Source organism: Methylomonas sp. LL1, assembly GCF_015711015.1.
Taxonomy (GTDB): domain Bacteria; phylum Pseudomonadota; class Gammaproteobacteria; order Methylococcales; family Methylomonadaceae; genus Methylomonas.
The window spans coordinates 2,938,203-2,995,873 of sequence record NZ_CP064653.1; the positions used below are offsets into that span (position 1 = coordinate 2,938,203).

General features: G+C 49.5%; 58 protein-coding genes (2 of these 58 cut by a window edge). 20 read left to right on the plus strand and 38 right to left on the minus strand.

What is annotated here, in order from left to right; all coding sequences use genetic code 11:
* Window positions 1-209, minus strand: partial view of an Asp-tRNA(Asn)/Glu-tRNA(Gln) amidotransferase subunit GatA gene (gene gatA, locus IVG45_RS13595; RefSeq protein ID WP_196434347.1) — the 5' end (the start) only. It extends 1,243 nt beyond the left edge of the window; the window shows 209 of its 1,452 coding nt (coding positions 1-209); the start codon lies at window positions 207-209; its stop codon lies beyond the left edge, outside the window.
* 8 nt (window positions 210-217) lie between these two features.
* Window positions 218-505: an Asp-tRNA(Asn)/Glu-tRNA(Gln) amidotransferase subunit GatC gene (gene gatC, locus IVG45_RS13600; RefSeq protein ID WP_196438037.1), complete on the minus strand. Its 288-nt coding sequence runs from the start codon at window positions 503-505 to the stop codon at window positions 218-220.
* 107 nt (window positions 506-612) lie between these two features.
* On the opposite strand from gatC, the gene IVG45_RS13605 reads away from it, so the two are divergent.
* The 6 genes from IVG45_RS13605 (at window position 613) to mltB (ending at window position 7,196) form a co-directional block, all read left to right on the plus strand.
* Complete coding sequence (locus tag IVG45_RS13605) at window positions 613-1,656, plus strand: rod shape-determining protein (RefSeq protein WP_196434348.1); 1,044 nt, start codon at window positions 613-615, stop codon at window positions 1,654-1,656.
* A gap of 233 nt (window positions 1,657-1,889) precedes the next feature.
* Window positions 1,890-2,741, plus strand: a complete 852-nt coding sequence (mreC, locus tag IVG45_RS13610; RefSeq protein WP_230874853.1) for a rod shape-determining protein MreC — start codon at window positions 1,890-1,892, stop codon at window positions 2,739-2,741.
* Complete coding sequence (mreD, locus tag IVG45_RS13615; RefSeq protein WP_196434349.1) at window positions 2,728-3,219, plus strand: rod shape-determining protein MreD; 492 nt, start codon at window positions 2,728-2,730, stop codon at window positions 3,217-3,219. The genes mreC and mreD overlap by 14 nt, the downstream gene beginning before the upstream one ends.
* Window positions 3,220-3,221: 2 nt before the next feature.
* On the plus strand, window positions 3,222-5,078 hold the full coding sequence (gene mrdA / locus IVG45_RS13620) for a penicillin-binding protein 2 (RefSeq protein WP_196434350.1): 1,857 nt from the start codon (window positions 3,222-3,224) through the stop codon (window positions 5,076-5,078).
* The gene (rodA, locus tag IVG45_RS13625) at window positions 5,068-6,198 is read left to right on the plus strand and encodes a rod shape-determining protein RodA (protein ID WP_196434351.1); all 1,131 of its coding nucleotides are present in this window, start codon (window positions 5,068-5,070) and stop codon (window positions 6,196-6,198) included. The genes mrdA and rodA overlap by 11 nt, the downstream gene beginning before the upstream one ends.
* A gap of 8 nt (window positions 6,199-6,206) precedes the next feature.
* Window positions 6,207-7,196, plus strand: a complete 990-nt coding sequence (gene mltB, locus IVG45_RS13630) for a lytic murein transglycosylase B (RefSeq protein ID WP_196434352.1) — start codon at window positions 6,207-6,209, stop codon at window positions 7,194-7,196.
* Here the strand turns inward: mltB and thpR are convergent.
* From thpR to IVG45_RS13700, 14 genes are all read right to left on the minus strand, one after another.
* The gene (gene thpR, locus IVG45_RS13635) at window positions 7,193-7,702 is read right to left on the minus strand and encodes an RNA 2',3'-cyclic phosphodiesterase (protein ID WP_196434353.1); all 510 of its coding nucleotides are present in this window, start codon (window positions 7,700-7,702) and stop codon (window positions 7,193-7,195) included. The genes mltB and thpR overlap by 4 nt on opposite strands.
* The gene (locus tag IVG45_RS13640) at window positions 7,699-8,382 is read right to left on the minus strand and encodes a peroxiredoxin family protein (protein WP_196434354.1); all 684 of its coding nucleotides are present in this window, start codon (window positions 8,380-8,382) and stop codon (window positions 7,699-7,701) included. The genes thpR and IVG45_RS13640 overlap by 4 nt, the downstream gene beginning before the upstream one ends.
* Window positions 8,383-8,429: 47 nt before the next feature.
* On the minus strand, window positions 8,430-9,335 hold the full coding sequence (gene flgL, locus IVG45_RS13645; protein WP_196434355.1) for a flagellar hook-associated protein FlgL: 906 nt from the start codon (window positions 9,333-9,335) through the stop codon (window positions 8,430-8,432).
* Between the two features lie 8 nt (window positions 9,336-9,343).
* Entirely contained in the window at window positions 9,344-10,951 is a 1,608-nt protein-coding gene (gene flgK, locus IVG45_RS13650) for a flagellar hook-associated protein FlgK (RefSeq protein ID WP_196434356.1), read from the minus strand.
* A 10-nt stretch (window positions 10,952-10,961) separates the two neighbouring features.
* Window positions 10,962-11,996, minus strand: coding sequence for a flagellar assembly peptidoglycan hydrolase FlgJ (flgJ, locus tag IVG45_RS13655; RefSeq protein WP_196434357.1), 1,035 nt, complete (start codon window positions 11,994-11,996; stop codon window positions 10,962-10,964).
* 45 nt (window positions 11,997-12,041) lie between these two features.
* Entirely contained in the window at window positions 12,042-13,127 is a 1,086-nt protein-coding gene (locus tag IVG45_RS13660; protein ID WP_196434358.1) for a flagellar basal body P-ring protein FlgI, read from the minus strand.
* 33 nt (window positions 13,128-13,160) lie between these two features.
* On the minus strand, window positions 13,161-13,829 hold the full coding sequence (locus IVG45_RS13665) for a flagellar basal body L-ring protein FlgH (protein WP_196434359.1): 669 nt from the start codon (window positions 13,827-13,829) through the stop codon (window positions 13,161-13,163).
* Window positions 13,830-13,838: 9 nt separating this feature from the next.
* Window positions 13,839-14,627, minus strand: a complete 789-nt coding sequence (gene flgG / locus IVG45_RS13670; RefSeq protein ID WP_196434360.1) for a flagellar basal-body rod protein FlgG — start codon at window positions 14,625-14,627, stop codon at window positions 13,839-13,841.
* 50 nt (window positions 14,628-14,677) lie between these two features.
* Window positions 14,678-15,427 (minus strand): flagellar basal-body rod protein FlgF, encoded by a 750-nt coding sequence (gene flgF / locus IVG45_RS13675; RefSeq protein WP_196434361.1) that lies wholly within the window; start codon window positions 15,425-15,427, stop codon window positions 14,678-14,680.
* 16 nt (window positions 15,428-15,443) lie between these two features.
* Complete coding sequence (flgE, locus tag IVG45_RS13680; protein ID WP_196434362.1) at window positions 15,444-16,703, minus strand: flagellar hook protein FlgE; 1,260 nt, start codon at window positions 16,701-16,703, stop codon at window positions 15,444-15,446.
* Window positions 16,704-16,715: 12 nt separating this feature from the next.
* Window positions 16,716-17,399, minus strand: coding sequence for a flagellar hook assembly protein FlgD (locus IVG45_RS13685; RefSeq protein ID WP_196434363.1), 684 nt, complete (start codon window positions 17,397-17,399; stop codon window positions 16,716-16,718).
* 10 nt (window positions 17,400-17,409) lie between these two features.
* Window positions 17,410-17,826: a flagellar basal body rod protein FlgC gene (flgC, locus tag IVG45_RS13690; protein WP_196434364.1), complete on the minus strand. Its 417-nt coding sequence runs from the start codon at window positions 17,824-17,826 to the stop codon at window positions 17,410-17,412.
* 2 nt (window positions 17,827-17,828) lie between these two features.
* Window positions 17,829-18,221 (minus strand): flagellar basal body rod protein FlgB, encoded by a 393-nt coding sequence (flgB, locus tag IVG45_RS13695; RefSeq protein ID WP_196434365.1) that lies wholly within the window; start codon window positions 18,219-18,221, stop codon window positions 17,829-17,831.
* A gap of 303 nt (window positions 18,222-18,524) precedes the next feature.
* Window positions 18,525-19,388 carry a chemotaxis protein CheV gene (locus IVG45_RS13700; protein ID WP_230874589.1) on the minus strand — a complete coding sequence of 288 codons (864 nt, stop codon included), beginning with the start codon at window positions 19,386-19,388 and terminating at the stop codon, window positions 18,525-18,527.
* Between the two features lie 180 nt (window positions 19,389-19,568).
* Between IVG45_RS13700 and flgA the strand changes: the two genes are divergently transcribed.
* The 4 genes from flgA to IVG45_RS13720 all read left to right on the plus strand — a co-directional run bounded on the left by flgA (window position 19,569) and on the right by IVG45_RS13720 (window position 21,953).
* A complete protein-coding gene (flgA, locus tag IVG45_RS13705; protein ID WP_196434367.1) occupies window positions 19,569-20,261 on the plus strand; it encodes a flagellar basal body P-ring formation chaperone FlgA in 693 nt (230 codons plus the stop codon).
* A gap of 68 nt (window positions 20,262-20,329) precedes the next feature.
* The gene (gene flgM, locus IVG45_RS13710; protein WP_196434368.1) at window positions 20,330-20,638 is read left to right on the plus strand and encodes a flagellar biosynthesis anti-sigma factor FlgM; all 309 of its coding nucleotides are present in this window, start codon (window positions 20,330-20,332) and stop codon (window positions 20,636-20,638) included.
* Window positions 20,639-20,642: 4 nt separating this feature from the next.
* Entirely contained in the window at window positions 20,643-21,137 is a 495-nt protein-coding gene (locus IVG45_RS13715) for a flagella synthesis protein FlgN (protein ID WP_196434369.1), read from the plus strand.
* A gap of 36 nt (window positions 21,138-21,173) precedes the next feature.
* Window positions 21,174-21,953, plus strand: a complete 780-nt coding sequence (locus tag IVG45_RS13720; RefSeq protein WP_196434370.1) for a flagellar brake protein — start codon at window positions 21,174-21,176, stop codon at window positions 21,951-21,953.
* Window positions 21,954-22,188: 235 nt separating this feature from the next.
* On the opposite strand, the gene IVG45_RS13725 is transcribed toward IVG45_RS13720, so the two are convergent.
* The 5 genes from IVG45_RS13725 to IVG45_RS13745 form a co-directional block, all read right to left on the minus strand.
* On the minus strand, window positions 22,189-22,941 hold the full coding sequence (locus IVG45_RS13725) for a PEP-CTERM/exosortase system-associated acyltransferase (RefSeq protein ID WP_196434371.1): 753 nt from the start codon (window positions 22,939-22,941) through the stop codon (window positions 22,189-22,191).
* 985 nt (window positions 22,942-23,926) lie between these two features.
* A complete protein-coding gene (locus tag IVG45_RS13730) occupies window positions 23,927-25,459 on the minus strand; it encodes a metallophosphoesterase family protein (RefSeq protein WP_196434372.1) in 1,533 nt (510 codons plus the stop codon).
* Complete coding sequence (locus IVG45_RS13735; protein WP_196434373.1) at window positions 25,459-28,587, minus strand: efflux RND transporter permease subunit; 3,129 nt, start codon at window positions 28,585-28,587, stop codon at window positions 25,459-25,461. The genes IVG45_RS13730 and IVG45_RS13735 overlap by 1 nt, the downstream gene beginning before the upstream one ends.
* 2 nt (window positions 28,588-28,589) lie before the next feature.
* Window positions 28,590-29,582, minus strand: coding sequence for an efflux RND transporter periplasmic adaptor subunit (locus IVG45_RS13740; protein ID WP_196434374.1), 993 nt, complete (start codon window positions 29,580-29,582; stop codon window positions 28,590-28,592).
* A 421-nt stretch (window positions 29,583-30,003) separates the two neighbouring features.
* Window positions 30,004-31,191 (minus strand): glycosyltransferase, encoded by a 1,188-nt coding sequence (locus IVG45_RS13745; protein WP_196434375.1) that lies wholly within the window; start codon window positions 31,189-31,191, stop codon window positions 30,004-30,006.
* Between the two features lie 81 nt (window positions 31,192-31,272).
* Here IVG45_RS13745 and IVG45_RS13750 point away from each other — a divergent pair, with 81 nt between their 5' ends.
* On the plus strand, window positions 31,273-32,295 hold the full coding sequence (locus tag IVG45_RS13750; RefSeq protein ID WP_196434376.1) for a PEP-CTERM sorting domain-containing protein: 1,023 nt from the start codon (window positions 31,273-31,275) through the stop codon (window positions 32,293-32,295).
* A 73-nt stretch (window positions 32,296-32,368) separates the two neighbouring features.
* Entirely contained in the window at window positions 32,369-33,094 is a 726-nt protein-coding gene (locus tag IVG45_RS13755; protein ID WP_196434377.1) for a DapH/DapD/GlmU-related protein, read from the plus strand.
* Between the two features lie 75 nt (window positions 33,095-33,169).
* On the opposite strand, the gene IVG45_RS13760 is transcribed toward IVG45_RS13755, so the two are convergent.
* The 5 genes from IVG45_RS13760 to IVG45_RS13780 form a co-directional block, all read right to left on the minus strand.
* Complete coding sequence (locus IVG45_RS13760; protein WP_196434378.1) at window positions 33,170-34,771, minus strand: FAD-binding oxidoreductase; 1,602 nt, start codon at window positions 34,769-34,771, stop codon at window positions 33,170-33,172.
* Between the two features lie 267 nt (window positions 34,772-35,038).
* Entirely contained in the window at window positions 35,039-36,427 is a 1,389-nt protein-coding gene (locus IVG45_RS13765) for a TIGR03013 family XrtA/PEP-CTERM system glycosyltransferase (protein WP_196434379.1), read from the minus strand.
* Window positions 36,428-36,458: 31 nt separating this feature from the next.
* Window positions 36,459-37,232 (minus strand): S1C family serine protease, encoded by a 774-nt coding sequence (locus IVG45_RS13770; protein WP_196434380.1) that lies wholly within the window; start codon window positions 37,230-37,232, stop codon window positions 36,459-36,461.
* A gap of 119 nt (window positions 37,233-37,351) precedes the next feature.
* Entirely contained in the window at window positions 37,352-38,095 is a 744-nt protein-coding gene (locus tag IVG45_RS13775) for a hypothetical protein (protein WP_196434381.1), read from the minus strand.
* Window positions 38,096-38,277: 182 nt separating this feature from the next.
* Window positions 38,278-39,294 (minus strand): tryptophan--tRNA ligase, encoded by a 1,017-nt coding sequence (locus tag IVG45_RS13780; RefSeq protein ID WP_196434382.1) that lies wholly within the window; start codon window positions 39,292-39,294, stop codon window positions 38,278-38,280.
* Window positions 39,295-39,516: 222 nt separating this feature from the next.
* On the opposite strand from IVG45_RS13780, the gene IVG45_RS13785 reads away from it, so the two are divergent.
* From IVG45_RS13785 to IVG45_RS13795, 3 genes are read left to right on the plus strand one after another with little or no spacing between them, the layout of a single operon-like run.
* Window positions 39,517-39,816 carry a PilZ domain-containing protein gene (locus tag IVG45_RS13785; protein ID WP_196434383.1) on the plus strand — a complete coding sequence of 100 codons (300 nt, stop codon included), beginning with the start codon at window positions 39,517-39,519 and terminating at the stop codon, window positions 39,814-39,816.
* 35 nt (window positions 39,817-39,851) lie between these two features.
* The gene (locus IVG45_RS13790) at window positions 39,852-40,256 is read left to right on the plus strand and encodes a 6-pyruvoyl trahydropterin synthase family protein (protein ID WP_196434384.1); all 405 of its coding nucleotides are present in this window, start codon (window positions 39,852-39,854) and stop codon (window positions 40,254-40,256) included.
* Window position 40,257: 1 nt separating this feature from the next.
* Complete coding sequence (locus IVG45_RS13795; protein ID WP_196434385.1) at window positions 40,258-40,704, plus strand: DUF1249 domain-containing protein; 447 nt, start codon at window positions 40,258-40,260, stop codon at window positions 40,702-40,704.
* On the opposite strand, the gene recQ is transcribed toward IVG45_RS13795, so the two are convergent.
* On the minus strand, window positions 40,697-42,853 hold the full coding sequence (gene recQ, locus IVG45_RS13800) for a DNA helicase RecQ (RefSeq protein ID WP_196434386.1): 2,157 nt from the start codon (window positions 42,851-42,853) through the stop codon (window positions 40,697-40,699). The two genes, IVG45_RS13795 and recQ, sit on opposite strands and share 8 nt — an antisense overlap.
* A gap of 75 nt (window positions 42,854-42,928) precedes the next feature.
* Between recQ and gshA the strand changes: the two genes are divergently transcribed.
* Together gshA and IVG45_RS13810 are read left to right on the plus strand one after the other, a co-directional pair.
* Window positions 42,929-44,515 (plus strand): glutamate--cysteine ligase, encoded by a 1,587-nt coding sequence (gene gshA, locus IVG45_RS13805; protein ID WP_196434387.1) that lies wholly within the window; start codon window positions 42,929-42,931, stop codon window positions 44,513-44,515.
* Window positions 44,512-45,234 (plus strand): phosphoadenylyl-sulfate reductase, encoded by a 723-nt coding sequence (locus IVG45_RS13810; protein WP_196434388.1) that lies wholly within the window; start codon window positions 44,512-44,514, stop codon window positions 45,232-45,234. The genes gshA and IVG45_RS13810 overlap by 4 nt, the downstream gene beginning before the upstream one ends.
* Before the next feature lie 35 nt (window positions 45,235-45,269).
* On the opposite strand, the gene IVG45_RS13815 is transcribed toward IVG45_RS13810, so the two are convergent.
* Together IVG45_RS13815 and IVG45_RS13820 are read right to left on the minus strand one after the other, a co-directional pair.
* Window positions 45,270-46,904: a MinD/ParA family protein gene (locus IVG45_RS13815; RefSeq protein WP_196434389.1), complete on the minus strand. Its 1,635-nt coding sequence runs from the start codon at window positions 46,902-46,904 to the stop codon at window positions 45,270-45,272.
* Between the two features lie 34 nt (window positions 46,905-46,938).
* Complete coding sequence (locus IVG45_RS13820; protein ID WP_196434390.1) at window positions 46,939-47,526, minus strand: Uma2 family endonuclease; 588 nt, start codon at window positions 47,524-47,526, stop codon at window positions 46,939-46,941.
* A 69-nt stretch (window positions 47,527-47,595) separates the two neighbouring features.
* Between IVG45_RS13820 and IVG45_RS13825 the strand changes: the two genes are divergently transcribed.
* The 3 genes from IVG45_RS13825 (at window position 47,596) to IVG45_RS13835 (ending at window position 51,063) form a co-directional block, all read left to right on the plus strand.
* Entirely contained in the window at window positions 47,596-48,135 is a 540-nt protein-coding gene (locus IVG45_RS13825) for a flavoprotein (protein ID WP_196434391.1), read from the plus strand.
* Window positions 48,132-49,544 (plus strand): DUF6513 domain-containing protein, encoded by a 1,413-nt coding sequence (locus IVG45_RS13830; RefSeq protein ID WP_196434392.1) that lies wholly within the window; start codon window positions 48,132-48,134, stop codon window positions 49,542-49,544. The genes IVG45_RS13825 and IVG45_RS13830 overlap by 4 nt, the downstream gene beginning before the upstream one ends.
* A 739-nt stretch (window positions 49,545-50,283) precedes the next feature.
* Window positions 50,284-51,063 carry a hypothetical protein gene (locus IVG45_RS13835; protein ID WP_196434393.1) on the plus strand — a complete coding sequence of 260 codons (780 nt, stop codon included), beginning with the start codon at window positions 50,284-50,286 and terminating at the stop codon, window positions 51,061-51,063.
* Between the two features lie 345 nt (window positions 51,064-51,408).
* Here the strand turns inward: IVG45_RS13835 and IVG45_RS13840 are convergent, their stop codons facing one another.
* The 9 genes from IVG45_RS13840 to IVG45_RS13880 all read right to left on the minus strand — a co-directional run.
* Window positions 51,409-51,945 (minus strand): hypothetical protein, encoded by a 537-nt coding sequence (locus IVG45_RS13840; RefSeq protein ID WP_196434394.1) that lies wholly within the window; start codon window positions 51,943-51,945, stop codon window positions 51,409-51,411.
* Window positions 51,942-52,118: a heavy metal translocating P-type ATPase metal-binding domain-containing protein gene (locus tag IVG45_RS13845; RefSeq protein WP_196434395.1), complete on the minus strand. Its 177-nt coding sequence runs from the start codon at window positions 52,116-52,118 to the stop codon at window positions 51,942-51,944. Before IVG45_RS13845 ends, IVG45_RS13840 begins: the two co-directional genes overlap by 4 nt.
* Before the next feature lie 8 nt (window positions 52,119-52,126).
* Complete coding sequence (locus IVG45_RS13850) at window positions 52,127-53,323, minus strand: class I SAM-dependent rRNA methyltransferase (protein WP_196434396.1); 1,197 nt, start codon at window positions 53,321-53,323, stop codon at window positions 52,127-52,129.
* The gene (locus IVG45_RS13855) at window positions 53,320-53,964 is read right to left on the minus strand and encodes a zinc-ribbon and DUF3426 domain-containing protein (protein ID WP_196438039.1); all 645 of its coding nucleotides are present in this window, start codon (window positions 53,962-53,964) and stop codon (window positions 53,320-53,322) included. Before IVG45_RS13855 ends, IVG45_RS13850 begins: the two co-directional genes overlap by 4 nt.
* 2 nt (window positions 53,965-53,966) lie before the next feature.
* Window positions 53,967-54,851, minus strand: coding sequence for a 50S ribosomal protein L11 methyltransferase (prmA, locus tag IVG45_RS13860; protein WP_196434397.1), 885 nt, complete (start codon window positions 54,849-54,851; stop codon window positions 53,967-53,969).
* 61 nt (window positions 54,852-54,912) lie between these two features.
* Complete coding sequence (accC, locus tag IVG45_RS13865) at window positions 54,913-56,256, minus strand: acetyl-CoA carboxylase biotin carboxylase subunit (RefSeq protein WP_196434398.1); 1,344 nt, start codon at window positions 56,254-56,256, stop codon at window positions 54,913-54,915.
* Between the two features lie 17 nt (window positions 56,257-56,273).
* Window positions 56,274-56,708: an acetyl-CoA carboxylase biotin carboxyl carrier protein gene (gene accB / locus IVG45_RS13870; RefSeq protein ID WP_196434399.1), complete on the minus strand. Its 435-nt coding sequence runs from the start codon at window positions 56,706-56,708 to the stop codon at window positions 56,274-56,276.
* Window positions 56,698-57,159, minus strand: coding sequence for a type II 3-dehydroquinate dehydratase (aroQ, locus tag IVG45_RS13875; protein WP_196434400.1), 462 nt, complete (start codon window positions 57,157-57,159; stop codon window positions 56,698-56,700). Before aroQ ends, accB begins: the two co-directional genes overlap by 11 nt.
* A gap of 99 nt (window positions 57,160-57,258) precedes the next feature.
* Window positions 57,259-57,671 carry the 3' portion of a TlpA family protein disulfide reductase gene (locus IVG45_RS13880; protein ID WP_196434401.1) on the minus strand. 115 nt of this gene lie beyond the right edge of the window, so 413 of the gene's 528 nt are visible here — the last part of the coding sequence; its start codon lies beyond the right edge, outside the window — the gene reads right to left on this strand; the stop codon is at window positions 57,259-57,261.

A 57,671-nucleotide genomic window follows, 5' to 3' on the forward strand; every position in this document is an offset into this window, starting at 1 on the left:
ATTCCGGTTAATGCCGCGCCACTACCGGCGGCCAATAATTGATCGGCCGCCCGCGCCTGTTGCAATGAGCTGTCTTCACAAACCGTGATAAAGGCGTTCAAGGTTTCGTGCTGTTTAATTCGGCTCAAAAAACTTTGCGTCAACTCCACGCTGGAAAATTGTTTGCCGCGCAGTCCGGCGGCCAATTCGGCAAGGGTCTTGTTATACATGGCTGTCCTTATTCAATAACTTTGGGAACCAGATACAGTCCGGCCTCGGTTTGCGGGGCGATTTTTTGAAAGTGTTCCCGTTGATCGGCTTCGGTAACAACATCCTCGCGCAAGCGCTGCATCTGATCCAAGGGATGCGCCATCGGCGACACAGCGTCGGTATTCAATTGCCCCATTTGGGTCATTAAATCCAGAATACTGGATAAGTCCTTGGCATAGCTATCTATCTGGTGTTCTTCAATGCCCAACCTGGCAAGGTGGGCGATTTTTTTCACGTCACTGGCCGTCAACGACATCATCAAAGCTCCATGTTAAGTAATGCAAACTATGATACTTTATATCTTGCCCAACTGCCCGCTTGATTGATAAAGTAGCGGGATTTTCTGTGCGCTCTGGTGTAATCATGTTCAAACGAATTCGCGGCCTTTTTTCTAACGATTTATCCATCGATTTGGGTACGGCAAACACCCTAATATACGTACCAGGCCAAGGAATCGTCCTCAACGAACCATCCGTCGTAGCTATCAAGGAAGACAAGGTGCGCGGCCAAAAAACCATCGCGGCCATCGGCGCCGACGCCAAGAGCATGCTGGGCCGCACCCCCGGCAACATCACCGCGATTCGTCCGTTGAAAGACGGCGTAATTGCCGATTTCGCCGTCACCGAACGCATGCTGCGATTTTTTATCAAAAAAGTGCATGAAAACAAACTGCTGCGCCCCAGCCCTCGCATTCTGATCTGCGTACCTTGCGGGTCTACCCAAGTGGAACGCCGCGCCATTCGTGAGTCCGCAGCCATGGCCGGCGCGCGCGAAGTGTATTTAATCGAAGAACCGATGTCCGCCGCCGTCGGCGCCGGCTTGCCGGTCGATACCGCGCACGGTTCGATGGTGCTGGACATCGGCGGCGGCACCTCGGAAGTGGCGGTAATTTCGTTGAACGGTATCGTCTATTCGGCTTCGGTACGGATCGGCGGCGACCGCTTCGATGACGCCATCATCAGTTATGTGCGCCGCAACTACGGCACGCTGATCGGCGAAGCCACCGCCGAAAAAATCAAACACCAAATCGGCGCCGCCTATCCCGGCAGCGAAGTGCGCGAGATGCAAGTCACCGGCCGTAATCTGGCCGAGGGCGTGCCGCGCAGCTTTTCGCTAAACAGCAACGAAATCCTGGAAGCCTTGCAGGAACCGTTATCAGGCATCGTCAGCGCGGTCAAGGTCGCACTGGAGCAAACCCCGCCGGAACTGGGCGCCGACGTCGCCAGTCGAGGCATCGTCTTGACCGGTGGCGGTGCCTTGCTGAAAGACATCGACCGCCTGATTGCCGAAGAAACCGGGCTGCCGGTTTACATCGCCGATGATCCGTTAACCTGCGTCGCCAGGGGCGGCGGCATGGTACTGGAAATGTTGGATAAAAAAGGCGCATCGGCCTTTTCATTGGAATAGCCCTCCGACTCCAACCCTACTGACGCTTATCAAGAACAGCTCGGTTTCCGGGCTGTTTTTCAATATTTACCACCCCAATCGATTGGCAACAGCATCCACTCAATTTGTTGCTATGGTAGTATTTAGCCCCATTCATAGACACGCACTTTTATAGCCGTGATTGTCATTCCATTGTTCCTAGAGGTCTTGCCATAAAACTCTTATTTGCCCAAGGCCCTTCACTTAATACACGCCTGTTAGTCGCGGTATTGGCCTCGATCGCACTATTGGTGACCGATCATAGGACACAACGCCTTAACCCGCTTCGTTCCGTGCTGTCACTAGCTACCTATCCGTTACAAGTATTGGCCAGCCTGCCGGTCGATAGCCTTAAATCGCTGTCGGACACGGTGATTTCCTATGTTGAACTGCAAAAAGAAAATCAGCGTCTAAAGCAAAACCAACTGATCAACGACGCCAAACTACTGAAACTGGAAACGCTGGAAAAGGAAAATATTCGCCTGCGAGTCTTATTGGAAAACTCCTTCCAACTGGGCGAGCAAGTTTTGATCGCCGAATTGCTCTCGGTAAAATTGGCGCCCTACGAACATACGGTAGTCGTCAACAAAGGCTCGCGCTTTGGCGTCCACCCCGAACAACCGGTACTGGATGCCAACGGCATCGTCGGCCAGGTGATTCGCGCCCTACCTTCCAGCTCGGAAGTCATGCTGATTACCGACCCCGACCACGCCATTCCGGTGGAAGTCAACCGTAACGGCTTGCGAACCATTGCTTTCGGCACCGGCCAACCGAATCGGCTGCATTTGCCGTTTTTAGCCAATAACGCCGACATCGTTCCCGGCGATTTGCTGGTGACGTCCGGTTTGGGCGGCGTATTTCCAGCCGGTTATCCCGTTGCCGTGGTCGACAAATTCGAAACCCGCCCGGATAAATCGTTCGCCAATATTTACGCCACCCCCAAGGCCAGACTGGACACCAGCCGCGAGTTTCTAATCGTCTGGAGTGATTCCACGCCGGTGGTATTGGGCGAACCCAAAACCATTCCCCAGGCAGAACAGCCGGAAGCCGAGCATGCCAGCCCATAACCCTTTCGCCGCCATTTATTTTATTCTGACCTTGGCTGCCGCCATGATGCTAAGGGTCATGTCCCTTTTCCCCGGCATGGATGAATTTAATCCGGACTGGATCGTACTGGTCTTGATTTACTGGTCCATTGCCTTGCCCGAGCGCGTTGGCGTGTTTACCGCATTTTGGGTTGGCTTGCTGACCGATGTGCTGACCGGTCATTTGCTGGGCCAACACGCGTTGATCTACGCCTTGATTAGCTTTTTAAGCATCAAGGAGCATCGGCGATTACGTCAGTTTCCGCTGCCGCAACAATGTCTGTTCGTACTTTTCTGTTTAGTATGCGGACAAAGCTTGATCTTTGGCATGGAAAGCATGCAAGCGCCCAATCGGCTACCGTTATCATTTTGGTACCCAGTCATCACCGGCACCCTGGCATGGCCACTGGTTTTCCTGGTACTACGCGCGGTCAGAGTGCTGGCGCGTATCAGCGGATAACCATGGATAGAAGATTCGCGATTAAAGACACACTGGCGGAAAACCGGGTATTCCTCAGTCGCATAGTGGCGGCTTTCATGCTGATTATCGTCATGATTGCCGGGCTGGTAGCTAGACTGGTGTATTTACAGGTAGTCGGGCATGAGCATTACGCCACGCTGTCCAAGGACAATCGCATCAAGGTTGCGCCATTACCACCGACCCGTGGCGTGATCTATGACCGCCACGGCCGTATGCTGGCGGAAAACGTGCCCACCTACAGCCTGGAACTGATTCCGGAACAGATTAATAATCTCGACGAAACCCTGGCCAAATTACAAAAACTGCTAGCCATCCCCGACGAAAAAATCGAGCAGTTCCAAAAACAAAGAAAACGCAATAAATCCTTTACCAGCACACCGTTATTGCAAAATCTATCGGATGAGGAGGTGGCCAAATTTGCCGTGGTCAGACCTTATTTTCCCGGCGTCGATGTCTACGCCCGCCTGGTTCGGCATTATCCCTACGGTGAACTGGCCGCTCATGTGGTGGGCTACGTCGGCCGCATCAACGAACAGGAGTTAAAAACCCTACCATCCGAGGAATATCGCGGCACCGACATCATCGGTAAAAACGGCATCGAAAAATCCTATGAATCGCATCTGCTCGGCACCGCCGGCTACGAGGAAATCGAAACCAATGCCCAGGCCAGAGCGGTCAATACCGTATCCACGGTAGAACCCATCGCCGGCTCCAATATTTACCTAACCCTGGATATCGATTTGCAGAAAATCGCCTATGATGCCTTGGGTGAATATAATGGCGCCGCCGTGGCAATCGACATTAAAACCGGCGGCGTACTGGTTTTTGCCAGCCGCCCAGGATTTGACCCCAACCCGTTCGTGACCGGCATATCGGGCAAGGAATACAAAACCTTGCAAGACTCGCCGGATCAACCACTTTATAATCGAGCCCTACGCGGCCTATATCCGCCCGGCTCCACCGTCAAACCCTTTTTGGCCTTGGCGGGTTTGGAATACGGCGTCATCGATTTCGGCCACCACCTGTATTGTCCCGGTTACTACCGTCTACCGAACGTCGATCATAAATACCGTGACTGGAAAAAAACCGGGCATGGCATGGTAGACATGAACGATGCCATTACCCAATCCTGCGATGTGTATTTTTATGATCTGGCGCTGACTTTGGGCATCGATAGGTTGTCGGCATTCATGCACAAATTCGGCTTTGGCGAAAAGAGCGGTATCGATTTGGCCGGCGAAGTCAGCGGTTTGATGCCATCCAAGGAATGGAAAAAATCTCATCGAAACAAGGCCTGGTACCCAGGCGAAACACTGATTACCGGTATCGGCCAGGGATATACTCAAGTCACGCCATTACAACTGGCCAGAGCCACCGCGATACTAGCCAACTACGGCAAGGTAGTCACGCCTCATCTGGTGCAGGAAATCATTACCCCGGATTACGCCACCCCACCGGAATTGATACCGGACAGCAAAATTCCACTGAACAAACAACACGTCGATAACATCACGTACGCCATGACCAACGTCGTGCATGGCTCGCGCGGCACCGCCAAGCTGTTGGCCAAGAACATCAACTATCAAATCGCCGGCAAAACCGGCACGGCGCAGGTATTTAGTATCAAACAGGGAGAAAAATACAACGAGGATGCCATTGATTTCAAAATGCGCGATCACGCCCTATTCATCGCTTTCGCGCCGGCGCACGATCCGAAAATCGCCGTGGCAATCGTAGCCGAGCACGGTGGCCATGGCGGCTCGCTGGCGGCGCCCATGGCGGGTGAAATCATCAATGCCTATCTGAATCCAAAAAAGGATACGCCCCATGAAAACTGAAATGCGTATGGAGCAGTTTCAATCGCCGTCACTGCTCGGCAATCTGCTGAGAACGCTGCATATCGATATTCCGCTGTTTCTCGGCCTTTTAATGATTTGCGCCTTAAGTTTCCTGATTCTATACAGCGCCGGCAGCCAGGATGTCGCATTATTGATGCGCCACGCCAGTCGCATGGGCTTGGCGATGCTGTTGATGATCGTGCTGGCACATATCAATCCCCGCCAGTTTCAAAGTTTTTCCGTTGTCCTATTTTCCATCTGCGTCCTGCTGCTACTGGCGGTCGCGGTGATGGGTCAAATCAGCATGGGCGCGCAACGTTGGCTGGATCTGGGATTTTTCCGGTTTCAGCCATCCGAATTTACCAAAATCAGCGCGCCGATGATGGTAGCCTGGTATTTATCCGAGCACTCGTTGCCGCCGAAACCGAAAAATGTCCTGGCTGCCGGCTTATTGCTGGCCGTTCCGGTGCTGCTGATCGCCAAACAACCGGATCTGGGCACCTCGCTACTGGTGGCCAGTTCCGGGGCGGCCGTGCTGTTCTTTGCCGGTTTATCCTGGTGGTTCATGCTCGGCACGACGGTGGTCCTGGCTGCATTGACGCCGGTGTTATGGCATTTTATGCGCGAGTACCAACGTAACCGGGTGCTGACCTTTATTAACCCCGAAGCCGACCCGATGGGCACCGGTTACCATATCATCCAGTCCAAAATTGCCATCGGTTCCGGCGGCATCAACGGGAAGGGCTGGCTCGGCAGCACGCAAGCTAAACTGGATTTCTTGCCGGAGAGCTCCACCGACTTCATCTTTGCGGTGTTCGCGGAAGAGTTCGGCTTGTTCGGCTGCGTCGGCTTGCTGTTGATGTACCTGCTGGTAATCAGCCGCTGTTTTTACATCGCCGTGCAGGCTCAGGATACCTATTCCCGCTTGCTGGCCGGCAGTCTGGCCTTTACCTTTTTCGTTTATGTATTCGTCAACATCGGCATGGTGATTGGCATATTACCGGTGGTTGGGGTACCCTTGCCGCTAGTCAGTTATGGCGGCACCTCAATGGTGACGCTGATGGCTGGTTTCGGTATTCTGATGTCGATACACACGCACCGCAAACTTTTACCCGTTTAGTCAAGCCCATGAAAATCAAAGCCGCTTTAACCATTGCCCTGCTCGGCGCCAGCCTACTTGGCTCAAACCAGGTAATGGCCGAACTAGCCAACACCGACTCGCTGAATCGTTTTATTAGTCAGATGGTCAAACAACACCATTTCAACGAAGCCGAATTGAGGCAATTGTTCCAATCCGTCAACATTCAGCAACCGATTCTGGATGCGATGGCAAAACCGGCGGAAGCCAAACCCTGGTATCAATACCGTGACATATTCATGACCGATGCCCGCATTGATGGCGGCGTGCAATTCTGGCGCGACAACGAATCCGCTTTGAAAGCCGTCGAGTTGCAATACGGAGTGCCGGCCGAGATCATCATCGCCATCATCGGCGTCGAAACCAAATACGGTGCTCACACCGGCAAATACCGGGTCATCGATGCGCTGGCTACACTGGGCTTTGCCTACCCGTCTCGGAGCGAATTTTTCCTGAAGGAACTGGAAAATTTTCTGCTATTGAGCCGCGAGGAACACGTAGACCCCTTACAACCCATGGGCTCTTATGCCGGCGCCATGGGCTTGTCGCAATTCATGCCTAGCAGTTATCGAGCCTATGCCAAGGACTTCGATCAAGACCACAAGCGTGATATTTGGCATAACAGCGGCGATGCTATCGCCAGCGTCGCCAATTATTTTGTCGCCAATCAGTGGCGGCGCGGCGGCCCCATTGCCTTTCAAGTTACCGCCGTCGGCGATGCCTACAAACAAGCGCTGAACAAAGGAGTGAAACCGGATATGCCGGTCGGACAGCTGCGCAAGCTAGGCATCGGCATCCCCGCGCAATTGGCCGATAGCGAGCATGCCAAATTACTGAGCTACCCCATGCTTGACCACGAACAACTGTGGCTAGGCTTGCATAATTTTTACGTGATCACCCGCTACAATCACAGCCCGTTGTATGCCATGGCAGTACATCAATTAAGCCATGCCATTCGCGAGAAAATGCTTCGGAGTTAACCGGCGAGACCCCAGCGTTCTATCACCCGATATTCCACCCCTGCTGGAGTAGAATAGGATTCCACCAGGCAAAAACCATCCGCTTGCCAGTCGATGGGCGTGAATTCGGTCTCCGGTAACGCGCGGGCTTTTCGTAGCAAGGTGACATGGGGAGCATAAGGGCGCGGATCAACCTCGATCCGGTTCCGCACAGCGGCGGCAGTAAGTTGCTCGACCAAGCTCGAGAGTACCGGCTCGAATTGCTCGGCAGTTAAACAGACCACGGCCGGTTTTTTCCAATAGCTCAACCGATTGAAAATCAGATGCATAGGCTGAACAATAATAGCCGATGCAGCTTGTGTGACGGCAATTTGCGTGCTTTCATCCACGCCTCCTAAAAAAACCAGAGTGACATGCAGATTATGCACCGCCACCGGCTTGCCCTGGCTTCGCGTCATCCGAATGATTTTCCCGCATTGTTGCCGGGTATTTTGATCCGGCCACAAGGCAAAAAACAGCCGCTTCACGCCGGTACGGGGTCGGCAATCAACTGCCGAACCAGACTTTCCAGTTCCGGAAAAGCTCCAAACCGGCAGGCAAGTAATATACCCTGTTTATCGACCAGGACATGGGAGGGTGTGCCTTGTAAATCGAAGCGTTCGAATGTTTCGGCGCGGAACTCCAGCGATTGCAAATAGTTCAAGACTCGCCGTCTGATTTGTTGCCGATAATCGGATGAATGGGCGGCAATGTCCGGTAATTTTTGCTGGATAAATTGTTCGACTGCTTGGTCCGTAACAGGCTTTTCCATCTTGACCAACCTATCCATAGCTACCGGGAATGGTAGACGATACCGCCAGCGGCCATTCCGTGTTTGCCCCTGCTCGGTCAGCACGCGTAAAGTCTCGCCAATCAATTGACCGGTTTCGGTCAGACTCACCAAGTTTTGCAGCGTATTTTTATCGAAATCCTCGAATGCGGTGGCTACGGCCAATACCGCCAACCCCTGATCGGCATAGCGTTGATGCAAATCGATTGCTTGCGGCAACGAGTATAAAAAACAACCAGGGCAATTGACCTGAAACATTTCCACCAACACTACCCGGCCAGCCAATTTCTCAAAATTGGTAGCTTCACCTTGCACCCAGCCAGACACCGATAAATCGGGGGGCAAACAACCTATTTTCGCCTTGCTCACAGGATTCATCGAACCAATGCATCTCGGAAGACTAAGCTCCCTAAACCCTTAATGATTTACAAATAATTGAACAACGAAAGATTTTGCACCTTGGTAAACGTTTGTTGCGCGGCTTTCAAGGCTACATCCTGCAGGTTGAAATTACTGATGGCCTCGGCATAATCCAGATCGCCGATTTCGGAAACGATGGCCTTGTGATCGATGATAAAATCCTCGTTCAGGCTTTCCTGCACATCCAGCGTATTCAGTCTAGCTCCAACCGATACCTGAGCATTACTCATCAGATTCAGGGCGTTATCCAAATCGGTCAATGAAGCATTTTGGGGAGCGTTGTTTCTCAAATCGGTGGTTAATTGATCGATGGCCTGAAAAATATTAGAGATATTACCGGCTGCTGGCGAAGACGTATCCACCACGCCAAAAACCGATTCTCCGATATCGCCATCAGTCATGGTTCGCGCCGGACCTATGGCTAGACTGCGCTGCGCGGCACCCGTAGGAGGCGTATAAGTCGGACTAGGGCCGAAAGCCGGCTTGTCGCTAGCATAGCCGGAAAAAATATACTCGCCGTTAGGATTTTGCGTATTGGCGATTGACAGCAATTGATCCTTTAATTGTTCAATCTCACCAGCAATTTGCTCTCTGTTGGTTCCTTGATTGAGGTCATTAAAACTCTGCAGCGCCAAATCCCGAATTTGCATAACAACATCCAGGCCAGCATCGATAGCACTATTTTCTTGTTCCAACCGTTGCCGAACCACACCAATGTTGTCCTGATGTTGCTGATAAACTTTGATCCGTTGATTGAAATCGATCAGACTGGCAGCCGCCTGTGGATTTTCCGACGGCGTCAGATACTTTTTCCCGGTAGCCATTTTCAATTGCGTGTCCGTCAACTTACTTTGCTGATTCTGCATCTGAGTGACGCCCACATGAAATTGCCATGAAGTTGAAATGCGCATAAGTCCTCCTAGCGGACCGCACTAATCAAGGTATCAAACAGTGATCGCGCCACTGAAACAGACTGCGCGGCTGCCTGATACGAGTTTTGAAATTTAATTAAGTTTGCCGCTTCTTCGTCAAGATTGACACCCGATAGGTTTTCCCTGGCAGAGGTTGCTTGTTCCAAAAGCACTTCTTGAGCCGAGCGACTAACTAGCGCGGTATTGGTCATGCCCCCGACCTCGGTAACCAATTGCCCATAGACTTGGGTAAATGTATTTTTACCATTCTGCAACACTGCCTGAGATTCGAGATTTGCCAGTGCCAAGGCGTTGCGATTGTCGCCTGGAATAGCGGCAGGATCCTGGGCCGCAGCAATTTTCCTGGGATCGGTGATTTCGGTTTTAAGACTTTGCGCTGCATAAAAAGCTGGACGGATTAAATATTTTTCGCCGGCGACAGCAGCGCTGGTATCAATATCAAACCCTTCGTCGGCCGCATTCACCGCCGCGTTATCGCTCAACCGAGTCAATATGCCGGTGTCCGCGTCATACGAATAGTCACTGGCTTGCAAACTTTCTCCAGCCGCGGGCGCTCGATAAGTCGCGGTCACAGTACCGCTTGAACCGCCGGAAACCGAAATACTGCTTCCAACATCCAAGTTAAACAATGCTACACCTTGCGTACCGTTTAAATCATATCCTTGTTTATGCAAATCGTTAAACTGTAGCGACAACCCAGCCGCCAATGCGCCCAGTTGCCGCCGAGCCGGATCGAGCACTTCATCACGAAAACGCAAGTTGCCGGAGATTTCGCCACCGGAAAGTCTTGAGGAAATATTCTGCCCGTTAATCATAATTTCCTGACGCAAAGGGTCAGTCGTGGAAGCTTGCGCCACCAATGTCGAGGCATAGTTGCCTTGCACCAAAGGCTGCCCTTGACCGATGAAAACGCTAACCGAACCGTCGGCTTGGCCAACCACCGACACATCAACTTTTTCGGCGATTTTTCTGAGCAATTCATCGCGCTGATCCAGCAACTCGTTCGGCATCTGCTTGCCGCCGGCACGGCCAATGTCATCAACAATTTGCACATTCAGCTTGGCAATGGAGGCTGCATAATTGTTCAAGTCCTTGACGCCCAACTCCAGATTGTTGCTGACCTGCTTTTCAATCTCCTCCAGACGCGCACCCAAGGTATTGAACTGGTTAGCGATCGCATCGGACTCGCTCAACAGAATATTTCTGATTGGAATCGAACTGGGGTCGTTAGCGACATCATTGACGGCGTTGAAAAATGTCTTCATGGAAGATGACAGGCCTGTCGATTCATTGGCAAGCATATTATCGATTTCCGAAGCGAGTGAATGATAGCTATCCACTTCCGAAAATGCCGAGGTGCTGGCACGGACTTGCCCCGTTATGAACTGATCATAGCTGCGGGTAATATTGACCACACTTACGCCGGTGCCCACATAACCGCTACCGGTATATTGTTCCGGACGGGTAGCCAACTCCGCTCTTTGCCGGCTATAACCTTCGGTGTTAACGTTGCTGATGTTATTGCTGGTGGTTTCCAGGGAGCGCTGAAACGCCGCCAGTCCGGATAATGCTGTATTTAATAGACCGATTGACATAATCGTTCTCCTAGCCTACGTTAGCCTGCGCCCGAGCGCCGACCTGACTGCGATAGATGCTCATGACTTTCTCCGCATAGCGCGGGTCGGTGGCATAACCGGCTTGTTGTAATTCGCGCATATAATGGGCGGCGTTGCCGGCTTTTTTCAATGCTTCGCTATAGCGGGGATTGGATTTGATGAAGTTAACATAATCATCGAAGCTGTGCTTATAGGATTCATATGATCTGAACCCGGCCATCTCTTTTTTCGCCACTCCTCCATCATACTCCAGAGTGGACACCCGCGCTTGTTTGCCTTGCCAGCTTTTATCGGCCTTGATGTTGAAAAGATTAAAACTACTTTCGCCTTGACCGTTTTTGATCACCGCTTGCCCCCAACCGGTTTCCAAGGCGGCTTGCGCCAACAACACGTTGGCATCGACGCCCAATTCATTGGCCGCCTGCCGGGCATGCGGCATCAATTGATTCATAAACACCTGTTTGGATTGGCTTATCTCGCAAGTTTCCATAGTCGACCGCCAATCGGCATCGGCGGCTTGTAAAGACTGTTCTGTTGCCTGCTGACTTTTTTCCAACCGTTCCAGGCTTTCCTGCAAACGATTCAAACCCGAGTCATCCAGAGGTTGTAGGCTTGCCGAAGCGTTTGCTGGAATTTGCACCGGCCGTGCGATTTGTTGACCCTCGGCGCCTAACGCACGATTCAAATAATCGCCGACTTGCATCTTGTCCGCATCTTCGGTCTTTTGTTTCGGACCAAGCTGTTTGGCAATAAGTTCAGCCAAACCGGTTCCAGGCTTTCCCGCCAGTTGAACCGACATTTGCTGGTCATACATGTCCTGATAAAACTCGCTTTGTTTGTTATCCAGAACGCCATCGCCCAACTTAGCCTGGCGCATGCTTTTCATCACCATGTTCAGAAACAGCGACTCAAACTGCTTGGCGACCTCCTTAATCGCTTCGGGAGTTTGCTCGCGCGCACCTTCCTTCAACTTGGACAAACCGTTAAAGTCGGTATAAATTCTGGCATTTTCAACGTTCAACATGGAAATCTCCTAAGCGGGTTACAACATTCGGCATCCGTTGCCTACCTAAATCACCATCAGTTCCGCGCGCAATGCCCCAGCCGATTTTAACGCTTCCAGAATTGCCACTAGGTCACTCGGCGCGGCGCCGACGTTATTAACGGCCTGGACAATTTCATCCAGCGATACACCTGGGTTGAACACGAACATGTGATTCTTTTCTTCCTTCACCTCAACATTGGATTGTGGTGTCACTACTGTTTCACCAGCAGAAAGTGGGCCAGGTTGGCTGACCTGTGGATTTTCACTAATCGTCACCGTCAAACTACCGTGAGATACTGCCGCCGGCTGAACCTTAACCTTGCTGTTGATGATCACCGTACCGGTGCGTGAATTGATAATAACCTTGGCCGGAGCATCATCGGGTATTACCTCGAGATTTTCCAGCACCGACGCGAAATTGACTTTCTGATTCAGGTCGGCCGGCGCCCTGACACTGACCGAAGTCGCATCCCTTGCCATTGCGGTACCGGCTCCCAGAGTCTTATTAATCGACTCCACCATCCGATTAGCCGTGGTGAAATCGGCGGTATTCAAGTTGAACACCAACTCATTACCTTGCTCGAACGGTGTCGGCACGCTCTGCTCGACAGTCGCACCATTGGGGATCCTGCCCACCAACGGATTATTGACGGTGATTTTCGAACCATCCTGACCGCCGGCACTCAAGCCATTTACCACCAAATTGCCTTGCGCAACTGCATAAACCTTGCCGTCGGCACCGCGCAGAGGGCTCATCAGCAGCGAGCCACCGCGCAGACTCTTGGCGTCACCGATCGATGACACGGTAACGTCAATTTTTTGACCCGGCTTGGCAAAGGCCGGCAAATCGGCATGCACGCTAACCGCCGCTATATTTTTAGCTTTGGGATCTTCTCCCGGCGGCAAGGTCAGGCCGTACTTACCCATCAAATTTCGCAAGGTTTGTCCGGTAAATTCAGTTTTATCGCCTGACTTGTCCAACCCCACCACCAGACCGTAACCAACCAATTGGTTAGTACGCACACCGTTGATCGAGGCAATATCCTTGATACGCTCGGCTTGCGCCGGCCAACTGATCAACAGCAGTAATCCTATAAGTAACTTGTTCATGATGCCTTCCTCAATCGATAAAACCGCTCAAAATCAAAACGGAAACCACGGACTCAATAAAATACGCCCTATCCAGCCCACCTTGTTGGTGTCGGCTATTCCTCCTTCACCGGTATACATGATGGTGGCATCAGCCAACTTCGCTGACGACAGGCTATTGTTGGCGTCGATATCTATCGGGCGGACAATACCGGAAACCCGAATAAATTCGTCGCCATCGGTCAAGGTCACCCGTTTTTCGCCCCGCACCTTCAAGTTATTGTTCGGCAAGACCTCCACCACGGTCACGCTGATGTCGCCGACCAAACTATTGCTTTGTTGCGCATCACCCTGTCCTTGAAAGGTTCGGTTAGCATTGATTTCGGTCTCCGGACTGTGCCCGAAAATCGTTGATGCGGCCACGCCGAACAGAGTCGGCGCGGTGATTGAAACATCGGCTTCCTTGGTCTCGCTGCTATCGGCTTTTTTGCGGGCGGTGGTAATTTCTTTCAGTTTGATGGTCAGAATATCACCGACCCTGCGGGCGGCATGATCCTCAAATAGGCGCATGTCATAACCCGCCTGATAGATAGCGCCATTACTCTGTGGCGGCGGCCGTAAATCGGCGGGCTGCACCGGCGCAAAATCCGGATCGCGTTTGGGTAAGGTTTCGCAGCCCAATAACGAGCCCGCCAACACCCCTATCAAGATAATTTTATTCATGATCGACTCCTACAGCTGCTGGGTGACAAACGACAGCATTTCGTCGGTGGTGGAAATCGCCTTGGAATTCATCTCATAAGCGCGCTGGGTTTCTATCATATTGACCAGCTCTTCGACCACGTTGACATTCGAGGTTTCCAGCGAACCTTGAAAGGTTGAACCCAGTTCATTGTCGCCGGGATTGCCGATCACCGGCTCGCCACTGGCAACTGTTTGCCGGAACAAATTTTCGCCGATCGGTTCCAGACCGGCGGGATTGATAAAATCGGCCAACTGAATCTGTCCGAGCTGAATCGCCGTCGGACTGCCCGGTTGCATCACGCTAATCGTGCCATCCCGGCCTATGGTCAAACTCATGGCATCCGGCGGCACGGTTATGGAGGGCTCCAGCGGCAAACCGCCGGCCGTGACCATCTGTCCGTTGGAATCGAGTTTGAATGAACCATCGCGGGTATAGTTGATGTCGCCGTTGGGCATCAGGATCTGCATGTAACCGCGGCCACTAATTGCCACATCCAACGAGTTTTCGGTTTGCTGAATATTCCCTTGGGTGTGCAGCTTTTCGGTAGCGACGGTTCTGACACCCGTACCTAGCTGCAAACCACTCGGCAACTGAGTGTTCTGCGTTGATTGCGCACCGGCCTGACGGATATTTTGATAAATCAGGTCTTCGAAAATAGGGCGGCCTTTTTTGAAGCCGGTGGTATTGACGTTGGCAAGGTTATTAGAGATAACCGCCATTCGGGTTTGTTGGGCATCGAGGCCGGATTTGGCCACCCATAATGCACGCTCTGTCATAACTGCCTCCTGACTGACATTTTTTTGTCTTACCAGGAGTTAAGCATACTTTATGCCATTTGCATCAACTTGGCGCTAAGCCCGGCATTGTCATCGACATTTTTCATCACTTTAGTTTGCAATTCAAAGCTGCGCGCCAGCTCGATCATTTCCACCATCGCCGACATGGCGTTAACGTTACTGCCTTCCAATGCGCCTTGCATCAGGTTGATATTGGCATCCGCCTGCACTGGCGGGCCTCCCGTTTGCTTCCTATGCATCAATCCGTCTTCACGCTTTTCCAGATTGCCATTACCCGGATTAGCCAACTTGATCCGATCGATTAATACCATGGTTGTCGCATTAGACCCTTCCGGAATGATACTGATGGTACCGTCGCGGCCGATTTCAATTTTTTGCGCCGGCGGTATCGTGATCGGCAATCCGGTTTCGCCGACCAATTTCCGACCGGCACCGTTTTCCAACAAACGCTGCGGAGTGATGCGTAGTTCGCCGGCACGGGTATAAGCTTCGCTACCATCTTGCGCCTGTACCGCAAGCCAACCTTCGCCATTGATGGCGATATCCAGATCGCGTCCGGTGGTTTGTATACCGCCCGACGACAAATCGCTGCCGGGCCGCTCCGTCATCGCATAAACGCGCGACGGATAACCCGGACCGAATGCCGGCATGGCCCGAAATTGCTCTAAATCCGACTTAAACCCGACGGTTTGGGTGTTAGCCATATTATTGGCATTGGCGGATTGCGCCAGCAGCGTTTGCTTGGCGCCATTCATTGCAATGTATAGACTACGGTCCATGGCGGCTTTTCCTCGGCTAGATATTGAGTATGGCTTGCATGATGGTATTTTCGGTGGTAATGGTCTGTGCGTTGGCCTGATAGTGCTGTTGAGCAACGATCAGATTAACCAATTGCGCGGCCAAGTCTACGTTGGAACTTTCCAACGCTCCGGATTGAATCCCGCCAAAGTTGTTGGAGCCCGCTTCGCCGCGAATAGGCTCGCCCGAGTTGGCGCTCTGCCCCCAGGAAGTATCCCCTAGCTTCGCCAAGCCATTGACATTCGGGAACCGAGTCAAAGCCACCTTACCCACGGTTTGCGAACCGCCGTTGCTGAAACGAGCGAAAATAACCCCTTCATCGTCGATATCGATACCCGTCAAGCGTCCCGCCGGCAAACCGTTCTGTCTCATCGAGTTAACGCTGAATTTTTGTTGTACTTGGGTAGAACCGAAGTAATTCATGTCGCCAATCGCAATATCCGCCGCGCCGGTTGCCGGAGTAATAGTGTAATTGTTTAGGGTAAAAGTACCGTTGGCGGGCGTGATCAATTTACCGCCGGAATCGAATACCATCGTGCCCGATCCGACCGCATTGGCGGCGTCAGTGCCATCTATGTAATGATTCACGGTCCAATCGGTAGTAGCCGCGGTGGATGCGCCTTTCACGAAATAAGTCGTCAAAGTATGTGGCGATCCCAACGAGTCGTAAATAGTGACCGATGTTTGACTGTTGTATGAATTATTATCCGTGGGATCGAAGGCTGCCGTAGGTATGGTGTCGTTGGCATTTACGTTAACGACAAGCTCGACGGTATCGGTTGCCGCTGGCAAGCCGGTCAAGGTGTTGATTTGTACCGGCTGAGTCACGCCCACGCTAAATCCATCGGAAACGGCCGTACCATTGGGTTTATAGACCAGTAATGCATTGCCTTGGTTATTCACCATATAACCGTCTTTATCCAGCTTGAATTCGCCCGCGCGGGTATACGACAAATCATTGACTTCAGTTGGGCTTTTTGCCAAGGTAAAAAAACCTTCGCCGCTAATGGCTAAATCCAGATTATTGTCGGTAAACGACAAATTACCCTGATTAAACTGCTGAGCAACGTTGGCCACCCTTACCCCAGCTCCGGGAGTGGTATTACTAACACCTCCCAAGCTGGTAGCATAAACATCGGCAAACTCCGAACGCGATTTTTTAAATCCGACGGTGTTGGCGTTGGCAATGTTATTGCCGGTAACCGCCAGATTGTTGGATGCGGCATTCAAGCCGCTGAGTGCTGTGGTAAAGGCCATGACGCTCTCCTACTAAAGAATTTGTTTGATTTGATTAAATTTCACTGAACCCAAGCCGGTTAGATTGACTTGCAACCCGGTACTACCGCTACCCATGGTTACGCTGCCAACCTTCGACTTAATATTGGTTGCCAATACCGTATTTTTGCCATCGAGCCAGGCGCTCGCCTCCACTTTGTAAACACCCGGATCCGCAAAATTACCGTCTTTATCCTTACCGTCCCATTCGAAGGCAGTCGTGCCCGCTGCTTGCGTGCCCAGATCGAGCTCTCTCACGGTTTCACCGGTTTTCGAATTTATGATTTTCAGGCTGACATTGGTCGAACTGCTAGGCAACTCAAAATCGCCGGACACGTTGCCGCCGGCCCCCAACAAGGCTTCCTGGCTGGGGGCCGACACATAACGTCCGACCAATCCCGCCGCTTGCAGGGCTTGATCGGAATTCATGGAGGTTGCAAAGTCCTTGAATGAGGCTTGTAATTCCTGAATACCGGACACAGTGCTGAATTGAGCCATCTGCCCCAGAAAATCACCGTTTTCCATCGGCTTCATCGGATCCTGGTGTGTCAACTGCGTGGTCAGCAACTTCAAAAACTCCTCTTGCCCCAGAGATTGCTTCTCGGCTTTTGTCGAACTGCCGGAACTGGTCGTGGCCAATCCCAAGCTATTAAAAGTATCCGTTATGCTGCTAGTCATGGCTTATCCCTCACTGTCCCATTCTTAATGTTTGTAACATCAAATTCTTGGCGGTATTCAACACCTCGACATTGTTTTCGTAAGAACGCGAGGCGGACATCATATTGGCCATTTCTTCAACCGTATTCACATTGGGCTTATAGATGTAGCCCAACTCATCCGCCATCGGATGATTCGGTGCATATTCCATCACCGGTGGCGCCTGACTCTCGACCACACCCAAAACATTGACACCAGCCGCCGCATTATTCTTCTCCATGATGTTTTTCAACTCGGCCGCGAACACCGGATGCCTTGACTTGTAGACTTCATCGATGCTGCTGCTGATACTGTTGGCGTTGGAGATATTGCTGGCCACTAGATTCAAGCGGAGGTTTTGCGCATTCATGCCGCTACCGGCGATATTAAAAATGTTCATGGAAGACATGATTATTCTCCGCGTATGGCTGACATCAGCCCAGAAAATTTGTTATTGATGAAATTCAAACTGGCCTGATACTGCACCGCGTTTTCCGCATATTTGGCTTGTTCTATATGCGCTTCGACCGTGTTGCCGTCCAAAGAGGCCTGCTGGGGATTTCGATATAACAAATCCGCGCCAAGCAAGGTTTGCGGACTTGTGATATGGCCTTCGCGAGTTCGCTGCAACCCGTTCTCCGGTCCCATGGTTTGCGACAGCACCGCTTTAAAGTCTAAATCGCGCGCCTTGTAATCCGGAGTGTCGGCATTAGCCAAGTTAGCGGCGAGAATTTCGCCACGCTTTTCACGCAATGCCAATGCTTGTGGATGAATGCCTAAGGCATTATTAAAATTGATAGCCATGTTTGCCACCTCCTGTTTCCCAACAACAAGCAGCACCCATGCCAGAATAATTTAGTATTTAAATATCATAAAGATGATGATTTCGTGCCACCGAACAAAAGTCAAAAATGCTTGCTTCGGCTAAGGCGGCAAAAAATTTCCGCCTAGGGGAGTCGTCAAGATTCTGACGAATTGATGCAATAACACAATTGTGCATACCCGGTTATTTTGAACTGACGCCCACGAAAAACGACCCGGGAAATCTAGCGACAAATCGATCGAGTCTCTAATTATCGCCAGAACACACAATTGCGTACGCTAGGGTTAGAGTGCGTGGTGAGATCTGAGCTGTTTTTGAATCGCGGCCAAGAGAGAGTCGGGATCAAACTTGGCCAAAAACTCATTGGCCCCGACTTTTTGCACCATCGCCGTATTAAAAACACCGCTTAACGAGGTATGCAAAATCAGGTAAATATCACGCATGGCCGGATCAGCCTTAATTTTGGTGGCCAAGGTATAGCCATCCATACGCGGCATTTCCACATCCGAAATGATCATGGCATAGCGTTCCTGAATTTTAATGCCATCCGCAACCAACTGAGACAAATGCTCCCAGGCCTCCAGCCCGTCTTTTAATACCGTGCATTCGATACCGATCTGTTCGCAAACCCGTTTGACCTGATTACGCGCCACCGAGGAATCATCCACCACTAAAACATGATCATTTTTACCGGATACTTCTTGATCAATCGTTTCAGCCGCCGCTTCTTCCCGACCACCAATAACTTCTTTCATGACCTTTTCTACGTCGATCACCTCGATCAACTCGCCTTCCACCTCGGTAACCGCTGTAAGATAACTTTCCCTGCCGGCGCCGGTAGGGGGCGCTTTGACTTGTTCCCAACCAATATTAATGATGCGATCCACCGACCCCACTAAAAAACCCTGAATGGAACGGTTATATTCGGTGACGATGACGTAACACCCCTCTTCCCGCGACAACGGCCTCATGCCAATTGCCATCGAAAGATCAAGCACGGGTATGGTCTTACCCCGCAGGTGCGCCACCCCACAAATAACTGAATGGGAATTAGGGATTTGAGTCAACGGCGGACATTGAATCACTTCTTGCACCTTAAAAACATTTATACCAAATCGTTGACGGCTCGCTAGTTTAAACAACAGCAATTCAAAGCGATTGTGGCCCGCCAACTTAGTCCGCTGATCTACGCCCTCTAAGACTCCAGCCATAAGCCCCCCTTAAAAAATATTAAAATAATTATAGCGGCTTTACTCAGGCTTACTTTATTAATTTTCTGGTACGTTTACTGCTTTATTCAGTAGGAAGTCAATAAACCGGCACCCGCCATGAAAACGATCAACTTATATTTATGCTTGCTGCTATTACTAGATCAGGCCTGCCTTGCAAGTCCCGTGCAATCCTTACAAGCCATTCAGGATGCGGTAAATAATTTCGCGCAAACGGCGCTTGAACCGGGTGGGAATTATCAAATCAATACATTACAAATCGATCCCCGTTTACAACTCCCGGCTTGCGAACAAAATCTGGACATTTTTGCTCAGTCTGGGGAACTAAAACCTGGCCGCAACACGATCGGGATTCGCTGCTCCGGCAGCAGTAACTGGACTATTTACAGCACGGTGTTAATCAAGTCGTTTAAAGAAGTTTTAGTGCTGACAAAACCACTGAATAAAAATGAAACGATCAACCCTGAACAGTTAAAAATCGAAACTCGAGACACCGCCACGTTACAACAAGGCTACATCAGCAACCTTGAAGAAGTCATTAACAAACAAACTACCCGATTCATCCCGGCCGGTAGCGTGCTGACCAGAATGCATTATGCCGAACCCACCCTGATTAGACGTGGCGAGCGAGTCAATATCCAGTCGGGAAAAGCAGGATTAATGATCACAACAGCGGGCATAGCCATGGCGGATGGCATTAAAGGTCAGCAAATCAGTATCAAAAACGCCTCGTCGAAACGCATCATACAAGCCACGGTTATTAACCCTGGCTTAGTTTCGGTCTCTTTTTAAATCGGATTAAAGGATTGCCCTATGTTGCCGCTATCAAAAGCAAGCAAAATCTTTACAGGAATTCCGTCATGGCTATTCAATCCATTAATCCAAGCAATGTCACTAATACGACACTGCAAATCAAGTCGGCGAACAAGGGCGCGGTTGATTCTAAAAATCAGCCCATTAATACCGTTGCTAGTGACGACACCGTCAACATCACAAGCACTGCGCAAGACATCAAAAACGCCTCTGACGCAAGTTCTTCCGCCACCGTGAATGAAACACGCGTTGCCGAAATAAAGGCTGCATTACAAGCTGGCGACTATCAGATTGACCCGGACCGAGTTGCGGACAAAATGATGCAACTTGATAAAATACTACCGAACACCACTTAACGCCATGATAGAAAAAACCTTTCCAATCACAGAAAAATTGTTGGCAAATGGCCTTAAATCGACCCAAAAGTTGTTTGAGCTGCTGAGTGCGGAATACGAGCATCTGAAACAAAAAATCGATCCTGTTGTGTTGACCTCTCTTGCCACCAATAAAAAAGACACAGTTTTTCAGCTGGAGCAGTTTTCCAAACAACTGGGTCAAGTTCTTGCCACCGAAAAATTACTCATCAACCATGACGGGGTAATCAGTTATTTTTCAAAAGCAACGACTGTAGGTATCAATGTATCGAAATCATCTCAGTGCTGGCAGGAAATCACCACGCTATTAAAAAAGTGTCAATTATTAAACGAACAAAACGGCGCCAGCATTGATTTACTCAGCCGCCACACCCAACGCTCATTGCAAATCCTAAGAGGCAGATCACAACTGACCACCACTTATGGACCCGACGGAACCACTAGAAGCGAGCTGTTTTCACATACGCTTATTTCAGTGTAGACTGAGCTCAGTTCAAAATATTCAGACCGGTTCAGCATGTTTAATAAGCTTAAGAGATTGTTTGCCAAAGAGGAAACAGTTCAGACTACGGAAGATCAGGTTGATCTATCCCCTTTCGAAAATCCCAATTTCATTACCGATCCAGAGAAAATCGTAAATTTACTAACGGAAATTGAGGCCGTCTCGCCTCTCTGTACGATACAGATCAATGATGTAGCTGATTACAACTCGTCTATTCTCGGCATCAAGGCCGACAAAAACCTAATCATTCTTGACGAACTAATACCCAAGGAAGGTAATGCCGAGTTACAAAAAACCAAATCGCTAAAATTATCCACGTTTCACAAAGGCATCCATTTGTCATTCAATCTGTCTGAAATTGAAATGGGTTATTCACGTGGCATCACTTATTACAAAGCGGCTCTACCCGATCGAATCTTTTATCCACAACGCAGACGTTCTCCCCGCATAGAAATCAGTTCCATCGACATCGCCTTCAGCGGTGTTTCCGAGCGTACAGGTATATCCGTTACTGGGTATTTATTCGACTTATCCCGTGGTGGAGCCGGTATCGATCTACCAGTGAATCGCGCCAGAATTCAACGCGGTGACAAAATCAAAAACTGCAAAATTAGCTTTGATGATTACCAAATGGATTTTGATTTATCGGTACGTTTCGTCAAGCCTGCTTCGATCAATTCTTCGAAAGTACAGATGGGGGGGTTTTTTGAAAATCTCTCTAGTAAGAGCCAGTCCAAACTTTCTTATTTCATAACGTCCTTAGAACGGGTGGAAATCAGAAAACAAAAAACCTAGCCAAATCAAAACTCACAGATTGCGGGCAACACTTACCAAATCGATTCAGCTCTAAGCAATTGATGTATGAACACTATTCTCAGCACATAGTTACGCAGCGTTAAGCTGTAAACTCGAAGTCGCGCGCAACAAATAACCATTGGTCGAACAACGTTCTGTGAATGAACACTTTGATAAGTTCCTGTATCACGCCAGAAGGCGAAATACGAAGCCCTTTCCATTGCATAAATATAATTCAACAAAAAACTCTTCGTTTCCTAGTCGATTCACCCATTAACTCTGAATATCGACGAAAATCCTTTTTATAATCATTAAGCCATAAAGGATTGGCCAAAATATTATCGACGCCCATGCGACAGGGAATTCGAAGCCCTCTGTGGTGACAAGGAGCGCCTATCTGATACATATCAACCCCTTGCTTACGGATATAACTGGCTAATGCGGGGGCAACAATGAAATACCAGTGCTTAATGTTCTGCTGTGCAGAATACACAACAGCCGCCCGAAAAAGCCCCCACATGATACTTCGACTGTGGTTGTTGTAATTGAAAATAGACTTAACATTACCACTTTCATCTGAGAGCTCTTGGTCCTGCAAATCAAACAAAGTAGATCGTTTTGCGACAAATCGCCTTGCTTCTCTAGTAATGCACAACCTGGATATTTCAACCGAAAATTGACGTTCCGTCCTAACTATTTTTTGATCCAAACTGCTCAACTCTTCAAACGGAAACGTAGGATTATTGGACAGAACAAGCCGCAAGCCGCCCAACCAATGCCCTGACGCTTTATGCCTGACCAAAAAGTGAACTGCATCATGATCCCATTCATCAATTTCCATTCGGTCTGGAAATTTATCTTTATCTTCAAACCCCATCTCGTCGCAATAGACTTGGTATCTAAGATTATAATGTATTCGTCTACTTTCAGGACTATCAGCTAAAACAACTTCGAAGTTGCCATCAAAAAAAAACTTTTCTGGAATCAAGTTAGAACCCCACATTGTCGTTACTTAAATTATTAACCATATTCCAAGTATTGCCTATTCTTAAATTTTAAACAAACCTACGCCCTCCAAAACAATCAATGGACATCCCATTAGCTTCGTGTGCCTTATAGCTAACTCATAAGCCACAATGATTTATCATGAAGTATAGAGAAGACGACATGAAAATACGGGCCAGTTTGATTAAAATTGGATTAATTTCCGAAATTAGACCTAGCCTTAGTCGACAAGCCAAACCTAACAGAGCAAAAACTGTAAAGCAAATTTTTTAGGCCAATCCATCGTACCGAAGACCAAATCGAGGCAAGAAGCTATAAAATCACACATCAAGGGCTTTTCATAAAAACAACTTAGAATCCAAAGTACAGGACAAAAAACACAACACATTGATAAATAGATACAACGTGGGTATTTTTGCTGTCTATGCCCCCCCCCTGATGTTAGTGGCTAGACAAAAACAGATTCCCACTACAAACGGTTGCAACGCTTTTTCCATTCCTTCGACCTGAACTACGACTACCTTACTCAGCTCTTGGTGCTCTTGCCACACCCATCGCTGCTTCACACTTCGCCAGCCGCCGCCATCTACGGACTTTCCCACCGGCAGCTGGACGACTTTTCCTTGGCTTAAAGGTCTGTCACCTCGCACGCACCACCGTTTTCAGCGGGTAGGCCAGTAATGTGCGTATCTGCCGTTCACCCCAGCAAATTATTCAGTTTGCTCGCATGGCATTTGCCTGGACTTATCACACCGGTGAGCAACTCGACACTCACCAGCCCATCCATTTTAAAAAACCATTCAGCAACCTCTCAAGTCAGTATTCCGGCATGGTCTCGACTTCCTCCGCAGTTAATTGTTGAATTTGTCCGCACGATTCGACGATTTCATTCCGTCTCTGCTTAATACCATAGATTACATCAAACAACCGGACTCTCCCCCCCCCTAACTTGGAAAAAACTTCAAGTATTAAATAGTCGTCCGATATAATATTTCATGCCATTTGGGTTCAATTATCCCTCCTTCCGGCTTTCTATACGCAAAAAACCGACAAGACATCTTTTCAGTTATAGTGTTGATGGTGATAATATTAACCGAAAAATAGATGCTTCCGTCGGTATTTGACATATGCCCGATAGAGCTTCCGCAGCCGATAACCGGAATATTTTGTTCATTCACGCTAAAACAAGGAATGTGATGATGCCCATGCAACACCATGCAAACAGAGTTTTTTTGCAGAAATCCCAGAAATAGATCTGCATCTTCCAATGGCATGGTCGGTTTAAAATCTGTTCCAATAATTTGAGCGTAAAACAGATCAGTTTGTGGATGGATTTTCTGGTGAGGGATAGGATGATGATGCAAAATTGCGATTAACTTGAAATCCTTGGCATTTTTCTTTCGCGCTAATTCATATTCAATCTCGTCTAACTGCGATCGATTGACAGAGCCATTTGTCAAGTTACCCTGCACGACGGAGTTAACGCAGATCAAGCCTATCTTTTCTGCGTCGTACCATATGACTTTAGCCATTGGAAATCCAATCGCTGTCAGGTAGTTCTCGTTTATGTTACCGTCTTTTCTGACATCACTACTACCCAAAACCAACAAGGGTTCTTCGACTCCCAGTTGAGCCAAAAAAGTCCAAAACGACCGAACAGCATTCATATGTTGCTCGCCGGGACCTTCCATAAGATTCCCAGTTACCACCGGTACGGTTTTAGCGTTTTCACCTAGTTCTTCAATTAATGACCGTAAAAAATCTTGAACTCTCTGCGTTCTAAAGTTAGCGCTTTTACTGCCAATATTAAAATCACTTAAATGGAGGATATTAATACAAGCACTTTCATGCTCAAAAACTTCGGGAAATTCGGCGCGGTATGCTATTTTCAATTTTCCCATATGGATGTCGGGTTCGCCATTTAGCCGCGAGAACAACCAAATCAATCTTGCATCAATATCAAGTTCCATACCTCCAGGTGAACTCAAAGGAAAAAAAACAGAATCGCCTCCGGGTACTCCTACCAATATCCCTGGCCAGCTGATTGCTTCATTCAGTGCGGTTCTTAATGTCGGATGAATATTGAGGATAGCAGTAGTCTCTTGAGGGGCTTCATCTAGTGCAATGACAACCCCCCGATGATTGAGGCCAGATTTTAAAAGATATTCCAACAAATGTGGATCACACAGAACTTTGTCCGTCTCGACATCGATTCCGGAAGGAATAATGACTGCCAGCCATTGCTTTTGACCTATCATTGCTCTTAATTTAGAGTAAAACTCATCGTCAACTGGACTCTCCCCGTCCAAGTCCAATTCTAATAAATGCTTGGAAAAGTCTTCAGTGACATAATTTGAGTTAGGTATGGCAATGAACTTATTTAATAAAAGCGCTGCCATATTCCTAGCACTCGCCCCCCGATCAAGCGTAGCGACATTGAACATAGGATCAATAATTTGGGCAAGCCAATTAGCAAAGGCTAAGCTGGATGATGTTTGCATTATTTTTGCGATTTTTCTTGTCGAGCTTGCGTTAAATCCCACAGTACCGGAACTACAAATAATGTCAATAAGGTTGAAACACCTAAACCCGTGACAAAAGTCGAAGCCATGGTACCCCAAACTATTGAATAACTAGGAATTCCGAGCGCCATCGGCAAAAGTCCTAAAACCGTAGTCACGGTAGTCAAAATAATAGGTTGTAAACGAACTTTAACCGCCCTATCTATAGATTCTCTACGGGATAAGCCAGAACGGTAGCTACTGTTAATAAAATCGATCAGCACCAAGGCATCATTAACTACTACACCGACCACACCGATGACCGCAATCAAACTGTTGACGGTAAATAAGGATTGCGTCAGAAACTTGCCGATAACAATTCCGATAAAAGCAAACACGATACTGGATAAAATAATGGCGGGTTGTAAATACGATTGAAATTGCGCCGCCAACACCAAGTAGATAATCATCACCGCGACAAAAAAGGCAAAAATCAACGACTGATATGAGCGCTGAGTATTCTCATATTCTCCACTAAATAAAACAGTAGCCCCCGGATATTCGTTTCTAATGTTATCGTAATATTTTGCCACGTCAGCGATAACACTCGCAGACGAAATGGGCGCGCCACTTTTGATATCCGCTTTAATGCTAATGGTGCGTTGCCCCCTGTATCTATTAAGAACACCAGGTTCATCATAACTGCGTAGCTGGGTTAAATCATTCAATAAAATTGGGCTTACGGCATTTTCGATAAAAGGCGTTAATAAAATCTGCCGAGGGTCATCAACGGCCTTGGGGTCCATTAACAGTTTAAGATCTATTTCTTCATCATTGGCTCTGAATTTTCCAATATAACGTCCATCCAAAACACTGCCCGTCATCCTTGTCACGTCACTGCTACTAAGATTGTATTCCTTGACGCGATCATGACGAATATCGAAACGGTAAACCTTTTTTGGCACACCACGATCATCTTCCAACTCCACTAAATAGGGTGCTATATGTTTTTGACTGGTTAAAAAACTCTGCAAATTGTCAGCCAGCTCCGAAACAGCCTGGATATTGCTACCCATTACCTTTATATTAATCGCTTTTCCCGAAGGAGGCCCCTCTTTCATCGGGTGAACGTATATTTGAAAGTTGTCTTTTTCAAATTGTTTTTTCAACTTTGCCCGCATGCTCTCCAAATGACTCATGGGATCGCCAATTTCCTGCTCCTGTTTAGGCGGCAACGTCACCAAAACCACACCATAATTATTGCCGAATACCAGCTCATAATCCTCGTTCATATAAACTCCCGCCAAACCCGAGGCTGATTGAGCTTTGCCAGGACCATCCGCCATAATCGTTCTGGAAACATCTCGGGTTATTCGATCTATTTGCTCCATTGATGTATTAGGCGCCCCCTTAATATCAACGAAATAAATGGCATAATCGTCAGGAAAAAACTGAGTTTTGACAAGCGGTGCAATACCCGTCATCGACACATACATAACGCCGATTGAAACCACAAACAGTCCTCCTACTATTAACATCGTCAAGGCGCGGAACTTCAAGGTCCAATCCAGTATCCTTTCGGTGATACCGCGGAAAAAGGACATAATAAAATTATCTTGTTCCAGCCGTTGGGTTAATTCGATGGATTTTTGCGGCCCGAAATCCAAATAGTGAATAGGCAAGGTAAATAGACACTCAAACAACGAGGCTAATAATGCAAAACTGACCGCAGCTGGAATTTGCGCAAAAAACTCCCCCGTCGTACCGGTCATAAGCAGTAAGGGCAAGAACGCCGCTATAGTAGTAACTGCCGAAGAAATGACCGGAATAGCGACTTCCGCAGTACCTTCTATGATGGCTTGATAGGTTTGACGACCTTCCTTAATATGCCTGTAGATATTATCGGTAACCACAATCGCATCATCGACAATAATGCCGGAAACCAAAACAAATGCGAACAATGTAATTTCGTTGAAGCTATATCCAGCCACATACATAATCAGCATCGTGATCAAAAATGAAAAAGGGATGCCTATCGTAATAAGACCGGCATTTCTAAAGCCTACGAAATACCAAGTAATGCCCGCAACCAACACCATCCCTACCGCTAAATTCCAGCCTAAGGTCGACAAGCCATCGTTTATTTTGATGGATGAATCTTGGGTTAGCGAGACCTCCACTTGTTCGCGATCGAATAAAGGCTTGAATTGATCCAATACCCGTAGAACATTTTCTTTTATGGACAGAGCATTGCCTTCGGGTGTTTTGATCACATGAAGGGATACGGCATTTTTGCCATTGACGGAAGAAATTATACTAGGTCGACGATAATCAAAATCGGCCCGTGTAATCAGATCTTTTAAGCGAACAAAGCCACCGTCTCCATCTCGACGGATAATAGTATTGACTACCTGACTTCGATCATAGAATTTTTCATCTACTTTAATTTGGTACTCTTTTCCTTGCGCGTTAAAGTTCCCTGCAGTGATCGACAAATTACTGTCCTGTAACGCCTTAGCCACTTCATCGAAACTGACGCCTAAGCCTCTTAGCCTCTGAGGGTTCAGGTAAATATGAAACTCCCGCATAAACTCGCCGGCAAGAACAATTTTTTTAACCCCTTCGATTCTTTGCAGCGAAGCTTTAACTTGATCCGCCATTAAAGACAAAGCCCGATTGTCATGCTCCCCCCCCAGATTGACTTGAACCACGGGTAGCAAAACTCCCATAGTCACGTTTTCCATAGTCGGAGGCTCAGTTTCAATAGGAAGATCTGATTTGGCGTTTAGTATCCTTAAGCGAATTTCGTTATAGAGCTTGTCATAATTACTATCATCTATTAGTTTAATCCGAATATAGGATCGTTCGGGTTGCGACGAAGAAGAAATCCACTCAATATTTTCAATATTTTCAATTGCCTCTTCCAACTTACGCGTAACCAGCGTTTCAACATCAGTCGCCGAAGCCCCCGGATAATCGGTCGTGATATTCACGATCGCCATATTAATATCCGGGTAACGCTCGGTGGGCAATGCGAACATCGCATAAAAACCCGCCACAGCAAGCAAGATAAAAATCAGGTTAAAAAAGATTTTTTGTTCCAAAGTAAAGCGGACGAATGCTTGCATAGTTATTTTCGGTTCAGTCTAAATTGATCGCCCAATTTAATTTCCGGTGAGTTTATTTTGACTTTCCCATCTTTCTGTTCGCCCAACAAATTCACCCGAATCGATTTACCATCCTTACTTTGCAGCCAGTATTCTTCATACCGCTGATCCAAGGCCTTTTCAGAAATTGAGAAAACATGATCTTCACTGGGAATCGCTAATGTCAACTCAACCCTAATTCCTCCGCGATATTCGGGCAATTGATCTTGAATTGCTAATTCAACTAAAATTTTACGGGTGTTTTCATCAAATTCGGGGGAAATATGCTCTATAACTGCCGGCACTTTTAAATGATGCTCAGTCAGTAGAACATCGAACCTACCTTTCTGCTTCAAAGCGGCCAATTCATGCTCGGTCAGCATGAGAGGTACTATTAACTTTGAATAATCACCAATATGTGCAACAACCTCGCCTTCACGAATCCATTGGCCTATCTCTATCGCTCTATCAATAACCAACCATCCAATTGGGGCCTTGATACAATGGCGCCGCTTGAGTTCATCAAACCGCTGTTTGCTGATGTGTGCGGCTTGCATTTCACGTTGTGAATTAACCAGTTCGCGAGTTAAATTGTCTAAAACATTGACGGCCGCCGACTGCTTGGCAACTAGTTGCTCATGCCGTGAAACTTCTTTTTGGTAATAGCTCATCTGATTAGTATGCTGAGCAATTTGGTTACTAGCGGCTTGGATATCAAACTGAACAAATACATCGTCTAAGCATGCTAATTTTCCATGCTCGGGAATTGATTCGCCAATATCAGCAAAAATTTCTTTTACTTTTCCAGCAACTTCTGTCGCTAGGGGAATAGTCGCATGCGCCCTAGTAAAACCAACAATAGAAATTTCATGCGTTGCAGACTCAGCAACCGCCCAGAGCTCGTTCGATTCTGCATGAGTAGATTGAGCCCAAACAAATTGAAAGCATATTAGTAAAATGGCAAAGTTGATTTGCATAATCGATTAGCAAAATAGTTAACGTGTGTTGTAAACCAAAACCAGTGGCAATTTTATGAATCCCTCGCGAAGGTCAGCATAGTGTAAAGCTTGTAATGCGGCGATTCATGTTTCTTTTATGCTGGAAGTAGGTCCTGCCTTGAACTATAGGGTGAAAAGAGGCAAGCGAGAAAGCCGATTTCAACAGTGATGTCACAGTCGTTTCCACGACACTATCGGTTTCCTACTTATAAACTGCATGAGGATAACCACCTCGTTAATCATGCTTCTTTAACCGACAAACTACATCCACGTATACTGTAAAGCGCTTAGCAATAAATCAACATGTGTTTTTTTTTGAAATCCGGCTTCGAGCCGATTGGCTTTAACAGCAATCAGTACATGCGAACTTTTGGCCAGGCACTTATCCGCTTGGTCTCGATCATAAGGAATCTATTAAGCCAGTGATTTTATCAATAGCCAAGATTGGTTTATCTTCAAGAGGCAAGGGCTTTTCAGACAAAGCCACGCCTACAGCTTCTGCAATTAAGTTGGGCTTAGCCAATCCCGCCCGAATCAATTGCCCTCTGCCGGCTTTTTGAAGTGCCGCCATCATAAGATATTGATCCAAATTACTTGGAATGCCAATAATTGCTTTGCTCTCAATTAAGGTTTGATACACCATTGGACTCCCCCCGTTGCAAATCACAATATCAGCTTTTTTTACAGCTTGTTCCGCTGGCACGAATTCAGCGGTAAAGCAATTTTGATAAGTATGTAAGAGCTTGGCTTTATCCGCGGTAACGCACATCACTGTCACCGGCATGGTACTCAAGGTTTTGAGAATCATAGGCAATAACGAGCTCTCCCCGGAACTGCCTAAGGTAACGAAAACTATAGGGTTTTCCTTGGGTATTGCATTCCACCATACCGGCAAGGGGGCTCGAGTCGACCACAACACCGGCCCAATAAAAATATGATTGTTAGGCAGAGGCTTCATGGGGATAAGTGACTGAACGTCTGCATAAAGCGTGAAATCGGCATGTGTATAGGTTTCACGCATGTCGCTAGCAAACGAAGCTATACCAAAATGCTTGCATGCCCGTCTGAAAGCCACTGCATGAAGTTTAAAAGCCCAAGGTTGAATAAACTGGAAAATAATGTCAGAAATTTTTACACCTAACAGATCAACAAGAGGATTCTCCGGCACTGGGTAACGCATATCAAGATATGGACTCCAATATGCATTGGTAACAGTGGCATAAGGAATTTTTTTAAGCGTACAGCTCAGAGCGAGAGACAACCGAAAATCCCCTATCACAAAATCCGGCTTAAAAGCCTCAATAGCAGCAATGTCATCATTCACATAACGAACCAGGGTATCGAGCGAATACATAGGCTGCCCCGTGGCGAGCTTTCTTAGGAAAAAATCACTCGATATGGAAAATAAAGGCATTCTTTGCCATGGAACAGCGCCTATCAAATGATCGTAACGAGCATCAGCCGCCATTCCGACCGCGTACTTACCTGTTTTGGTTAATTCCTCGGCCAGCTTGACGCTGCGGGCCACATGCGCCAGCGTAACGGCTTCCGCGAATAATAAGACGCGTTTTCGAGTTTGATTGTTCATAAACCAGCTCTACCCCCTTTTAGATTTCGACAAGATTTTTCACATCTCACAAACACTGTAGATCATAAAGCAGAACATGTGGTGAGTATCAATATGTTGTATCTCGCTTTCATTACCCCCCAATACATCAAGAGTGTCGGTTTTTTTTACACCCACCCAATCACCAGCGGCACACACGCCACCAACAAACACACAAATCATTGTAAAATAATGATAAAAAACATATGGCATGCTTATAGCTTTATACAGAGCGGAAGTATTAATTTCTTTTTTGAATCTTTTTCGGAGTCTATTATGAACATTAAAAACGCAATTAAATTATTGGGTGGCTCGGCATTACTAGGATTAGGCGCAACCGCCAACGCCGCACCGGTACCGATTGACCTGTTTAGTACTCACCAATTTGTCCAAGACCAAACCCCAGGTAATGGTGGCGTTAGCAGCTCTATCGGCGGTGGTGCAGATACTTCCATCCTGGGCGGTGAACGTGACGTATTGGTTAATCAGTTATCCAATAGCGGAGATCCCGGTGCTAGCAGCCAAATTTCTATCTTCCATGATAATGTTTTTGGAAATGATGTATTAAGTTTTAGCAATACATCTGGCGCAGTAGGTTTTGGTCAAGTTCAGTGGGACGGCCTTGACGGCACATCAGCGTTAAACGCTAGCGGCCTGGGTGGATTAGACATCACCGACGGCGGCGTTAACAATGCTTTCTTATACACCATTGTAGAAGCCGACTTGAACTTCCAGTTCAAAATTTCAGCTTATACTGACGCATTGAACTTCGCGGTCATAACCATCAATCAAAACTTTGCTGTAAACTCACCTCTATCGCAAAGCATTGCGCTTGCGGCATTTGGCGCTTGCGGCTTTAATAACGGCGTAATTAGCGTGGCCTGTACCGGTACCGGCGCCGACTTTGCTAATTTAGGCGCTTTCGAAATTGCCTTTAATACCGCAGCGGTAGGCGCCGCTAATATCGACCTTCGGATCGGCAGCATCCAAGCCGTTCCTGAACCAGCGACTATTGCACTGCTGGGCGCTGGCTTGTTAGCTACCGGCTTTACAGCAAGACGCCAAAAACAAAAATTGGCCGCATAAATAGCGCCCTATTAGCGAGTTGAGCTAATATCATAACCGACAGCCTAGCCTCATTTATGGGTCTAGGCTGTTCTTGTTTTCAGACCTGCACAATAAAAGTCTTTTTGATATGCGTAAAATCAGCCCCGCTCAAATTTTGACCTTTGTAGCATTATTCGGCGCCTCACTGATATTAGGCATAACGACAGCCAACCTGCTCTTTGGCCAATTTGCGCTTGGCGATTTCCGCGGTATTGTTTTAGTATTCGCCAGCATCTGCTGTCTATATCTTTACGCAATAACGTTTTACCGCTTATTTCTGGTCTTATATCCGTTTCCCGCCGGAGAAATTGCCAAAAATTCACGCGCAGAATTCAGTTATCATGTTTATTTGCTGTTTTATTTGATTTTATTTTATCCGATAATGCGCAGTGGTTTTGTGCCGATTAGTTTCATGCGCTTATTCTATCAAGCACTTGGCGCAAGATTAGGAGAAAACACCTACAGCTCGGGCATTATCCTTGACCCGCCATTTATTGAAATTGGCGATAACTCTCTGGTCGGACAATTTGCGTTACTTGTACCTCATGCTATCGAAAACGACAAGCTGGCTCATTATCCCATTCGCATTGGGCATAACGTCACTATAGGCGCCCATAGCGTTGTATTAGCCGGTTGCACTATTGAAGACGGAGCTTTGGTGGCGACAGGCGCAGTCGTAAAAAAAGGCACGCACATTGGCCCTGGTGAAGTTTGGGGCGGCGTACCCGCAAAGCTAATTCGTAAATCATCGGATCAAGCCCCCACCACTAACGCCTAAGCCTTTTACTACTCCCACAGGGAGAACAGGGAGCCCCCCCTAAAAAATTTGTTTTCAGGGAATTCAGCCACCCGCCTATTGCGGATAACGCCCAGGTGACAATATTCCGTTCTCATCCAGCGCGTTTTTAATTTTTGCCATGCAATTCGTATATGCACTTTCGGGATACGGCAATTTTCCCATGGACTGAACACCCAACCTATAAGGAAAATAGCCTTTATCTGTCAGCTTTTTTAACAGTTCGTCATGACATCGCATAGCCTTCTCATCTTCGCCCGGAATGTCTCGATCATAGCTTATGCTAATAATTGAATCCATCGCCCGCTCAGTTAACAATGTGATTGAGATAGCCGGCTCGTAACCGTAGTATTGGAAAACATCTTGGGTTATTTCCCAAATTTCCCTAGCATACTGACCATTAATCGGCGCGATGGGGGCTACCCACATCAATCCACATTTATCACGCTCGGGATCCGGAATTTTTGGTGCGCCGTCAGGTTTGCGCCAATACAAACTCGGGACAATATCGTCCGTTGGAATGCCTTTGGTCAAATTGTAAACCGGCTTGAGTACCTTGAGCATTTCAGGCATATTTAAACGTAGAACCCAACCCAGTGGCTTCTGCAGCTTTATAGCAATTTTAAGCATTGTATCGTCCAAAAATTGCAGCTTTTTGATAGGCGCCTTACGTAATTGTTTTTTTATTTTACGTTTGGCCAATGCGATTTCTTCCCGCGTACCGTAAAGGGCACCAGCCGCGCTCCAAGCACCAAAATCCCAAGTTTTACCCAAATCATGCAAGACCTTAACTGGAAGTGGAGTTTGCCCATTGGTTTTATCCCAAGGATAGCGCTGAAACGAAGACAAGACTTTGTGATCATTAGCTATGTGCATTGCACTTTTTATTGTGCCATCCAAAAACAAAGGGCGTAATGTGTCAATCGTAACGGCTAAGTCCTCGTACTTGGCGATACTGAAATAAAAATTTTGAAAGTAGGATGGAGCTGGCATCAACCAGATAGTTAACTGGGTAATGATTCCCAAATTAGATTGCGTAAAAAGCCCATCGATAAAAGGTCCAAGCCCCCATCGATAAATTGGCGTGGCTTTAGCCCCAGCAAATCGGCCTTGCCCGGTGTGAATACAATCACCATTCGGCAATACGACCTCCATCCCTGACACATGCCCAAAATGGTCGCCATAGGGAGTATGCCCAAAACCTCGTTCGGCAATATTGCCGATAATACTATGGTCCATTGGAGCGCCAGTAGCATCCATCCAAAACTTGCCGCCCTGTTGTTGTAGAAACTGATAGAGCACTCGTTGCGTGACTCCTGGCTGTAACGTTACATAGCCAAGCTCATTGTTATATTCGACGATTTTATCTAACCGACTTAACTCCATGACAACACAATTATCAGCTGTGGGCACCCGAGCACCATAACCTATGTTCTTACCTGTGCTTATAGGGTAAATCGGGATGTGATAACGATTTGCAATGCGTAAGCATTCCTGCACTTGATCTCGGTCCAGAGGACAAATAACAGCGGGAATAGAATTTGTTGTAGCAAAAGTTGTTGTTTGATAGGTTAGTCGCAGTTCTTTATCAGTCTTGACATAGCCGCTGCCCAGCAAACTTCTAAACTCAGTTAAAGCACTTTCATAATCAAGATTCATGTCTAGGCCCTTTTAAATATTAAAGATAAAATCTTACACTTTCAAATCTCTAATGCGGGCGACAAAGCCTAATATAATTAATACTTGTAAAAATACAGCATCTGTAACATTAACTTCACGCCCCGGCATTGGCATATCTCTAGCCTAATTTGCCATCTTAAGCATAAAAAACAACAACGCCCTGGAATGTCAACCCGACCTAATCTTTGGCAAAAAACCAGGTTATGACAACTACGAACCTCAATAGACTAGTCCTATCGCAATAAGTTACCTCGCCCCTTTCCCCCACAACACCACCTCCACTGTACTCATCATAATAGTCATATCCAGAAATAGGCTATAGTTTTTAACGTAATACAAATCGTACTGCAGTTTCTGCCAAGTATCGTGCTCACTGGCACCGTAGGGGTAGCATAGCTGCGCCCAACCGGTAATACCCGGCTTAACTCTATGACGCTCTTTGTAATAAGGTATGCTTTCTTCAAACCCCTTGACAAACTCAGGCCGCTCCGGACGTGGACCAACGAAGCTCATGTCGCCATTTAATACGTTAAACAATTGCGGTAATTCATCAATGCGGAATTTGCGGATCACTCTGCCGACTCGCGTCACCCTATCGTCGGTCTGACTAGCCCATTGCGCCCCGTTCTTTTCGGCATCGATACGCATACTGCGAAACTTGATCACCTTGAACGGCTGATTACGATAGCCGACCCGAGTCTGACGATACAAGACCGGGGCACCAAAACCGCTTTCCAGATAAATAGCTAGCGCCGTTAGCAACATCAACCACCAACTGACACTCAGCAACAAAATACTGGCGACCATGTCAAAAGACCGCTTGATGATAGGCCGAGCACCATCGTTGACAAATCCATCGGAAAACACCAACCAGCTGGGACTCAAGGTTTCCAAAAACACCAGACGCTGCTCCCTTTCGTAAAAAGTTTGTAAATCCATCACGATGACGCCCGACATTTTGATATCCAACAATTCGTCAACCGGCAGTTTTTTCCGCCTGTCGTCCACCGCGATCACCACTTCGTCCACATGCTCTGTATCGATCACATTAGCCAAGGTAAGGCTTTCGCTGAGCGTGATGGCATGATTTACCGCAACCGGCTCGTCATCCAAGGCAATATAGCCCACGATTTCAAAGCCACGATAAACGAAGGAGGAATTCACCACCTCAAGCTCGCTAGCCCTCTGCCCGCAACCGATGACCAAAACCCGGCGTTTTAATTTATCCAAATTAATAAAGCGATAAAACAAATAACGCGTCAGCAGCATACCGATAAAGGAAAACAGGATAGCGGAGATCAATACACTCCGCGCCAGCATCAATTCCGGAATGACGTAATACACCAACACCAGGCTAAAAATGGCTACGACAAAACTGTAATTAATTCTTTCCAGCAGATTGTATTCTTCCCTGTCCAGGGTTTTTCGATACAAGCCCAAAAAGGAGCAGCACAGAGTAAACACACAAGAAAAGACTAATGACGCCAAAATCATTTCATCCCGTGAATACCAGGACGCCGTGTATAAAAATCTGACAGTCGCCCCCCAGTGCATGGCGAGATAAAACACCAACCATTCCACTAACATTAACCATAAATAGGCGGTCGAAATATAGTGCCGAAAAATTCTGATCATCGTAGGGTCCGTATCAATCTGTTTGAATGAATTATTTTATGCCTTTTTGGGCTAAAAGCCGGGTGATATGTTCGGAAGGTATCGCATAAGAAATGCCGCTGGGATTTGTCAACGCATTTTCCTTGCTACCTTGAACAAAAACTTTATTGATGATGCCCATGACCTTACCGGTTTCTATATCATATAAGGGACTGCCGCTATTGCCCGGATATGCGGTCGCGTCCAACTGAAACACATCATAAGGCGTTTCCAGTTTTTTCAGCATCTTGACATTAAGTTGCCGGGTAGCGATGACCGGAATGGCATTCGGTGAAATAGCGGAAATAATGCTGCGGTGAGTGACCGGGTACAAACCTAGTACCATGCCTATCGGGTAACCGGTAAATGCATAGAGCTCACCTTCCCTGACCCGACCGGAATCGCCGATTTCGAGCGCGGGTAGTCTGCCGTCCGCCAAATTCAGCATCGAAAGATCATGTTCCTCGTCAGTTGCCGTTAATTCCGCCAGTTGCATGTGTTCTTGGCTGTCCTGACGATAAAACACCGCAAAACGTTCGAGATGCGCCACATCCAAATCCTTGCTGGTCACATGTGCATTGGTAATCACCCGCCGCCCATCGGCAACGGCAAAGCCCGTCCCCAAAAATACCGCGCGCGGATTGCGGGTAGGCATAAAAGTGCCGACCGCCACTACACTGGGCTTAACCCGCGCGAGGACATCCGGTAATCCGGCGTCGATTGAGCGGGCCCACCCATTGCCGGCCAAAAGGAATATCCCTAGAAAAAGCAATGACCTGGGTTTCATTATTAATAAACCTTTAAAAAAAAGCATGTCACCCGTAATCAACATGAAAAAACGGCGGCCAGGCACAATCATCGCTTGGCGACAATCATAAACTTTCAACATAGTGCGGCTTTATTAAGTCATCGTTCTTGGCGGATGAAAAAATTAAATGCCTTTGCCAAAGACACGGCAGCCATTACCGATACCATCAAATACAAAAAATTGGCGATTGTCAGGTATTTCAATATAAATAGAAATGCGTTCTGACTCTCGGAGTCGCTAACCAGCATGGGCTCGGCATAACCCGGCATTGATCGTCTCGATTCCAGATTTACCACGTTGGTTGACCCTTTCCCAGCCAGTACCGGCCCGTCGGAACCCTTTAAGCCCAGGAAAACCAATTCCGCCGTCAATTGCTGATTCAAGCCTGAAACAGCCTTTGCTCCGGCTTGTGACTGATCGGCAAGTAAGTCGTATTGACTCATGCTCGAGTAGATCCAGTTGTCCAATTCCTTTATATCGGAATAGGTCCAAACCATTTTTGCATATATCTCTTCACCTACCATCAAGCGTGCTTCATCATGCAGTTGATCAAACAGGGCATTGGCAAATGGGCTTTGCCCAGCCTGATGGCCGGCGGCGTGAAACCCCAGCTCGGGATCACCGACCATCACTCCCCTGGCGGGGTCGTTGGCACTAGACCGCATCAATTGCGGCATATTTTGGCCCGACACGAATTGGCCTCCCGCGGAGGGCGCGGGAAGTGTTCCGGTTTTATTAGCCTTTGCGCCGGATTCAGGCACATCCGGTTGTGTTGAGGTAATTTCCGAATCGAAAGACCGAGCGCCCGTGCTGTTATCGGCGTTTGCTTCGGATGGAGTCACAGGCTTTCCTATTTTTTGCCCGGCCGGACTATTCACCAATCCATTTGCCGGCGCATTATCTTTAACCGGATCCCTGGCGATATCCGGCTTAAAATCCTCGGCCCATGTACTTTTGATAAGGCAGATGAAAACAAACAGGCTAAGGTAAAGTCTCATGCATCATCCGCCTTGAGCATTGAAGGTTAACTGTGAACAATCGGTGAAATACCCACCGCCTCTCGAAGCACCCGTATAAATGGCTTACTGATTTCACGGGCTTTTTCCGCCCCAAGCAGCAACTGCTGCTCAATATGTTCGGGCGCCTGCAATAATGCCTCATAGCGCTCACGGGCGGGGGCGATTTCGTCATTGATTTTCTCGAACAGCACTTGTTTCATTTCGCCCCAGCCTATGCCTTCGGCATAACGCTGACGAATAGCCTCGACTTCGTGCCCATTGGCAAACGCCTGATAAATGCCGAATAAGGTGCATCCTTCAGGATCTTTAGGCTCGCCGGGTTCCAGAGAATTGGTTTTGATTTTGTTGATCAATTTACGCAACTTCTTTTCCGGTTCGAATAGCGGAATCGTATTGTTGTAACTTTTGCTCATCTTGCGCCCATCCAACCCCAGCAAGGTAGCCGCATTATCGTCCAGTACCGCTTCCGGCAGCACGAAATGTTCGCCGTAAATATGATTGAAGCGGTTGGCAATATCCCGAGCCATTTCGATGTGCTGAATCTGATCCTTACCCACCGGCACCTTGTTGGCGTTGAACATCAAAATATCCGCGGCCATCAACACCGGATAGCTGAATAAGCCCATGGAAATACCCTTATCGGGATCACCGCCTTCGACTTCCTCGTTCTCCGCCACGGCGGCTTTGTAAGCATGCGCGCGATTCATCAAGCCCTTGGCGGTCACACAGGTCAACATCCAGGTCAACTCCAGAATTTCCGGCACATCCGATTGCCGGTAAAACACCGCATTAGATGTGTCCAGCCCCAGCGCCAGCCAGGTAGCGGCAATCTCCAAGCTGGATTGCTTAACCCTAGCCGGTTCACTGCATTTAATCAAGGCATGATAATCGGCTAAAAAATAAAACGGCCTGACCTGTTCATCCTTGCTGGCATTGATCGCCGGCCGAATGGCCCCAGCGTAATTCCCCAAATGCGGCGTACCCGTCGTGGTAATACCGGTCAGAACGATGGATTTGCTCATACTGCTACCCGTGGCCTCTTATCATCACTTAAATTTTAAGATTCTACACAATTCAAAGCCGATAGTCAGACAATAAAGTAAGCGAATTAGCGCTTGTCGGCTGACGAAATTGTCGGCCATTGCCTACTATCCGATTGGCTAACCTAGCCTTACCTTTTTATAGTAAACTTGCCGGCGTTCGATTTTCCGTCCACAACCTAATTTCTTAGTCGGAGGAACCTGATGCTGACTCATGATGAAAAGCGCGATTACATTCGTATGGATGTCGACTGCGATATTACCTATAAATTGGCCGACTCCAACGACATCAAAACCGGTAGATGCACCACATTGAGCGGTGCAGGCGTATCCTTCATTGCCGATCAAGCCTTCGACACCGGTTTGGCTATGGAAGTCAGTATCATCCCGAAAACCTCCATCACTCCGCCGATGACGGCCTATATCGAAGTGGTTCGCAGTTCAAAGCGGGATAACGATCAGTATGAAATTGCCGCATCCATCAAAAGCATCAAAGGCAGTTAAACTTCTCCACCCGATCACAGGGATGCGTTAAACGTATGTACATCATCACCAAAGAAGTTTATTTCTGTTACGGACACCGGCTGATGAATCATCCGGGCAAATGCCGCAATCTGCACGGCCATAGCGTCAAAGCCAGCATTTCCATCAAAAGCACCGAATTAAACCAACAGGGCATGGTCTGCGACTTTGCCGATGTGCGCGACGCGGTCGAATCCTTCGTCGACCAACATCTCGATCATAATTTCCTGCTGCACAAGGACGACCCCATCATTCCGGCCCTGATCGCCAATAATGAACGTTTCCTGGCGATTGATGAACATCCGACCGCCGAAGTGCTAAGCAAAATGATTTACCAGCATTTAAAGCGGGAAGGCTTGAACGTGGATCAGGTAGTGCTGTGGGAAACCGCCAGTGCCCACGCCTGTTACCGGGAAGATTGAGATGAGCCAGCTCAGGCCGGTCAACACCTCCTTGTGTCTGGAGAAAATCTGCGAATCCAATTACCAGAAACTGTTTCGCTTGATTCCCAACTTACGTTTGCTGGACAAAGCCGCGATAGGCCGCGGCCCAAACAAGCCTGCCCTGCATCTGGAGATACTGGAACGCAATCCCTATACCTTGACGATAGAGTTGAGCCATTTTTTTGAACAACCGTTATCGAAACTGATAGCGCCGGCGGTTAAAATCCGGATTTATCTGGATGCGCAACTGGCGGAAGTGATACGCGACAACGACCGTCCGGCCGTGGATAGGGTTTATCAAAATCCGGGGCGGGCGCTGGAAATTCAGGAGTACAAATGGCGCCTGAATTACTTTCTGCAAAAATGGCTGGATCATTGTTTGAAAACCGAATATCACTTCTCCAGCACGGCCGATTGCCTTATTTAATCCTACGCTGCAATGCCGCCCTGACGCAACGCAGCAGGCCATAGCTGTAAGCTCCACCCAATTGTTCATAAACCGGTTTTAGCGCATTGCGCTGTTGCTCCGGCATCGCCAACAGCACGGCTTCGATGTCGGCGATTTCTCGCGCCGATAACGCCAATACATCCTCGAACCGCACGCTACCTGCTTCCAGGCCCTTGGCCAAGTGCGTATAAACCGTATCTTCCTTCAAGCCGCGCCGCTGAGCGACTTGCTCGACGCTATACCCCAAACCGAACAAATCCAGCGTTTCGGTGACGTTATCGGTTGCCGATGAATGCCCCTCGTCGTCAAATTCGGCCAGAACCGCCAAAAATTCATCGCCATACAACGCCAGCTTGCGCTCGCCGACACCGGAAATCATGGCCAATTGCCGATGATCGCGCGGCCGAACATCCACCATCGCCATCAAGGTGGCATCGTGGAAAATCACATACGGCGGCACATCCTGCTCATCGGCCAACTGCTTGCGTTTAGCCCGTAGCGCATTCCATAGCGCGCTGTCGGCACTGTTGCCGGGCTGGCGTTTTTCGGATTTTTCCCGTCCGGATTTAGGCATCTGCACATCCTTGCGCAACATCAAGGTTTGTTCGCCGCGCAATACCGGCCGGCAGGCATCGGTCAACTTCAAACTACCGTGCCCTTCATAATCGATTTCCACCAGCGACTTAGCCACCAACTGTCGAAATACCGAGCGCCATTGCTTCTCGTCCAGCGCCTTGCCGATACCGAAAGTCGATTGCTTGTCATGGCCAAACTGTTTGATACGCTCATCGCTTTTACCCAGCAACACATCGACCAGATAGGTCACACCGAAACGCTGGCCGGTGCGGTAAATACAGGACAAGGCCTGTTGCGCGGCGAGACTGCCATCCCAGGTCGCGACCGGCTCCAGACAGGTGTCGCAATTGCCGCAACCCTGTTCCAACACATCGCCAAAATAAGCCAGCAAAGCCTGACGCCGGCAGCTGACCATCTCGCATAAAGCCAGCATCGCATCCAGTTTGTGATATTCGATGCGTTTGTGGGTCTCGTCGGCATTGGACGTAGCCAGCATCTGCCGCAAAGTCAGCACGTCCTGCAAACCATAGGCCATCCAGGCATTGGCCGGCAGCCCATCGCGCCCGGCTCGACCGGTTTCTTGATAATAGGCTTCGACGCTTTTGGGCAAATCCAGATGCGCCACGAAGCGCACATTGGGTTTGTCGATGCCCATGCCGAAAGCGATGGTGGCGACGATGATCAAGCCATCTTCCATCAAAAACTGGTGCTGATTTTTCTGACGCTGTTCGTTGCTCATGCCGGCGTGGTAAGGCAAGGCGCGCAGGCCTTTCTGATTCAGCCAGTCGGCGGTGTCTTCCACTTTCTTGCGCGACAGGCAATAGACGATACCGGTATCTCCGGCATGTTCACTACGGATGAAACCGAGCAATTGTTGGCGGGCATTGTCTTTTTGCACGATGCGGTAGCGGATGTTGGGCCTGTCGAATCCGCTGACAAACACCTGGGCATTTTCCAACGCCAGGCGCGCGATGATTTCCTGCCGGGTGCGTTCGTCGGCGGTCGCGGTCAAGGCGATACGCGGCACCCGCGGGAACTGCTCGTGCAAGACCGATAACAGCAGATAATCCGCCCTGAAATCGTGCCCCCACTGCGACACGCAATGCGCCTCGTCGATCGCAAACAGGGCAATTTTGCAGCGGCCGAACAAGGCCTGGGTGCGGCTGTTGCTGAGCCGCTCCGGCGCGATATAGAGCAAATCCAGCTCGCCGTTCAGTAACTGTCGTTCGGTCTCCCTGACCTGCTCCAGCGACAAAGTCGAATTCAGAAATGCGGCCTTCACCCCTAACTGATGTAAGGCGCTAACCTGATCCTGCATCAACGCGATCAACGGCGAAATGACGATACCGACGCCGTCCATCACCAACGCCGGAATCTGATAGCACAAGGACTTGCCGCCGCCGGTCGGCATCAACACCAGCACATCGCGGCAACCGATCAATTGCTCGATAATCGCTTGCTGTTGTCCGCGAAAACTGGCATAGCCGAACACCGTGCGTAAAACCCTTAGCGCGGCGGCATCATCGGCGATAGTTGGATATTGTTTCTGCAATGGTGTATGACCCTATATAATGCGGCAATTATATCAGCACTCGCGTGCCGCTCTTGCCTCATCCATGTCTCATTCATGAACAGTCAAAACAACGCCTTACCGAAACGTCTGCAATATCTGATCGACAACAACCTGCACCACCTGCTGCAGTTGGGCCTAAAGGGCATCGAAAAAGAAAGCCTACGCATCAACCGCCGCGGCGTGATTTCGCAAACCCCTCATCCCAAAGCCCTGGGCTCGGCGCTGACCCACCCCTATATCACCACCGACTATTCGGAAGCGCTGCTGGAATTCATCACGCCGCCATTTGCCGACGTCAAACAAACCCTGGGTTACATGCACCGGATTCATCAATTCGTCTATCCGCGACTGGGCGACGAAATGCTGCTGGCCACCAGTATGCCCTGCGGCATTGATGGCGATTTGAGCGTGCCGATCGCCGAATACGGCAGTTCCAACGTCGGCAAAATGAAGCATGTTTACCGCAAAGGTCTCTGGCATCGCTACGGCCGTACCATGCAAGCCATCGCCGGCATCCATTTCAATTACTCGGTGCCGCAGGCTTTATGGCCCATGCTGCACCGGCAAGCTGGCAATCAGGGCTCGCTGCAAAGCTTTATCGCCGACGGTTATTTCGGCTTGATCCGCAACTTCCAGCGCCAAGGCTGGTTGATGCTCTATCTGTTCGGCGCCTCGCCGGCGATTTGCAAAAGCTTTTTCAAAAGCCGCCCGCGGTTGATGGACGAATTCGAGGAATTCGACGCCCATACTCTGTTTCACCCCTACGCCACCTCGTTGCGGATGAGCGACATCGGCTACAAAAGCAAAAACCAGGCGGGACTGAAAATCGATTACAACTCGCTGGAAGGCTATGTCGAAAGCCTTGGCGCCGCGATCAATACGCCATATCCGGACTACGAAAAAATCGGCGTCAAGGTCGATGGTGAATATCAGCAACTGAATGCCAACATTCTACAAATCGAAAACGAGTTTTACAGCACCATGCGCCCCAAACAAATCGCCGAATCGGGCGAAAAGCCGACGCTGGCCTTGAAACGGCGGGGCGTGATGTATGTGGAAATGCGTTCGCTGGACTTGAACCTGTTTAACCCGATCGGCATCGAGGAAAGTACCGCCCGCTTCATCGAAGCGTTTTTATTGAGTTGTTTATTGCACGACAGCCCGCCGCAGGCCGAGGAAGAATTCCAAATCAACAACAGCAATCAGTTACTGGTTGCCAATCAGGGCCGCAAGCCGGGATTGATGCTCAGTAAAAACGGCCAGACCATCAGCCTTAGAGACTGGGCCCACCAAATACTGGATAGCATGCAACCGATTTGCGCGCTATTGGATCAAGGCAGCGTGGACAAACCCTATCAACTGGCCTTGCAACAGCAACAGGCCATGATCGACAATCCGGCTTTAACGCCGTCGGCCCATATCCTGGCCTGCATGACGCACAACACTCAGGAATTCGGTTGTTTCGCCAGCAATACTTCCGCTCTGCATAAAAATTATTTTCTGGCTCAACCACTGGACTCGCAAGTGCAACAACAATTCACCGATATGGCCGATGCGTCCTTGCGCAAACAGACCGAGATCGAAGCCGCCGACACCCTGACTTTTGACGATTTTCTGACCCGTTACTTTTCACAATCATGACCGCATTCGACCTCGCCAACGCACAAAAAGAACTGCAAGGCAAAAATCCCCGCACCATCCTGAAAACCGCCCTGGCCAATTTCGACAACATCGCCATCTCGTTCAGCGGCGCCGAAGACGTGGTGCTGATCGACATGGCGATGCAAATCCGCAAGGACATCCAAGTCTTCTCGCTGGATACCGGCCGCCTACACCCCGAGACCTACCGATTCATCGAACAAGTGCGCAAGCATTACCAAATCGACATCGACATCTTGAGCCCGGACCGCGAAGTCTTGGATGCCTTCGTCAAACGGAAAGGTTTATTCAGCTTTTACCAAGACGGCCATCAAGAATGCTGCGGCATCCGCAAGGTCGAGCCATTGCGCCGCAAGCTGGCGACATTGGACGCCTGGATCACCGGTCAACGCAAGGACCAAAGCCTGGATACCAGGGCCGACATTCCGGTAGTACAGTTGGATGCAGGTTTTTCTGGCCCCGACAAACAGCTGATCAAATTTAACCCGCTACTGAACTGGTCGTCCTCTCAGGTGTGGGACTACATCGAAGCCTACCAAGTGCCATTTAACGAATTACACCACCGCGGCTATATCAGCATAGGCTGCGAACCTTGCACCCGACCCGTGCTGCCGAATCAGCATGAACGATCCGGACGTTGGTGGTGGGAGGATGCGGCGAAGAAGGAATGCGGCTTGCATGCCGGGAATGTCAAAAAGTAGCCTCGGTACAACGCAGTAGAATCGAGGCTACTTGTCTAGTATTCAACCGAAGCTTTGGAATTGAACGGCATGGCACCTTGCTGGCCACTAATGATCGCCGCCCGTAATGCCTCGCGCCGGGCGTTCAATTGCTGAAAACTGCCGGTCAGGCTATCGATTTGCTCCTGCAATATTTTCTCATCGTCCGCTAGCGCCGCCAAGGATTCGGCGGTTGATTCCAGCAATAAATCGCTCTGCCCCTGATATGGGCGTTTAAAACGGCTTTGAAACGCCTGCCCCAAAGAGTCCAACAATTGCTGAAAATCTTCTTCGCTAAAGTCGTATTTGCCTATGCTGTCCAGCACCTCCTGCCTTGCATCGACCGGGTCAATCTGAAACGATTGCCGACAAGCTGTCCGTAACTGCTTGATCAAGTCCCGCAAATCGGCTTCCGAACCCCGGCATTGAGCCACTAAACGCGCCGCGCTATCCTCAAGGCTGTGCATAGGCTGCTGATACCGGGTCAGATACAAGGATTCCAACGTTCCCATTAATTCCAGCAACCGCGGCGCCTCATAATTTTCCGCTTCCAGCCACCGAAACAGTAACTGGCGAAAAATGTGCGGAAAGTTTCCGAATTGATCCACAAAGGCCGAGGTAAAATCAGCGACAAAGCTTTCCAATGCGTCCCTATCGGCTGATTCGGTTTTAATGGCCGCCAACAGTTGGCGGCTTAGCGCATCGATCGGTAGCGGAACAGTGCTCCTATCGATTACAGCCAACCGGGAATCAAGGACCAAAGCTTCGGCATTTTCACTCTCGTCCGACTGATCCGCCGGACTTTCTTGTAAAAAATTTCTCCAGTAATCCGCCAGTCCGATTTCAGTTTCGCTGTTGCCTATATACTTCAACATGTTATCGGCCAAGGCGAAAAGGCAGCGGCTGGCGGGCGCGTTGCCGGCCAAATCGACCACCGGAATTTGCCGCGTGACCGATTGGAGCACCGTGTCATCGCGAGCAACAAATCCGCCATACTCGACCTTCAATTCCAGGTATTTATCGACGGCGGCGGCAAAGCGCCGATAGGTTTCCGTCGCATTCGGATAGTCCGCCGCCATGTTCACCACCACTCGCAAGCGGCCGTTATAATTTCGGGCATTTAGCAGCTTCAACAACGAAAAACCGTCAGTCAGCGAAGTCGGTTCCGGCGTAATCAGTAAAAACGTATAGGGCGCCGCATCGATAAACTGCAACACGCTATCGGCCACGCCGGCGGCGGTATCTATCAAAAAATAATCGTACTCGGCTTCCAGCTCGACCAATGCCTCGCACAATCTTTTTACTTTATCGGCGCTCATATTGGCCAGTTCGGCCACGCCGGAAGCGCCGGGCACCACCGAAATACCTTGACTGGTTTTAATTACGATGTCTTGTATGGTTTTTTCACCATTCAGCACCTGTTCCAAGGTATGTTCCGGGCGTAATCCCAATAGAATATTGATGTTTGCCAAACCGGTATCGGCGTCGAAAATACATACCCTCGCCCCGCGCTGCGCCAAGGCAGCCGCCACATTAGTGGTTACGCAGGTTTTACCGACGCCGCCCTTGCCGCTGGTGAACACCAACACATGGGAGCGATTGGCCTCGGTCGGCAAGGATTGCCGTGCAAAATTCAGGTTTTCCATAGTCATCTGTGTTTAAACCATTGGGTTCGGATCTTTGGGTTTATTCCGAGGCTGATTGTAAAAATGCCTGCATGTCTTCGTTGGCCACCCTGGCGTAGATGGCCTCGACCGGCAAGTATAAATCCACCGCCGCCAAATAGACCTGATCGCCTAGGTAATAATGTTCGGATTGCCAGTGGTTGTCACGCCGGCAAACCTCGACATCGACAAACTCTTGCTCGATCAGCACATACTCCCGCAGGCTGGGTAGACTTTGGTACGACAAGCGTTTCAAGGTTTGATCGAGCTTACGGGTTGATTTTGACAATACCTCGACGACGATCAGCGGCGACTCGGTGAAATAGGCATCGCCATGTTTGCGTTCGCAATCGACAAGCAGATCGGGGTAAAAGAAGTTGTTTTGAGCCTTGACTTTGACGTCGGACGTAAAAACCTCACAAGGCATATTGGCTAAATGCGTGCGTAAGCCTGCAAATAGGTTACCAATGATACGATTATGATTCAGACTGGCGCCCGTCATTGCATAAACATCGCCATCGACATATTCGTGCTTGACCTGGCTGATCAATTCGCCCGCCAAATACTCTTCCTGACTAATCCAATCCTGTTTAGACCGATGTAAAGCCATTGCGCCTCCACGCCGAATGTTGAGCCGGCTCGGTTATAATGCCCCATCCTTCGCTCAACCCTTAAAATCATGAAACCACCGCGTCTTGCCTGGGCCATCACGGGCTCCGGACATTATATCGAAGAATGTCTCGAATTCATGCTCGGCCTGGATAATGTCGACTTGTATCTGAGCCAGGCCGGTGAAGAGGTGCTAAAAATGTATGGCGTCAATCTAAACGACATCAAGAACAAACTGCCGGTATACCGCGACAAGGCCGCTTCGGCGCCGCCGGTGGGCTTGTTTTACAAGGGCTATTACCACACCTTCGTGATGGCGCCGACTACCTCCAACACCATCGCCAAATGCGTGCTGGGCATCGCCGACTCGCTGGTTACCAACCTGTATTCGCAAGCCGGCAAATGCCGTGTGCCTAGCATCGTCTATCCGTGCGACATCGCTCCCGAAATGGAAACCACGGCCCCCGGCCATAAAAAAGTTATGGTCTATCCGCGCCCGATCGATTTGGAAGCCACCGCCAAAATCAAAAGCTTCCCTTACACTCAGGTGGTGGAAAGCGTAACCGAATTGAAAGCCGCGGTCAGCCATCGCCTGGCTTCGTTATCATGAACGAAGAACGCATCCTGTTTTTGACCGGCAAACTGGCTGAAAAACAACTCCGCCAGATTCTGGCGGCGATGGAGCCGGATTTTTATTACAAGGTCAAGGAAATGGGCGTCAAGGTCGCCGCCTTGATGACCACCGACATGATAGGCCGCCGCCTGAAAGATACCGAAGGCGCCACCCGCATCGTGATTCCGGGGCGCTGCCGGGGCGACATCGAAGCCTTGTCCGAGCAACTGGGCGTGCCGGTGGAACGTGGCCCGGAAGAGGTCAAGGACCTACCGCAATATTTCGGCAAGGATGCGCATCATTACGATCTCAGCCAGTACCAAACCAAAATCTTCGCCGAAATCGTCGACGCCCCCAATATCGGCGTCGACGAAATCATGCGGCGGGCTTATTACTACAAAGCCAATGGAGCCGATGTGATCGACATCGGCTGCCTGCCGGGTACGCCGTTTCCGCATCTGGCCGACTGTATCCGCGCGCTGAAACAGGAAGGCTTCACGGTCAGCATCGATTCATTGGAAGACAGCGATTTGTTGGCCGGCGGCAAGGCCGGCGCCGACTACATGCTCAGTCTGACCTCGAATAGTCTGTGGATAGCGGACGAGGTGGCGGCAACGCCGATTATCATCCCGCAAGCGCATGGCGACTTGAGCTGCCTGGATAGCGTCATCGAGACTTTGCAACGCAAAAATAAAGCCTTCATCGTCGACCCGATCCTCGATCCCATTCATTTCGGTTTCACCGAATCCATCGTTCGCAATTACCAGTTCCGTCAGCGCTATCCCGAGGTAGAGATGATGACGGGCGTAGGCAACCTCACCGAACTGACCCATGCCGACACATCCGGCATGAATGCGTTATTGCTGGGGATTTGTTCCGAACTGAACATCAATCACATCCTGGCCACCGAAGTCAGCCAACATGCTTGCCGCGCGATCAAGGAAGCCGACCGCGCCCGCCGCATCATGTACGCCGCCAAGCAAGCCAATTGTCTGCCCAAGCATATCTCGGCCGATTTGCTCACCGTGCATGACACCGCGCCGTTCCCGTATCGGCTCGACGAAATCGAAGCCATCGCCGCCGAAATCCGCGACCCCAGCTACCGGATTCAGACCAGCAGCGAAGGTTTGCATGTCTTCAACCGCGACGGCTTCCATAGCGCGCAAGACCCGTTCGATTTGTACCCGAAACTGGGCGTCGAAACCGACGGCGGCCATGCCTTTTATCTGGGCGTGGAGCTAGCCAGGGCACAAATTGCCTGGCAACTGGGCAAGCGATTCACCCAGGACCAACAACTCAATTGGGGCTGCGCCGCGCAAGGCGTGGAAACGGAAGCGGATTTGCATACCTTCAAGCCAGCCGGCAGCACGCTGAAAAAGCGTCATGAGGATGAAAACGGAGATTAATGAAAACGGAAAATTTGCCCGGCGTTTTCTGGCCTTTCATGATCCCCATGCTCCACGCTGCTGGTTAGACATGGTCTCTTAATCGTCATCTGGTAGGGATTGCCGAATTTTAGCGTCATGGTTGATTTTGACTCCAACATCCATGGTATTGGCGAGCGTGGGAGTGCTGTGCAAAATACCGTTCCAGCAAGCCATCTTTGCCTAGCGGCTCACGTTGCAGGAGCCTAAGAACTGCCATGGACCATGAACAAAATATCGATGGGTTGACCAGCAAAAAACGACCCAAAACTGACTTACCCGCCATATTGCGAAATGGCAAATGCTTCCCATAAAGCCGACCTATATGTCATCATTCTATGTGCTGTCATGCAGGAAATTATGTACCACGCGGCGCAAGTGATTCGCAACGCCCGTCAATGGTGGCTGGATTTAGGGCAAGGATCGGCAGTCGCGAAGGTTTTTGAATGTTTGCAGCGACGGTGGCGCCACAACCGCGATAAACGCTACGGGACAAGTTGATAGACCGGGTTGTTGCTCACCACCCAAGAACTGAGTGTTAGCGACACGGCTTTTGTGATCTAAAAACAAGTGCTCCCGCACTCAGATCTCAAAAAATGTCCAAATTAGGAACCGGGATATGTATCGGCAGGTGTGAACACGGATTCAGGGAGAAGATAAAAATTTACGCAAAACGTTACGTCATTTAGCACCTCTTATTACAATTTGACCGGCGCAGAAAATGAGAAATTTTCTTGAACAATACAAAAACCTAAAGTCAACCAGCATAGTCGCTATATGTATATTTGGAACAGGAACAAGCGCGGCTATGTTCTTACTTCTGCCATGGGTTTTATCTTTCTTCCTAGCTCCTCCGGTTGCTGACTTCGCGAAACAAACAGCTTCAACTCAACCTATCGGTTATGCAGCATCTCCTGATGATCTCTGTGAAGCCACGCAGATAGGTCGAGACGCAATTTACAAGTTAGATTTCCAACGTAAAATTAAAGCATCTGACAGTCCCCGCCTAGTTTTTAGTATCCTGTTGGATCCAGAGCTTAAGGTAATGTGCCATTTTAATTCGAGTTCACCCCGACTGATAAAGGCTAATGCTGAGCTAAGATCAGTAGCTTTTGATATCGAACCCCAAGGTAAAATTCAAAAAGAGGGAGAAACTATTGAATGGGTATGGACTGTGAAACCAAAAAGCGCAGGAACGCAATCCCTTCAGCTAGTTGTCGAAGGCAGCGACGTGTTTTCGGCAAACCTTTCTCGATTACAATCGCTTTTGAAAATCGGACAGCAGTCAAAAACTGAAATAGGGATGGATGTGGACGTTCGGACCGACCTCGGACTGACTCCAACGCAGGATGCCCTATTCAAACTTATTGGCGCGGTGATTGGTTTGCTCGGAACGATTCTTGGCTTTCCATTTTTCAAGGCCGCATTGGAAAATAAGGAACATAAGCCTAAAAAGAAAAGTACAGCTTCTAACAAAGCTAATGGCCGTAGCATGCGCTGAGCAATAGCATAATACGACGAAGGATCTAAAAGATCAGCCCACAAGATACGTGGTGCGCACCCTACTCTCGATTTTGAAGCAAACCCTTAGATTGTCGGCAATGGGCCAGATTGAAGTCGGTGACAGAAGATCCTTCTACGACAGGTATGGCCGACAGAGGACCGATGTACTAACTCAACTCCCCGAGCAATCGTTGCCAACCAGATTTTCGCACATAGCCGCTACCTGATTGGCCGCCAACCGGCGGGACACGCTTTTTTCCGCCCCACTTTTCGGCGACACGCGGCAAAACTTGTTTAACCTCATCCGAGGGCGCTCGGCGCTTACCCTCGGATTTCGCCGCTATTACTCTCCAGCCTTGTCCGCGTCAACCGTAAAAATAGGATTATTTTTGTCTTCCTCGGTCAATTTGGCTTTTTCTTCCGGATAGATATGCCAGAAGGATTGGTCGATCGCACCGTCGTTATAGCTATTTTTGCGGCTATGGCCGAACGGGCACCACCAGTTTTCCACGACTTTCACCATGTAAGCGTGCCACTCGAATAGGCCGACGCTGTATGGGCAATACCAGGTGCAATTCAATATCCAGAACAGTTTCGATTGCGCCATGCTCAGTTTGAACGAACCGCCCATCACGATTTGATTTTTCATGCTGTAACGGTGGCTGGCCCTATCCGGCAGAAAATCGCTCCATTTTTTGACGTTTTGCGCCCCTACCAGCTTCAGACTGAAATAAGTCAAGTAAGCGCTGGTGATCACAAACGGCAGGGTCAGAATCGGTAAATAGATAAACAACAGACCAACCGCTCGGGACCAAACCGGCATCTGTTGATGATGACAACCGATATTGACACGCTCGGCGCAGGATTCGCAGGCTTTCATGAAATGTTCTCCGTTGAAGAGTGGGTGGAATTTTGCTCGGGATTGAGCAATTGATAAATACTGACACAACCCGCGCAGCAAAATTTTTTCGGGCCGCCGGGAATGTCCAGCTCAAAGCCGGAGACTTTCACTGGCTGACCGCATAGATCGCAGGGGTATTGTTCTTTTTTCATCGTGCTGGCTAGATCCTGCCGGATACCGCGCAAAAAAAGGTTTTCAAATATTCCGTTTCCGGCATGGCCGGCAACACCGGATGATCCGGGCCTTGGCCGCCGCCGGCGAAAAACACCAGATGCCGGTCGATATGCCGAGCCGAAGAACGCAAAATTTCGTGTAAATCATCGCGGCTCAAATGATGCGAACAGGAGGCCGACACCAGCATGCCTTCAGCCGATAACACTTGCAGCGCCAGGTGGTTCAGGCGGCGATAGGCTTCGAAACCGGCTTTATAGTCTTTCTTGCGTTTGATCAAGGCCGGCGGATCCAACACGATGGCATCGAAATGCAGGTTTTGTTCCCTAGCCTGTTTCAGATATTCGAATACATCGCTACGCACGAACTGCATTTTCTCCCGCACGCCATTCAACGCCGCGCTTTCGGCCGCCAATCCCAAGGCGCTTTCCGAGCTGTCCACACAGGTGACTTCCGCCGCGCCGGCCACTGCCGCAGTAATACCCCAGGCACCGGCATAACTGAATAAATCCAGCACTTTCAATCCGCGCGACCAACCGGCAAATTGGGCTCGGCTGCAACGATGGTCATAAAACCAGCCGGTTTTCTGGCCTTCGGCCACATTGATCAAGAAGCGAGTATTGTTTTCTTCGATCAGCAATCGTTCCGGCATCTCGCCATAAGCCAATTCCGGCTCCAACGAAAGTTTTTCCAGTTGGCGCTGGCTGTTGTCGTTTTTTAACAGTATCGCACTGGGTTGCAATAAATCAGTCAGAACATTGACCAGCAATTGCTTGTGCTTTTCCATGCCGGCGGTGGTGATTTGCACCGACAACACCGAATCGTAGCGGTCGATCACCAAGCCCGGCAATCCATCGCTTTCACCAAACACCAGCCGGTAATAAGGCTTATCGAACAGACGTTGACGCAGGATCAAAGCTTGAGTCAAACGGGTTTTGAAAAACTTTTCGCCTATGCTGCTGTTGGGTTTGCGGGTCAGCAGGCGGGCACAAATCAGCGCGTAGGGATTGATATAAGCCACGCCCAAGGCCTTGCCGCCGCTGTCGTTGACGATTACCAGATCGCCGGCGGCGAATTGTTCCAACGGGCTGCGCTTAATGTCGATTTCATTGCTGAACACCCACAAATGCCCTTGGCGCAGGCGTTTGTCTTCGTGTTTTTTCAGGAACAGCTCGGGATAATTCATAGATTCAGCAAGGTAAGGGAAAAACCGCCGACTTCCGCGGACAGGATAATCGGCAAATGGATTTGGGCGGTTTGGTTCGGCCCCAACTCCGCATCCGCCGCATACTGGCACGGCGTAAACACCCGTTGTGCCAAGGGCCGGCCGTTGAAATCCGTCAGTGCCAGTTTTAATTGCGGAAAAGCCTGGGCAAATTCGGCCTGATTGGTCAAGGCAGCCGTCAATAGATAACGCCGATCCAGGTGCGGCTGCAAATCGGTATGCGATAGCGACCATGCATCCGGATTTTCATAGGCCGGCGCCCGGCAGCCCAAAGTCTGACAGACTTTTGTTAAAGCCGCGTGAATTCGAGGCTGCCGGTTCAGTCGCTCGCCTTCGAAATACACCACCTGCCCCAGCAAAACCAGCAGCGCCGCCAAGCTCGCCAAGCGCCAACGCCAACCGGATTCGGTTGTATAGGATTTTTGCGATGGCAACTCGATGCTGTCGTGCCGAACCGGCGCCTCGTCGGCCTGTTCCGACAACGACGGCAAGGCATCAAAAGTTTGACCACAGCCGGTGCAGCTCAACAATCCGCGACTGTCACGCAACTGCCGGGTAGTCACGGCCTGTTGCGCATCGCAGTGTGGGCAGCGGCTAAACATGATTATGCCGGCTTCCAGGCATCCAGCCGGCACCAGTCTTCCTGACTCACGGGCTCGGCCACTTGCAGACCCCATGCCCGGTAGGCATCGGCCACCGATTGGGCTTGTTCGTTCAAGATGCCGGATAAAATCAAGTATCCGCCCGGCTTGACCAGGGCCGAAATGGTTGAGGCCAGTTCGATCAGCGGTTTGGCCAGAATGTTGGCAACCACAATATCGGCGCCGGCCAAGGAAAACTGTTCCGGCAAGTAATAGCTGATGCGATCCAGCACCCGGTTTTTTTCGGCGTTGTATTGGGTGGCGGTCAAGGCCTGCGGATCGATATCGACGCCATGAGCATGATCAGCGCCGAGCAACAAGGCCGCCACCGCCAAAATCCCGGAGCCGCAGCCATAATCGATCATCACCTTATTGTGTAAATCATGGCCGGCCAGCCATTCCAGGCACAGGGCCGTGGTGGGATGGGTGCCGGTGCCGAACGCCAGACCGGGATCCAGCGTCATGCAGACCTGATCCGGCTCGTCGACTTCCTGTCCGCTGGGGCAGACCCACAACTTGCCGGCAAATTGCATCGGATGAAAATGCTCCATCCAGGCCCGTTCCCAAGCCTGATCCTGGATCACTTCGGTCAACCATAGCCGTAACGGGCTGCCGATAAACTGGTTAACCACCAGGGTTTGCACCACATCGGGATCGGCATCCAGCTCGAATAACGCGGTTACTCTGGTGTTGCTCCAAATCTGGGTTTGATCAATGGCCGGCTCGTAAACCGGTTCATCTTCCGCGTCGCTATAAGTCACGGAAACCGCCCCCAGTTCGCTAAAAAAATCCGACAACTCCGGAGCGGTATGCTCGTCAGTTACCACCGAAAGCTGATGCCATGCCATAGTTAGACTTTGAAATGAAAGGGGAATCCTCGGTCTGCCTGACGCGGATTCCCCCTACGTTTTAGTGGATACCCAGTTTCTTTTCCAGGTAATGAATGTTCTGACCACCTTGGGCAAACGCCGAATCGGCCATGATGCTTTGTTGCAGCGGAATGTTGGTTTTAATGCCGTCGATCACCATTTCGCTGAGCGCGGTTTTCATCCTGGCGATAGCGCTATCCCTGTCGTCGCCGTGCGCGATCAACTTGCCTATCATCGAATCGTAATAGGGCGGCACCTTATAACCGTTATAGATATGTGTTTCGCAACGGATACCCGGACCGCCCGGCATGTGAAACTGCTCGATCAAACCGGGGCTGGGCATGAAGGTTTTCGGATCCTCGGCGTTAAGGCGGCATTCGACCGCATGACCGGTAAATCTGACCTGTTCCTGGGTGATCGACAGCGGCAAACCGGCGGCTATGCGCAATTGTTCCTTGACGATATCAAAGCCGGTAATCATTTCGGTGACGGGATGTTCGACCTGCACCCGGGTATTCATTTCGATGAAAAAGAACTGGCCTTTTTCGTACAAAAACTCGAAGGTACCGGCGCCCAGATAACCGATTTCCTTGCAGGCCAGCGCGCAACGTTCGCCCATTTGCTTGCGCTGTTCTTCGGTGATGCCCGGAGCAGGTGCTTCTTCCACCACTTTCTGGTGCCGGCGCTGCATCGAACAGTCGCGTTCGCCCAAATGAATAGCATTACCGTGCGAATCGGCCAACACCTGAAACTCGATATGGCGCGGATCTTCCAGGAACTTTTCCATGTAGACGGTGGCGTTGCCGAATGCGGCGCTGGCTTCGCCCTTGGTCAAACTGATCGAACTGATCAAGGCCGCCTCGGTATGCACGGTGCGCATGCCGCGTCCGCCGCCGCCGCCGGCCGCCTTGATAATAACCGGGTAACCGATTTCCCGCGCCAGCTTCAGATTGGCATGGTCATCATCGCCCAACGGATCGCCGTTACCGGGAACACAGGGAATACCGGCTGCTATCATGGCCTTTTTCGCGGCAATCTTGTCGCCCATCATCCGGATGGTTTCCGGGCGGGGACCGATGAACACGAAACCGCTTTGGCTGACTTTCTCGGAAAAATCGGCGTTTTCGGACAAAAACCCGTAGCCGGGATGTATCGCCTGGGCGTCGGTCACTTCCGCCGCGCTGATGATGGCTGGAATATTCAAATAGCTGTGCGCCGACGCGGCCGGCCCAATGCAAACGGCCTCATCGGCCAGGCGCACGTGTTTTAAATCCCGGTCCGCTTCGGAAAACACCGCAACGGTTTTAATGCCCAATTCGCGGCAGGCGCGCAACACGCGTAGCGCAATCTCGCCCCGATTGGCTATGACAATTTTTTCGAACATGATAGTCCCCTTGTCGATTATTCGATAATGAACAAAGGCTGACCGTATTCAACCGGATGGGCATTTTCAACCAGAATTTGTTTGATTTTGCCGCTTTTGTCGGCTTCTATTTGGTTAAGAATTTTCATCGCTTCGATAATGCACAAGGTTTGACCGGCCGATACCGATTGGCCGACTTCCACGAATGCGGCGGAACCGGGCGATGCCGAACGATAAAACGTGCCTACCATCGGCGATTTGACGACATGGCCGCTGATTTTTTCTTCGGCGGGAGCCGCGGCGGGCACGGGCGCTGCGGCGGGAGCCATGACGGCAGGGGCCGCATGTTGCACGGGCGCCGACGAAGAATAACGGCTGATTCTGACCGACTCTTCCCCCTCTTTGATTTCTATCTCAGCAATATCGGATTCCTCGATAAGATCGATGAGTTTTTTTATTTTTCTAATATCCATTGTTCTGAGTTCTCTCTTGTAAAATCTGATGAGCGGCTTGTAAAGCCAGTTCGTAACCGCTAGCCCCCAGACCACAGATAACGCCGACGGCTATATCCGAAAAATAGGAGTGTCGCCTGAAAGCTTCGCGGGCATGCACATTGGACAAATGTACTTCAATGAATGCAATTTTGGTCGCCAGCAAGGCGTCGCGTATCGCCACGCTGGTATGGGTAAACGCCGCCGGATTGATAATAATAAAATCCACGCCTTGGCTATAAGCCTGATGAATTTGTTCGATTATCGCGTGCTCGGCATTGCTTTGAAAAAATTCCAACCGGTGGCCGAGTTTGAGCGCCAGTTGCTCGAGACTGTTTTGAATATCCCGCAAGGTTTTATTGCCGTATAAACCCGGCTCCCGCACGCCTAAAAGATTCAAATTGGGGCCGTTCAGAACGGTAATAGTCGCCATCGGGATGCAAAACAGTCAAGATTTTTGAAGGTGCGAATTCTGCCTAATTTGTAGGTTTTTGTCCAGATAAACCGCCATTTAAAGCAATTTGGCGAGTATTTAGCCTGTTGTCCCCAACAGCGGCCGCACAACTTTTAGAAACTGGTCGCGGCTCAACTCACCGGGCTGACGATAAACGATCTGCCCCCGCTGATTGACCAGCACGGTAAACGGTACCGCATTGATGATGTTCCCCAGTTGTCTTGCCAGCATGCCGCCGGCATCGCCGGCTATCAGGATCGGATAATTGATATTGATGCCTCGCAGATAATCGGCGACCGCTGCCTGATCATCTATCGCAATCCCGACAAATTGCAAATTGCTAGCCTGATATTCCCGTTGCCATTGAATGAATTCCGGAATTTCCTTCAAACATGGCCCGCACCAGGTCGCCCAGAAATTAATCAACAAAATCTTGCCGCGCCATTGCCGGACATTTTGCATCCGGCCATCGACATCGGGAAAACTGAACT

Coding starts and splice junctions, on each gene's coding strand:
- IVG45_RS13790 (WP_196434384.1), top strand. CDS start 39,852: ATGTACATCATCACCAAAGAAGTTTATTTCTGTTACGGACACCGGCTG.
- IVG45_RS13785 (WP_196434383.1), top strand. CDS start 39,517: ATGCTGACTCATGATGAAAAGCGCGATTACATTCGTATGGATGTCGAC.
- accC (WP_196434398.1), bottom strand. CDS start 56,256: ATGTTCGAAAAAATTGTCATAGCCAATCGGGGCGAGATTGCGCTACGC.
- IVG45_RS13640 (WP_196434354.1), bottom strand. CDS start 8,382: ATGAATCCTGTGAGCAAGGCGAAAATAGGTTGTTTGCCCCCCGATTTA.
- IVG45_RS13845 (WP_196434395.1), bottom strand. CDS start 52,118: ATGAAAAAAGAACAATACCCCTGCGATCTATGCGGTCAGCCAGTGAAA.
- IVG45_RS13765 (WP_196434379.1), bottom strand. CDS start 36,427: ATGATCAGAATTTTTCGGCACTATATTTCGACCGCCTATTTATGGTTA.
- flgK (WP_196434356.1), bottom strand. CDS start 10,951: ATGTCAATCGGTCTATTAAATACAGCATTATCCGGACTGGCGGCGTTT.
- IVG45_RS13830 (WP_196434392.1), top strand. CDS start 48,132: ATGAACGAAGAACGCATCCTGTTTTTGACCGGCAAACTGGCTGAAAAA.
- IVG45_RS13735 (WP_196434373.1), bottom strand. CDS start 28,587: ATGCAAGCATTCGTCCGCTTTACTTTGGAACAAAAAATCTTTTTTAAC.
- IVG45_RS13835 (WP_196434393.1), top strand. CDS start 50,284: ATGAGAAATTTTCTTGAACAATACAAAAACCTAAAGTCAACCAGCATA.
- flgE (WP_196434362.1), bottom strand. CDS start 16,703: ATGGCCTTTACCACAGCACTCAGCGGCTTGAATGCCGCATCCAACAAT.
- IVG45_RS13715 (WP_196434369.1), top strand. CDS start 20,643: ATGATAGAAAAAACCTTTCCAATCACAGAAAAATTGTTGGCAAATGGC.
- flgM (WP_196434368.1), top strand. CDS start 20,330: ATGGCTATTCAATCCATTAATCCAAGCAATGTCACTAATACGACACTG.
- flgC (WP_196434364.1), bottom strand. CDS start 17,826: ATGTCTTCCATGAACATTTTTAATATCGCCGGTAGCGGCATGAATGCG.
- flgL (WP_196434355.1), bottom strand. CDS start 9,335: ATGCGCATTTCAACTTCATGGCAATTTCATGTGGGCGTCACTCAGATG.
- flgJ (WP_196434357.1), bottom strand. CDS start 11,996: ATGTTGAACGTTGAAAATGCCAGAATTTATACCGACTTTAACGGTTTG.
- IVG45_RS13740 (WP_196434374.1), bottom strand. CDS start 29,582: ATGCAAATCAACTTTGCCATTTTACTAATATGCTTTCAATTTGTTTGG.
- IVG45_RS13685 (WP_196434363.1), bottom strand. CDS start 17,399: ATGACTAGCAGCATAACGGATACTTTTAATAGCTTGGGATTGGCCACG.
- IVG45_RS13605 (WP_196434348.1), top strand. CDS start 613: ATGTTCAAACGAATTCGCGGCCTTTTTTCTAACGATTTATCCATCGAT.
- IVG45_RS13855 (WP_196438039.1), bottom strand. CDS start 53,964: ATGTTTAGCCGCTGCCCACACTGCGATGCGCAACAGGCCGTGACTACC.
- mreD (WP_196434349.1), top strand. CDS start 2,728: ATGCCAGCCCATAACCCTTTCGCCGCCATTTATTTTATTCTGACCTTG.
- mltB (WP_196434352.1), top strand. CDS start 6,207: ATGAAAATCAAAGCCGCTTTAACCATTGCCCTGCTCGGCGCCAGCCTA.
- IVG45_RS13720 (WP_196434370.1), top strand. CDS start 21,174: ATGTTTAATAAGCTTAAGAGATTGTTTGCCAAAGAGGAAACAGTTCAG.
- IVG45_RS13815 (WP_196434389.1), bottom strand. CDS start 46,904: ATGACTATGGAAAACCTGAATTTTGCACGGCAATCCTTGCCGACCGAG.
- IVG45_RS13810 (WP_196434388.1), top strand. CDS start 44,512: ATGACCGCATTCGACCTCGCCAACGCACAAAAAGAACTGCAAGGCAAA.
- rodA (WP_196434351.1), top strand. CDS start 5,068: ATGAAAACTGAAATGCGTATGGAGCAGTTTCAATCGCCGTCACTGCTC.
- IVG45_RS13745 (WP_196434375.1), bottom strand. CDS start 31,191: ATGAACAATCAAACTCGAAAACGCGTCTTATTATTCGCGGAAGCCGTT.
- prmA (WP_196434397.1), bottom strand. CDS start 54,851: ATGGCATGGCATCAGCTTTCGGTGGTAACTGACGAGCATACCGCTCCG.
- IVG45_RS13840 (WP_196434394.1), bottom strand. CDS start 51,945: ATGAAAGCCTGCGAATCCTGCGCCGAGCGTGTCAATATCGGTTGTCAT.
- IVG45_RS13825 (WP_196434391.1), top strand. CDS start 47,596: ATGAAACCACCGCGTCTTGCCTGGGCCATCACGGGCTCCGGACATTAT.
- flgA (WP_196434367.1), top strand. CDS start 19,569: ATGAAAACGATCAACTTATATTTATGCTTGCTGCTATTACTAGATCAG.
- IVG45_RS13795 (WP_196434385.1), top strand. CDS start 40,258: ATGAGCCAGCTCAGGCCGGTCAACACCTCCTTGTGTCTGGAGAAAATC.
- flgG (WP_196434360.1), bottom strand. CDS start 14,627: ATGACAGAGCGTGCATTATGGGTGGCCAAATCCGGCCTCGATGCCCAA.
- IVG45_RS13850 (WP_196434396.1), bottom strand. CDS start 53,323: ATGAATTATCCCGAGCTGTTCCTGAAAAAACACGAAGACAAACGCCTG.
- aroQ (WP_196434400.1), bottom strand. CDS start 57,159: ATGGCGACTATTACCGTTCTGAACGGCCCCAATTTGAATCTTTTAGGC.
- mrdA (WP_196434350.1), top strand. CDS start 3,222: ATGGATAGAAGATTCGCGATTAAAGACACACTGGCGGAAAACCGGGTA.
- IVG45_RS13730 (WP_196434372.1), bottom strand. CDS start 25,459: ATGCAAACATCATCCAGCTTAGCCTTTGCTAATTGGCTTGCCCAAATT.
- IVG45_RS13760 (WP_196434378.1), bottom strand. CDS start 34,771: ATGAATCTTGATTATGAAAGTGCTTTAACTGAGTTTAGAAGTTTGCTG.
- IVG45_RS13660 (WP_196434358.1), bottom strand. CDS start 13,127: ATGAACAAGTTACTTATAGGATTACTGCTGTTGATCAGTTGGCCGGCG.
- flgF (WP_196434361.1), bottom strand. CDS start 15,427: ATGGACCGTAGTCTATACATTGCAATGAATGGCGCCAAGCAAACGCTG.
- IVG45_RS13770 (WP_196434380.1), bottom strand. CDS start 37,232: ATGAAACCCAGGTCATTGCTTTTTCTAGGGATATTCCTTTTGGCCGGC.
- accB (WP_196434399.1), bottom strand. CDS start 56,708: ATGGATATTAGAAAAATAAAAAAACTCATCGATCTTATCGAGGAATCC.
- gatC (WP_196438037.1), bottom strand. CDS start 505: ATGTCGTTGACGGCCAGTGACGTGAAAAAAATCGCCCACCTTGCCAGG.
- IVG45_RS13780 (WP_196434382.1), bottom strand. CDS start 39,294: ATGAGCAAATCCATCGTTCTGACCGGTATTACCACGACGGGTACGCCG.
- IVG45_RS13820 (WP_196434390.1), bottom strand. CDS start 47,526: ATGGCTTTACATCGGTCTAAACAGGATTGGATTAGTCAGGAAGAGTAT.
- gshA (WP_196434387.1), top strand. CDS start 42,929: ATGAACAGTCAAAACAACGCCTTACCGAAACGTCTGCAATATCTGATC.
- IVG45_RS13665 (WP_196434359.1), bottom strand. CDS start 13,829: ATGAATAAAATTATCTTGATAGGGGTGTTGGCGGGCTCGTTATTGGGC.
- flgB (WP_196434365.1), bottom strand. CDS start 18,221: ATGGCTATCAATTTTAATAATGCCTTAGGCATTCATCCACAAGCATTG.